Here is a 54877-nt window from a genome sequence, read left to right on the forward strand (position 1 = left end):
TTGGACCGGTCCGGACGGCGAGGGACTCACCCACTCTCGGACGCCGTGATTTGATCAAGGAAGGGTGATCGAGGAAAGGAACCGACCACCGCATGACCGTCCATCGTGTCGCCTTCCTCGTGTTCGACGGAGTGAAGATGCTCGACGTCTCCGGCCCCACGGAGGTGTTTGCGGAAGCCAACACTCTCGGCGCCTGTTACTCGCTGCGCTACACCTCGTCGTCCGGCGAGCCGGTACGCACCTCGATCGGTACGCGCCTGCCCGTCGACGCGGCCGCGGCAGAGGTCGACGCCGACACACTTGTCGTCCCGGGTGCGGATCCACTCGTCACCGAGCCGATCCCGTCGGATCTGACGGAGGCCGTCCGGCTGCTGCGTGCCCACACACACAGGCTTGTTTCCATTTGCACCGGCTCGTTCGTTCTCGCTGCCGCAGGCCTGCTCTCGGGGCACCGCGCGACCACTCACTGGCGTCACGCCCAGCTGCTCGCGCGCGCCTACCCCGACATTCGCGTCGAGCCCGATTCCCTCTTCGTCGAGGACCGTGGCATCTTCACCTCGGCGGGCGTCACGGCCGGCATCGACCTTGCGCTTTCCCTGGTCGAACGCGACCAGGGTGCGGATCTGGCACGTGACGTCGCCCGAAACCTGGTCATGTCCATGCAGCGCCCCGGAGGGCAGTCCCAGTTCTCTGCGCCGCTGAAGGGAACTCGACGCGAACCGCCACCTGCGCCAAGCCCCCTGATCCCCGCCTGCTGTCGGCGCCGGCCCGTCCGCCGGGGCGGAGGCGCGCAGGTCTCAGAAGCTGTTGTCCTTCCGAGCTTGAGGATTGCGTTTCTGCTGGTCAGGTGTAGGGGTGGCGGCAGGGTGGGAGTGGTGGCTCATCGTTTCGTCGCTCCTGTGGAGGTCGGGCATGCCGTCGGTGGTCGGACTGCTGGAAGAGCACGAGCTCGCCGTCGGGCGGACGAGCTACGCGAGGAAGCCGACCGCATTCAGGCCGAACTGGCCGCGGCTCAGCAGGAATGGCAGGAGTGGAGATCGCCCGCCAGCGGGTCAGTGTGCTGCTGTCCGCGCCGACTGGCGCCGGGATCGCGGACGATGCTACGTCGCCGGTGACGGCCTCGACGAGGCAGAAGCCGCAGGTGCCGGTGTGGCGCGAAGGGCTGGCGTGGTCCGCACTGTCGGTCGACTACCAGCGCATCCTGAAGACACTCGCGGACCGGTCCCGGCTCGGACAGGGGCCGCTGACCTGCCAGGAGATGGCCGCACTGTTCGGTATGGAGGTGGTGCCGGCGCGGGTGGAGGCCCTGCGGTCGAAGGCGAAACGCCTGGTCGCGCGCGGCTGGCTGGCCACGGTTGGGCCGGGCCGCTTCACGCTCGCCCGCGGCGTCAGCGGGCCAGGCGGCGGCTCATGAGGCCAACCCGTACGGCACCTTCCGCCTCGACATGGACAAGCGGCTCGACCTGGTTCCCCTGGCCGTTCTCCGCGCAGGTACTCCGTCGGACGCCTCCGCGCTTGTGTGGGCCGGGGCAGCTCGCACAAGCTGCCCGAGTGATTCCACCATTACCGCTGCGGCAGCCCTTATCACCGCCGGTGTCAGCTGCCGACGGGGTACCGGCTGGTGACCGCGACGCGGTTGAAAGCGTTCATCACGGTTGCCAGCCAGGCGATTGCCGAGACCCGGTCTGCGGTGAGTACGGCCGCGGCGGCGTTGTAGTCCTGGTCGCTGACGTGTCCGTCCGGCACGCGTGTGATCGCCTCGGTCAGGCGGAGGGCGGCGCGGTCCGTCTCGGAGAAGTAGCCGGTCTCTGCCCAGGCGGGCAGCCCGGCGACCGGTCAGGGTTTTCGCCCTTCTTGAGGGTGTCACGGGTGTGCATGCGCAGGCAGAACGAGCAGTCGTTGATCTGAGAGGTGCGGATCCTCAGCAGTTCGACCAGGAGCGGGTCAAGGCCCGCGGCGGTGGTGTTCTCTCGCACCTCCGAGGACAGGGCGATGAGGGTCTTGTAGGCGGCCGGGGCTGCTCGCCGATGTTGACGCGCTGGGGGTCGGTCATGGTTCCCATGATTCCTTCGTGTGGTAGGCGCCGCGCTTTGGGCACGTCGGTGGAGAGTGGGCGTGCTTTGGCGGGGTGGTACAGGGTGATGCCGCACCGCGCATGTCCCGGGTCTACGACTTCGGATCGTCGATCTTGAGCTTGGCTCCGGTGTCCGAGACGAAGACGACCAGGAGCTTGGCGGATTTGGTCCGGCTGGTGTTCTCGGTGAGGACATGGTGGGCGCCCGGCGGCTCGACCCAGTTCTCGCCCTGGTGGTAGGTAGTCGCGGGCTTGCCGGCGAGCTGGCTGCGCACGGTGCCTTCGAGGACGTAGGCGTAGACGAAGGCCTGGCCGTGCCGGTGCGGCAGCGCGCGTGCATCGGGCGGGAAGTCGACGATCGCCGAGGTGAACGTCTTGCCTTTCACGTTCGGCAGGGCCTGCTGGAGCAGCGGCTTGAGGGTTTCGGTGGGGGGTGTCGATGACATGGCCGCAGACGATGCCATGGCCGCAGGCGATGCCTTGGCCGTGGTCGTGCCCGTGGCGTGGGTGGGCTGGTCCGAGGTCGAGCAGGCCGTGGCCGCAGTCAGCGTGGCGACGGCCAGGAAGCCGGTGGCGATTCGCATTCTGATCACGATGGGTCTCCTGATTCAGTCTTCCGTGACGCGGATGATCGTCTTGCCCGGGGTGCGCTTGCCGGGGGCGAATGCGGAGGGTGCTTCGGCGAGTGGCCGCACATCGCCGACGACTGGTTTGAGGCGGCCGTCCCTCAACCGAGTGGCGAGATCGGCGAGCCGGGCGCGGTCGGGTTCGACGACGAAGAAGATTGCATGCCCGTCCTTGGGCCGGGCCTTGGGCGGCATGACGATGCTGACCAGCGTGCCACCGGGGCGGACCAGGGCGGCCGAGCGGTCGAGGATGTCGCCGCCGATGACGTCGAACACGACATCGGCCTCGCCGGCATCCTCCAGCTTCTCGGCCTGCAGGTCGATGAAGGTGTCGACGCCGAGAGCGAGTGCCCTGTCCCGGCCGGAGGCCCGGCCGGTGCCGATGACGCGGGCGCCGGCCTCGCGGGCGAGCTGTACCGCGATCGAGCCGACGCCGCCCGCGGCACCGTGGATCAGGACGGTCTGGCCTGTGGTGAGGCGCCCGTGGTCGAACAGCCCCTGCCAGGCGGTCAGCCCGGAGATCGGCAGCGCGGCGGCCACGGTGTGGTCGATGTCCGCCGGCAGCGGGGCGAGGTTGCGGGCCTCCACCGCGGTGTACTCGGCTAGTGTGCCGTTACGGGCCCAGTCGGCCAGGCCGAACACCCGCTGTCCGACGCTCAGGCCGGTGGTGCCGTACCCCAGTTCTGCGACGACACCGGACAGCTCGTGTCCGGGCACGCTCGGCGTCCGGTCGCGGCCGGCGCGGTCGGTCCACGTGGCGGGCCAGTCCAGCTCGCCAGGGGTGAAGCCGGCGGCGTGCACCCGCACGATGACGTCGTTCTCGGCCGCATGGGGGTAGGGCATGTCTGTCAGGGAGATCCCGGCAAGACCAGCGTCACGGTCTCGCACAGTGATGGCTTGCATACAGATCCTTACTGGAAGGGGCGACCCGAGCGCACAGGGCTCATAGCGGCTGCAGGTGGATGTATGCCGTTATGCATGATCGATCTCACCTGCTCGCGCGGATTCCTTCGTCGCCCGTTGTGCGTTCTCAGCAGGGAGACGAGGTGGCCCGTCCGGGTGTGACAGCTCAGACGCGCACGAGTTTGTCGGGGTTCATGACCCGGCGGTACGCGGTGATCAGGCCTTCTGCGATCTGCACCGTGTCGACGGAGTAGACCCGTCCTTCCCGGTGGAACACGAGGGCCGACTCGCCACCGACCTCCGCGAAGTCGATGCGGTCCGGGTGCCACTGACGCCCCGTACGCATCATGACCTCGGCGACGCGCTCGCCGCCGTGGATGAGCTTGCGTGCTGCCAAGACCTTGCCGCCGCCGTCGGTGACGTAGACCGCGTCCGGGTGCAGGAGCCTGACCAGGCCGGCCAGGTCCCCGGCCTCGTAGGCGGCGCGGAAGACCTTGAGGACGCGTTCGCGCTCCGCCTTCGACGCCTGCGGCGTGGACTGCTTCGCCTTGGCCACCCGCCGTCGTGCCCGCGAGGCGAGCTGTCGGGCGCCCGGCACGGAGACGTCCAGCACCTCGGCGATCCGGCCGAACTCAAGGCCGAAGACATCGTGCAGGACGAAGGCCACCCGCTCCGGCGGGCTCAGCTCCTCCATGATCAGGAGCATCGCCGAACTGACGGACTCGTCGACGAGTACCGGCTGCGACGCGTCCGGCCCTGTCAGCAGCGGCTCCGGCAGCCACGGCCCGACATAGCTCTCCCGGCGGAAACGGGCGCTCTTGAGGATGTCGTACGACCGTCGCGCGGCCACCGTCACCAGCCAGGCCCGCAGATCCTCGATGTCCTGCAGATCCGCTCCGGCCGCCCGCAGCCACACGTCCTGGGTGACATCCTCGGCATCGGCCACAGTCCCCAGCAGCCGGTAGGCCACTCCGAAGACCGCGGGCCGGTGCCTCTCCCATTCGGCTCCGAGCAGGCCCTCCTGCGCAGACCGTCCGGGCCCGTGCCTGTCGCCCATTCGGATCGCAACCTCCTCCACCTGCGGATGCAACGTAGCTATTTCGATCTCGGGATCTCCGAAGACAGCTCCGCGGAAGCGAGCCGACCCGCTCCGACACGGCAGCTGTAAGTCCTGATCAAGCTGCTTCGGGGATGGTGTCGGCGTGGGACGTGCCGCGCGCTCAGCAGCGGGACGGTTCGCCGAGAGATCCGCTTTCCCGGCCCGTGCGATCGGATCGCCGGTGGGTCTGTGAGCGCGTGCTCGTCCGGCGTGGAGGGCCGCAGCCACGGACAGCGCCCCGACGAAGCCGACGTACAGATAGCCCGTGGTCTCCAGCCCCCATGAGGGCGCCGCGAGCCCGGCCGCGAGGGCCGGAAGACTCAACGCCGCATAGCTGATCACGTAGACGGCCGAGAAGACCTCCGATCGCGACTTCGCAGTGGTGACCGCGCTGATGGCGCGGAGGTTGCCGTTGAACGTCAGGCCGACGCCCAGCCCCGCTACGACCGATCCGCCCACGTATGTGGCTGGCGACGCAACAGCGATGGCCACCGCCAGTCCGGACGCACCCAGAGTCAGGAGAACCGCCCCCAGCAAGGTGGCGAGCCGTGCCGTATGCCGAACGGACCACACCCCGCCCAGGCTGTTGGCCAGAAACAGCGCCGCGATGCTGAGCCCGCCCGCAGCGCCGGAGCGCACATGCAGGACATTGCTCACCAGGGACGGAGTGAGCGCGAGGAACAGACCCGTGACGGCCCACCCCGCGACCAGGGCGGGAATGGAGGCGAAGAACTCCGGCCGGGCTTCCCGGGGAACCCGGACTCTCGGTCGCAACGACGCCAGTCCCATCGCGCGCCGGGCGAGTGTCTCAGGGATCGTGAGGACCACCGCGGCCAGAACGACGAAGGTCAGCGTAAGGACGGGAAAGACATACGCATCGGGGCGTGAGGTCGACTGAACCAGCAGCCCCACCACTCCGGCGCCGGCGGCCATGCCGATACTCGTGCCCACCGCTGTCGTCGTGGGCCCCAGCTGCGGACGTCTCCTGGGTGAGAGCTCGACCAGTCCGGCGGCAAGACCGCCCGTGGCCGTCCCCGTGGCGATGCCCTGCACCACCCGGGCGGTCAGGAGGGAGACGATGCCGTCGGCCGTCCAGAAGACCGCCGTGCTGGTCGCCGCCACCAGAAGGGCGGCGACCAGCACCGGGCGGCGACCCAGCTGGTCGCTCAGCGATCCGACCGTCAGCAGGGCGCCGAGCAGACCCACGACATACACCGCGAAGATCACTGTCAGCATCGTGACCGACAGGCCCCAATGCTCCCGGTACAGCGGATAGATCGGTGACGGTGCGCTTGCCGTGGCCATCATCACCACATTGGCGCAGGCCAGCACGGCGAAGGCCGCACTTCGCCCGAGACGACGCCCGTCGCGAGGGCCACTCACACGTCTCATCACGTTCTATGGCGCCTTGATCAGCTCGGCCACGGAGCGCCCATGATGCGCTCGACCGTGGTCGTGCGCTGGAAGCCGGGAATGAAGTGCTCCAGCACATCCGAGTTCACGGTTCCGTTCGTGGTCTCCGGGCGGTGCTTGAGTCCTTCGACGTAGGTCTGCAAAAACTCGTTCTTGAAGTCGCCCCGCGGATGGACGGCGGTGATCTCGTCCACCTGGCTGCGATCCAGTTCGTGCACGCCCAGGCCGATCACGTCGGTCAGGACTCCCAGATTCGTGCTGGCGATCTCCGGGCCCATCCGCCCGGGAATTCCCGGGGTCGTGTGCAGCGCGATCGCCGTCCACACCACGTCGGCGGCCGTGGCCGGAAAGCCGTGGTCGAGCATGAACGTGCGTGCGTGGTCGGCTCCATCGACCTCGAAGCGCTGCTCCGCGTCGGAAAACGGCGTCAGGAGGCCGGTGTCGTGAAACATGGCGGACAGGTAGAGCAGCTCCGGGTCGGGCTCCAGGCCGAGTCTGTGAGCGTGCATGGCGCCGAAGACGAAAACGCGCCGGGAGTGGTGGTAGATGAGGGGGCTGGTCATCTCCTGCATGACGCGGGTGGCCTCGGCAACCGCCGCCGTTTCAGGAATCTCCACCCCTGCGATGATCTCGCTCATGACCTCTGCTCCTTCCGATATCGGTGTGTTACGAATGGACGGTGCGTCCGTCTTCCACACTGCCAACCACTCGGCGTCCGGCGCTCCCTCGGTCCGGCCATGAGTCACCCGAATCCGGACAGGCGGGCAGCGGGGTTGTGGGCTCCTCCACGCATCGGGTCGCGATCCTCGTCTACGACGGGGTCAAACTCCTGGACGTCGTCGGCCCCGCGGAGGTGTTCGGGGAAGCGAACCGGCTCGGTGCCGACTACACGATCGTGCTGGTGTCACCGACCGGTGCCGATGTCACCTCGTCCATCGGGATCCGGATCGCGGTCGACGCCGCCGCCACGGAGCCTGCTCCCGACACGTTCCTGGTGGCCGGCGCAGACCTCTACCCGCGCACACCGGTCCCCCGTGATCTGATCGAGGCCACGCGAACGCTGGCGGGCCGGGCCGACCGGGTCGCGTCCATCTGCACCGGAGCATTCATCCTCGGCGCCGCCGGCCTTCTGGACGGAAAGCGCGCGACCACGCACTGGAAGGTCACGCACGAGCTCGCCGCCCGCTGCCGGGCCAGCCGCGTCGAACCCGACGCGATCTACGTCCGTGACGGCACCACCTACACCTCGGCGGGCGTGACCGCCGGAATCGACCTGGCACTGGCACTCGTCGAGGAGGATCACGGCCCTGATCTCACCCGCGACGTCGCCCGCGCCCTGGTGGTCTATTTGCAGCGTTCAGGCGGCCAGTCGCAGTTCTCCGCCCCACTGCAAGGACCGCCGCCCCGGTCTCCGGCCCTCCGTAAAATCACCGACTTGATCACGGCGAATCCCGGGGGAAACCACTCACTCGGCGAACTCGCCAAGCACCTCAATGTGAGCCCTCGGCATCTCACTCGGCTCTTCCACGACGAGCTGTCCACGACGCCGGCCCGGTACGTGGAGATGATCCGGTTCGACATGGCGAAATCTCTCCTCGACCAAGGGCATACCGCAACGCAGACGGCATCCCTTTCCGGATTCCCGAATTACGAGAGCATGCGGAGAGTTTTCGTGAGGGAATTGTCGCTCAGCCCCGCCGCCTATCAGCGACGCTTCAGCACAGCGCGCCGAGCCGACGAGGGGCAGTAAGACGAAGCTGTCACTGAGGTCCTTCAGCGCGGCCACTGATCGGGTGACGGCGTAAGTATCCGCAACGGACAAGGCTCCCGTGCCGTTGAGGGAGGTGTTCGACGTCTCAACTCGCTGGCGCAGGAGCCTTGTTGGTTCTCTATCCTGCCGCACTCGACCTGCCTCATGCCCTGGTCGAGTGGGTCACCATGCTGATCGTCACTCGCGAGGGTGACCGCCGCTGCAAGCTCCCACCGCACCAGCGTGCTTTGGTCGGTCTGGTGTACCTGCGCCAGCACATCACTCTCGCGCAGCTTGCGGCCGGCTTCGGAATCTCGATCGGCACCGCCCACGCCTACACGGCCGCGGTGATCGGCCTGCTCGCCGATCGCGCGCCCGGCCTGCTGCGCGCGCTGCGCGAAGCCGACCCGGGCTACGTCTTGTTGGACGGCACCCTTGCCGAGTGCGACCGGGTCGGCGACAGCCGCGCCGACTACTCCCACAAGCACCGCCGGCACGGAGTGAACGTGCAGGTGGTGACCGACCCGGCGGGGCGGCTGCTGTGGATCTCGCCTGCACTACCCGGCCGCGCTCACGACCTGACGGCGGCCCGCACCCACCGGATCATCCGGATCTGCGAGCGCCAAGGCGTCCCGATCCTCGCCGACAGGGCCTACATGGGCGCCGGCCCGTGGGTGACAACATCTCTCAGACGTCCGCCGGGCCGAGAACTCACACCGACCCAGCAAACCGTCAACCGTGCGCTGTCCGCGGCGCGGGCACCGGTCGAGCGCGGCGTGGCACGACTGAAGTCCTGGCGCATCTTCCGCAGATCAAGGTGCAGCCCGAACCGAATGACGTCAATCGCCGCAGCCGTCCCCACCCTGGAGCGGCAGCGCTGAAAGAGCTCAGTAAGTAGGCACCCGTGGGGAGCTTGTCATGGCCGCCGTCACTCCACACGCGGGGCGCCGACCCGGCGCGTTGGCCGGCTCTTGACCGCGGACTGGGTGGATTGGCGGGGCGCCGGTCCGAACAGCGGCAACCTGAACTCGTCGGCCTGGACCGGTCGGAGGCGCCTACCGATCTAGCCAGGTCAGGAAGCGCATGCGTTCTCTGCCACACTGACCATAGCTGGACGAGTGGGCAGTGTTTGGGTCCAGGCGGAGCCATAGGGCCCAGAGCTAAGCGCGCAGGTCACTCGGACCGGCTGCAGAGCGTAGTAACTGAACGCGATCAGCACCACGGCCAGCACTGTCGACAGCAGGTAGCGGCGGGCTATCGGAAAAGGCATGCCGTGATCCTACTGATGCTTCACAAGCACCCCGGGAGGTTGGACGGCGGCACCATCAAGATCAGGTTGCGGACAGTGAACCGGTGCTTCCGGTGGCTCAGGCAGCCGATCCGGGCCGGGCCAGACACCACTTCCGACCACGACGGCGTCGTCCGGCGCCAGCGCTGAGGGCGCAGCGGGCGGCGACACAAGCAACGCGAGCGGCATGCGCCGCGCCTGTGCCGCTCACGTCGGCGGACACGCCGCGTGTATCGCGGCCACAGGGCACGTCTCACGAACGCTCGGAAGACAACAACCCGCTCCAGAAATAGTCCTGGCGTCACGACCGTGTGAGCAGGCTCAAGGCCCTGCGACCATCGGGGCCGCACGCGCCACGCACGCGCAGAGCGGAAGTTGTCTCAACTCCGACTCGCTCCTTGGAGGGGGTGCCGCATCCGCATGTGCAGCGGATTTGCAGCTTGAGCTGGGGAACGCTCACCGCGCAGCGTTGTCTCGGTGCTCGGCTCCGTCGAGCAACCCCCGGACGGCGTCGTTGAATCCCCCCGTGTCGGTCAAGCCGAAGGCGACACGCTGGAGCAGGAATCCGTGCAGCAGACCGATCAATACCCGTGCGCCGCTCTCCGGCTCCACGGTTTGGACAGCGCCCGCCGCTTGTCCGCGGCGCAGGGCGTCGGCGATGCTGCGACGGACCCTTTCGAAGCCCTCCAAGGCGCGGGCGTGCAGGCCGTCGTTGCGCAGTAGTTCCGACCAGGTCTGCACGACGCACTGCAGCAGTTCCTCGACCGGCACCACCTGCCCTGCGGCGTCCGTGACGGTCTCGGCGCTCAGCGCCCGCAGGGAAGCGGCCACCAGGTCGCCCAGGGAAGGGGTGTCAGCGGCCACAGCCACCCGCTCCATCGGCTCGAAGATCAGCCGGAAGGCGTCCGCGGCGATGGCCAGGATGATCTCCTCCTTGCTCGCGAAGTAGCGATAGGGGGCACCCGCAGAAACACCGGCTGCGGCGGCGATGTCCGGCATCGAGGTCTGGTGGAAGCCGCCCCGCGCGAAACACCGGCGCGCTGCCGCCACGATCTCCGCTCGCTTGGCTTCCCGACGCTCGGGCGTGATGCGCGGCATGCCCCGCTCCCTCAAAGTGAATGATCCTTCATCTTGACAGGGAACCATATCGGGCCGATCGTAAAAATGAAAGCCCATTCACGGAAGCGGGGATCTTGATGAGCATCGAGCTGACCATCGGCACCTATCGATACGAGCACACCGAGGCGCTCTTCGACGGCCGCGTGAAGATCGACGGGGTGGACGCCACCCTTGAGACGGAGCCCCTGGTCTCGGACCTCTTCCGGCACATGCTCGAAGGCCGCTACGACATAGCGGAACTCGGCCTGACCTACTTCCTGCGCACCTTCGACCTGGACGACGCCCCATTCCTGGCGCTGCCGATCTTCCCGAACCGCAACTTCCGGCACTCCGCCATCTTCGTCAACACCGAGGCAGGGATCGAGAAGCCCCAGGACCTCGCCGGCAAGACACTCGGCGAGTTCGCGCTCTTCGGACACGACGCCGGGATCTGGCCCAAGGGCATCCTGTCGGACGAGTACGGCGTGACCGTCGACCAGTGCCGCTGGGTCATCGGCGGCACCAACCACCCCATCCCCGCATTCGACTGGCTCCCGCAGCCAGTGCCGGACGGCGTGCACGTGCGGCACGCCGACCACGGCCAGACCCTGGGCGCGATGCTCGAGTCCGGAGAGATCGACGCGCTCATCTCCGTCGACGTGCCCCACGCCATGTTGCGGGGATCGACGAAGATCGCCCGGCTCTTCCCCGACTATGAGAACGTCGAGCGCGACTACTACCGGCGCACCGGGATCTTCCCCCGATGCACATCGTCGCGGTCCGCAAGGACCTGGTACACCGTTCCGAGGATCTGCGCTCGGTCTACCGCGCCTTCGTCAAGGCCAAGGACCTGGCCGAACGCAAATACATCGAGGACGCCGCGAAGCAGCACATGAGCCTGGTGACCCCCTGGTTCAGCAGCCTGTTCGAACACAACCGCAGCCTGCTCGGCGAGGACTGGTGGCCCTACGGCCTGCGCGAGAACCGCAAGGCGGTCGACACCTTCCTGCGCTACCACCACGAGCAGGGCCTCTCCAAGCGCCTGCTGACCAGCCGCGACATCTTCATCCCCGAGTTCCTCGACACCTAGTCGCACCGATTCAGGGCCAAAACCACCCACCAGTCCCGCAAGGACACCGTGTTCCACCGCGATGCCTTCGCCATCAACTCCTGGCACACCCTGGGCGGTCATTTCCGGGACTCCCGGGCCTTCTGGACGGCTGTCGGCGCGGGCGTGCCGGGGCGCTTTCGAGCCGCACACCCTCGACAACATCCGCGACCTTTGGCAGAAGCTTTGGCCTTACATCTCCGAGGACGCCCGCTTTGGGGCCGGCACTCGCCTGGCACGCTTCCTGGCCGATGCCGACCAGGCGCAGGCCGTCCTCGCCCGCCAACTCATCGACCTTGCCCAGGGCGGCAGCTACCTCCTCGTGGCGGTCAATGTCTCGGAGCTGGCCGAGGCGCTCGACGAGCTCATGGACGTGCACCTCGTCCTGAACAACTTCTACAACGAACCGCGAGTAGCGCGTCGCCTCGCCGAACTCGTTGGACAGTACGGGTCCTCCCGGAAAACCTCGTCCGGCAGTACGTGAAGACGCTGGTCACGGTGTTCCTCACCAACGACAACGGCGAAGTGTTCGCGGCCGACCCGATCTACTTGGACCTGATCGGCCGGTTCGACCCGAAGCAGGCGTCTCTCGCCCTCCGAGCCTTCGCCGACCCGGAGATCTCAAGCCAGCTGCAGCGTCCCCTGTCCCGGACGAAATGGGCCGAGCTCCTGAACGTGATCAACGTCAAGATCACCGGTCGGCCCGAGCGGGAACTCCTCGAGGCCGTCCGCGGGTTCCCGGGCACCCCGGACAAGCTCCGCCTCGACTCCGGCATCAGGCGCTACCTCGACGCATTGCCACGCTGATCTCACGCGTGATCCGTTTCAGGGCCCGGTCGCTCAGCGCGGCCGGGCTCGCGCCGGGCGGCGGTGTGCCCTACCGCAACGGCCTCGCCGCCCGGGCCGCGTGCCGGCAGCGCGGGAGTCGTCAGTAGGCGGCCGGTGTCGCAGAGGTGCAGGCTGATGGGGTGGAGTGGCCCGTAGACGTCGCCCTGGCCCGCCCGGCGACGCAGCTTCCGACGGGACCGTGGGCCTATGAGATCAAGGTCGATGGTTCTCCAGACACTTGAAGTTGTCTCATCCGAGTGACAGCTCGGGGTCTCTCAGCACGCCTGCGATCGGCACCAGAAGACCGCACAGCCCAGCGGCCTCGCGCCACAGGCTGGACGCGAACCGTGACGCCCCCATAACATGTCGCCGTTAACTTAACGGTGACAACCTGAGGGGCCGCGATGACCATCACCGCGCAAGACGTCTACACCATGGCGCCGTTCGCCAGGACGCTCGGGATACGCTTCGGATCCCTCAAGGCCGACGCTGTCACCGCGCAACTCGCCTACACGCCCGAGCAGTCCACCGTCGGCGCCGCGATGCACGGCGGGGCACTGATGGGGCTGGCCGATGTAGCCGGCGCCGTGTGCGCCACGCTGAACGGGACCGCCGACACCGTCCCCGCGACCATGGAATCCACCACCCACTTCCTGCGGCCCGTACACGGCACCGGCGCCTTCGCGACCTCCCGCCCGCTGCACGTCGGCAAGTCAACGGTCGCCGTGGAAATCGACATCAGGGATGACAAGGACCGGCTCTGCGTCCGCGTCACTCAACTCGTCGCCCTCCGGAGGCGCCATGACTGAGGGACCCGGCCAGTCCACGGCCGACGCCCGCCCCAGCACACCCGAAGGCCGTCGGCGCAGTCGCGCCAAGCGAGGCCACGGCGGCCGACTGAGGGACGAGCTCATCGAAGCGGCCGGCACGCTGCTCGACGACGCCGGCGAGGACGGCGTGACCATCCGTGCGGTGGCACAGGCTGTCGGGGTCAGCACCCCCTCGGTATATCTCCACTTCGACAACCGACTGGAACTGCTGCACACCGTGTGCCTCCAGGTCTGGGACGAACTCGGCCGACGGATGCTGAGCATCAGCGCCCAGACCACCGACCCGTTCGCCGAACTCCACCAGCGCAGTGTCGCCTACATCAGGTTCGGACTCGACCATCCCCTGCGCTACCGCCTGGTCGCGACCGGACCCGCGACAGCCGCCACTGAGCAGGTCGCCGACGCCTGCTTCCGATTCCTGCGGGAAACGGTGCAGCGATGCGCCGACGCCGGCGTGCTCCACGGCGATGTGACGGCGCTGACCCGGGCCATCTGCGCGTGCCTGCACGGTGCCGTCTCGCTGCTGATCCTCCAGCCGCCCTCGAAATGGCCCGACGACATCCCCCAGTACGCAGACGATGCCGCCACCCTCGCCTGCCAGGGCGCCGCCGCCCTCTCACGCGCGCACCACGGCCGCAACGAAACGTGAACTGTCCTGCCCTGGGCAACGCTCCGCTACGCCTCGCTGGCGTTCTCATGGGCCGACGGTTGGCGCAGCGGTCGGCAGCCGGCCTGCGCGGGGCAGAAAAAGGGCTGGTCCATCGCCGAAGGACTGGCGTGAGTCCGTTCTGGTCGAGCATCACCATCCCGGAACGTCCAAGGGCGATCCCGACGCGGCTCCGAAGGACAGCGGCGTCCGCCGACGTACGAGGCGCTTCGGACCGCGGACAGTCTCTGGGTCGAGTACGCGGACGGGGAATGCGGACACTACGACACGCAGGCCGATCCCGCTGAGCTCAAGAATCTCGCAGGCACTCTGAGCGACGGGGAGAGAAAGCCCTGCACGAGACCTTGACCGCGCTCGCCCGTTGTTCGGGCTCCGAGTCCTGCCGGGACGCGTCGCGGCTGCACCAGTAGCCGTCATCGGGCTGCGCTCGGCGGCATCCGGCTGCAGATTCACGAGGACCCCGCTTCCAGCGCCCTGAGGGGTTGCGGGGGCTTCCGCACTTCATGCGAACCGCCCCCCGGCACGATTTGAGCCTGCGCACACGGCTCCGGAGGCGTCGGTCCCATCAGCCATGGGCGCTGGCGGGCGGCGCATCCTGTGGAAGTCTTCCTATGTTGGCCGCCCATAGGCAGGACTCAACCTGCGGCGTCATAGCCGGAGTCCCCGCTCCGGGTGGCAGATGACGCATCGCTGCGGTGGCTGGTCGGACCAAGTACCTCGTCGGCGCTGCGCGGTTCTGTGCGCAGTTGCTGGTCAAACTTGTGGCGCAGATAGGGCTTGCGTCCAGGCCCTGCTCGTAGGGCACTGCTACAGCCCCTCCGCTACAAGCGGTAACAGATCACCGGATCGCATGGAAGCGCGGAGGGACCAGGTCGCGATGCCGCTCGTCGGCATCAGGACGCGTGAGGTCCCTGCAGCCCCTGGAGAAGGAGAGCGATCAAGCGTCGGGGGTCGTAGCGGGGGTCGTTGTCGCGCCCGATGCAGAGGTTGCCGATGCCGCGCATCAACTCATACGCCTGCGTACCGGGCCTGATGTCACCGGCCTCGACCGCAGCGTCGAGCAGTTGGGCGCAGACGGGCAGCAGACGGTCGAGGAAGTAGGCGTGCAGCGCGGCGAAACGGTCGTGGTCGGACTGCAGGGCGTCGGCGAGACCGTGCTTGGTGACCAGGAAGTCGACGAAAAGGTCAATCCACTGGCGCAGTGCGTCGAGCGGGGATTCGGCACTGGCCAGCAGGTTCGGGCCGGCCTCGGCGCATGCCTCGATCTGGTGGCGGTAGACGGCCGTGACGAGATCCGCCCGGGTCGGGAAGTGGCGATAGATCGTGGCCATCCCGACGCCCGCTTGGGCCGCGATCTGGCGGATCGGCGCGTCGACGCCGGAGGTGACGAACACCTCGGCGGCAGCCGTGAGCACCGTCTGCCGGTTGCGCTGTGCGTCGGCCCGCTTGCCTCGTGACGCCGACTGCCCTGCGGGGGTGTCGGTGGCCATCGCGCACTCCTTCCACACCGATTGACAAAACGGAGCGCCGCTCCGGATAATAAGTGGAGCGATGCTCCGCTTCAGGTTAGTCGAAGCAGGATGCTCCTGCCCACCTTGGCCGTCGTCGGTCGCAGGAGACCGGCGGACGGCAGGTGCCACCGAAAGGGAACCCACCTCGTGAGCACATCCACTGTCACCAGCGCCGACACCTTCGGCACACCGGTCCCGGTCTTGTCCTTCAGCCCCGTAGTCCTCTCCGTACCCGGACGTCCCGTGGACCTCCAGATACGCGTGTCCGCACCCGCGAGCGGAACCGGTCTTGCCGTCATCCTCCTCTCTCACGGCCACGGCCCCTCGAACAACCTCTCCTCACTCAACGGCTACGCGCCGCTCGTCAACTTCTGGGCCGCCCACGGATTCGTGGTCATCCAGCCAACCCACCTCTCCTCCAGGACGCTGAGTCACCTGGTCGCCGACGCCCCCGGGGCGCCCTTCTTCTGGCGCTCGCGCTCCGAGGACATGTCGCACATCCTCGATCGACTCGACATGATCGAGAAGGCCGTGCCGGGGCTCTCCGGGCGGATCGACCACACCAAGGTCGCCGTTGCCGGGCACTCGTTCGGCGGCTTCACCTCCAGCCTCCTGCTCGGTGCCCGGGTCACCGACCCCGACGAGGGGGCAGAGGTGAGCCTTCTCGAACCGCGGATCAAGGCGGGCGTGCTGCTCGCCGCGCCCGGCAGGGGTGACGTCCTCAACGGACCGATGGCTGACGCGCTGCCGGTCCTGCGGACCATCGACTTCTCCACCATGACCACACCCACGCTGGTCGTTGCCGGCGACGAGGACGACTCCCGGCACTTCACGGACATGGGGCCGGACTGGCACGCCGACCCCTACACCCTCGCCCCCGGGCCCAAGACCCTGCTCACCCTGTTCGGCGCGGAGCACGGGCTCGGCGGGATCGCCGGATACGACGCCGCCGAGACCACCGACGAGGACCCCGAACGAGTCGCCGCCCTCGCCCGGCTCACCGCGGCCTACCTCCACACCCAGCTTCGCCCCAGTGCCCCCACGTGGCAGGCCGAGTGCGAGGCACTGACGACCGACCCCGATCCGACAGGACGAGTCGAATCCAAGTAAGCCCCCGCCCCGCAGTCACGTCCCTCCTGGGACGGTCCGCGCGATCGTGCGCATGGAGCCAGTCAGCAGGCTGGTATTCAACAACGATGTCCAGGCAGCAATCCGCCACGGTGTGAGTGCCTCGGCACCAGGACCCTCAGTCGTCATCGGCTGCCGCGACGCTGCCCAGACTCCTGCACTGTTCGAATTGCAGCCGACCGCTGACGCTGCTCAGACCGGTGAACAACTGCTGCTGGTACTCGTGGACAGAGCCACTCGGTCCACAGGTCGGCGGGCGGACCCTGCTGGGACGTCGCCGTGATCGGCACGGCGCCCGTACGTCAGGAGCTGTCCATGTCGCCCATCGTTCCCTCGCTGCCCCCGCACCTGGTCCAGCTCGGCTTCGACTACATCCTGGCAGTGGAGAGTGGAGACGACGTCCAGGCCACGCGGCTCGATACCGAGGTGGAGCAGATGCCGGGTTGCTGCCGGGCATCGCGGAACTGATCGTCTTCCCGGTGACCGCGTTGTCCGACGACACCGACCCCTGCGCCAACTCCTTCGTCCTGGACGAGGTCGACGTCATCTACCGGATGGCGATCCGCGCGTCGGCCACGCACGCCCCCGCGGCTGCCGCGCCAGGGGTCGCCCGCACCATCGCCCACTTCGTCGGCCAGCTCCTCGCCGACACACCAAAGGACGTCGCCAAAGCCTTGCAGGCACTGCGCGCGATGAGCAGGTGGAACGGGCCCGCGGGATGGTGGACACCGTGGTGGCGCTGCGCCGGCGACCGCACCACCGTGCGAGTGGATGCGCACTGGTGCAGTGGTGCGCACCCGCGGCATCGGGTCCGGCTCAGTGGCCAGCCTCCCGGCCGCGGTGCGGTCCGGGCTCGTGCGGGCGATGCGCCCGCTGGTCGCCCTGGCGCACCGGGTGTACTGGGTCGGCATCGGCCTGTTAGGCGTAGCGGTCCGCGCGGGCGCGGAAGGCGTCGGCCGCCTTGGTGAACGCGTCCTGGAGGTGCCGCAGCCGTTCGGCTGTGAGATCGAGGGCTTCCACGTCCGTGCGGGATTCCCTCAAGGCCCGTAGCGCCGTCAGGTCGATCGCCTCCCGGCGCCCGGCCTCCCGCTCCTGGTCGCCGTGCTCCGGGTCGGCGGCCGGGGGCGCGAGCAGCCGCTCGGGCATCGCCGCCTGATGGTGCGCGACGACGTCGTACGCCCGGCCCCCCGCGGCGGTGACGGTGGTGCGCAGCTTCTCGCGGAGCACCGTGCCGGCAAACACGGCCCGCTCGTACTGCAGCGGGACGCGGGGTATCTCCCACTCCCCCGGCTCCAGGTCCGAGGGCCGGGGCGCGGCCGGTGTGCCCGACTCGGCCGGGGGCTGCCGATCCGGCTCCGGGACGGTGTTCGGCGGGCGGCGGCCGGGTTGGAGGTCGGCCAGTGACCAGCGGGCGGTGTAAGGCCTGTCCGGCGGATCATGTGACTTCTCGCGTTCTACAAGCGCAGAAACGAAGTCGAGCGGACGATCAACGCCGTCAAGAACTTCCGGGCCGTGGCCGCGAGGTTCGACAAGCGTGCCTATGTCTTCCAGGGCACCGTGACCGTCGCAGCGATCCGGCTCTGGCTCCGGGGGTAGATCCATTATCCCGGTGCGGCGAGGCGCCTGTCACCGTTCTCCGGAATGATCTTTACATCCGTTTTGCACCTCTAGGCTTGCGGGCGGACACAAAGCACGGTTCTGACCTTGGAGTTGACAGTGGCGCACGACGTTGCCGCGCTGACGGTGGAGCTCACGGACATGGCTGCGGCCGATCACCAGTCCGCATTCCGCGCGAACAGCGATGACCCCGACGAACAGCTGGTGTGGCGCCGGCTGACCGCACGGCACGGTGACCGACTCAGCGAGATCATGGAGGAATACGGCTGGCCAACGGCGGAACTAGTCGGCGAGGAGGCCGCACGCGCGGCATGGCTGATCGCCCAGCACGCCGACCGGCAACTCGACGTCCAGCGTCGTGCCCTCCAGTTGATGCAGCAGGCGGTGTCGGCAGGCTCGGCCAGCCCACGCGAGCTGGCCTTTCTGCACGACCGCACGCGGGTCAATGAGGGCCGCAAGCAGGTCTACGGCACTCAGATCGCCGGCGTGAAGGACGGGTCACCGGTTCCGTGGCCCTGTGAAGAGCCCGAGCGAATGGACGAACTCCGTGCGGAAGTCGGCATCGAGCCCTTCGACGAGTACGTCGCCAAGTTCTCCATGGCATGACGCCCGCTTCCCTGTCGCCTCCGGTGGATCACTGCCCGGGCTCACCTGCCGCGGGCAATGATCCGCCGGACAGGCCCTAGGTAGGGACCGTCCGACGGGTCACTGTGCTGCCAGGTCCATGTCCCGCAAGCTGTGCGCGTAGGTGAACCGAGATCCGCGCGGCATGCGCGGCGAGGTGGTGCGCGCCAGCGCGATGCTGTACAGCCCGAATCGCTCGGTCTCCCGCGGGTTCGGCCAGCTGCAGACAAGTGGTCACCGAGGAGGCCCGGTGTCGGCCCCCGTGGGTGTCGCAGGCGGCGGGACTTGAGTCCGGGGCCGCATCCCCGGTGCATCGACATCATCTTTGGACTTGTAGAGATAACCAGGCACTGTGCGATGCATGGAACCTGACATCGCAGGTAAGCCCCCCGCGGTCAAGGCGGAGAGCCAGCTCCGCAAGGGGGTGCTGGAGTACTGCGTGCTGGCTCTCCTGCGGGACGGCCCGCGCTAGGGCGTGGAGCTGCTCGAAGCTCTCGGTGCGGTGAGCGTCATGGTCACCAGCCAGGGAACGATCTACCCCTTGCTGTCCAGGTTGTGCCGGGAGGGAGTGGTGGAGACCCGCTGGCAGGAGTCCCCCAGTGGCCCGCCCCGGCGCTACTACGAGCTGACGGCATCGGGGCATGCGGCGCTGAAGGCGTTCACTGCCATCTGGCCGCACTTCCGTGACGCGGTCGACCACTTCATCACCGACTGACTGGAGTCCACCGTGACGATCACCGAGCACCCGCTGGTGCGCAGCTACCTGTCCGCCGTGACGCGGGAGACGGCCGGGCTCAGCCCGGAGCGCCGAAACGAGTTGCTGGCCGACCTGGAGGAGCACATCGCCGTGGCGCTGGCGGCAAAGCCCGCCACCGGCGATGACCAGGTCCGCACCGTCCTCGCACGCCTCGGCGCCCCACGCACGATCGCGGCGACCGCACTCGGCGAGGAGCTCCCCGCTCCGAGGACGAGCCAGAGCCGTACCTTGCAGGACGGGGCACGCGAATGCGTTCCAGGACCGCGATCATCTGCGGGGCGTCGCCCCATTGTCCGGGCGTGATCAGCACGGCCAGGGGCCGCAGTCCGCCCCACCGGCCAAGTGGATCTTCGTCGTAAGCCCGCCGCGTGAACGGCCGACAACCTCATCCGGACCTTGCTGAACGGACCGGCCAGGCTTGCCGACCCTTCGAGGCGCCTGCTTGCGTGCGCCGGCGGCGTGCTGGTGCGCACGACACACGGTCGAGTCCACGCCCACCATGGACCAGTCGATGCGGCCTGCCGCGTCGGCATCGGCCTGGACTGCCCGGAAGATCCTTTCCCTCCCGAACTTTCTTGGAAGGTCACGCCACGGGATGCCGGTCCGTATGCGGAACAGGATCCCATCAATGACTTGCCGGTGCTCCTTCCACCGCCCGCCCCGACCGACGTTCTTCGGCAAGTGCGGCTCCAGCCGAGCCCATTCACAATCGGTGAGATTCCCCCGCCCCACACTGCCGTGAACGGGACCAGACGCGGGCACCCGGACGCAGTTCACCGGTCGCTCCTTCCAGTCGGCTGATGTTGCGGAAGCCGCAGGTCAGGCAGACGGAAGAGGCTGCTCCGTCCAGACCGTCTTGCCGTCATGGCTGTAGCGGGTGCCCCAGCGTTCTGTGAGCTGCGCGACCAGGAAGAGCCCGCGTCCGCCCTCGTCCGTGCTGAGGGCCCGTCGGAGGTGGGGGGACGTGTGACTGGTGTCGGACACCTCGCAGATCAGACAGTCCGTGCGGATGAGGCGCAAGGTGACGGGGCCTGCTGCGTACCGGTAGGTGTTGGTGACGAGTTCGCTGGCGACCAGCTCGGTGGTGAAGGACAGATCGTCCAGGCCCCATTCGGTCAGCTTCGCCGTGGTCAGCTCTCTGGCACGGGCGGGAGCGGTTGCTTCCAGGGGCAGCCGCCACGAGGCGACGTTCTGTGGCCGTAGTACCCGGGTACGTGCGATGAGCAGCGCGATGTCGTCAGTGGGGAGGCGGTCCTTGGGGAGCAGCGCATCGACCACGGCGTGGCAGGTCTGGTCCACGGTTTCTGTGGCGCTGGTGAGACATGCGCGCAGGTTCTCCAGCGCTGTGTCCACGTCGCCGTTCCCCGCCTCCAGCAGCCCGTTGCTGTAGAGCGCCAGCACGCTGCCCTCAGGGAGGTCGACATCGCATGTTTCGAACGGCAGTCCGCCCAGACCCAGCGGCGGACCGGCGGGCAGTTCGAGCACAGTCACCTCGCCGTCCGGGGTGGACATCACCGGCGCCGGATGTCCGGCGCGCGCCAAGGAGCAGTGCTTGGAGACCGGATCATAAACCGCGTACAGACAGGTGGCCCCGAGAATCTGATCGATCGCCGACTGATTCCCGTCAGCGTTCGCCTCCATCTCGGTGGCCAGCAGACTCACCAGATCATCCAGCCGCGCGACCACCTCGTCCGGCTCCAGGTCGAGGCTCGCCAGGGTACGCACCGCAGCGCGCAGACGGCCCATGGAGGCCGCTGCGTGAATGCCGTGACCGACCACGTCTCCCACGACGAGCGCGACCCGGGCGCCTGACAGCGGGATCACGTCGAACCAGTCACCGCCGATGCCCGGTTCGCCGCTGGCTGGCAGGTATCGGCACGCCACCTCCACGGCCGGCAGGTCGCACCCTGCGTTCGGCAGCAGGCTGCGCTGGAGAGTAAGAGCGGCGCTCTGTTGCTGGGTGAAGCGGCGCGCGTTGTCGATGCAGACGGCCGCACGCGAGGAGAACTCGTCGGCCACTGCAGCATCGTCAGCTTCAAAAGGCTCAGAATTGCGCGACCGCCACAGGCTCACCACGCCCAGGACCCGGCCTCGTGCGACGAGGGGTACCGCGATCAGCGAATGAACTCCGAGGCCCATGGCGATCTCGACGCGCCGGCGGTCCATTGCGTACCACTCGGGACGGAGGGCCAAGTGCCTCTCGAGAATCGGACGGCGCTCGGCCAGGCACCGCGCCTGCGGAGATTCCGGAAGAAGCGGAACCACATCTCCCTCCTGGAACGGCACACGGCGTTCCGGTGGTCTGAGGGCAGCCCGGATCAGCGAGCCTGCCGTACCGGGCACGGGTTCGTCACCCGTGGTTACGGGTTTGAGGAGGTCGACCGAGCAGTAGTCGGCCAGGCCGTGGACGGCCACGGCGGCCAGTTCCCTGGCGGTCTGTGTCACGTCCAGCGTGGTTCCGATGCGGGCGCTCGCCTCGTTCAGCAGGGCGAGCCTGCGTTGTGCCCGGTGGCGTTCGGTCACGTCCTCGATCGTCTCGGCCACGCCAAGAACCTGGCCCGACGGGTCTTCCATCCGGAACGCCGAGACGGACACGATCCGTTCCCGACCCGGATCGTGGCGTGCCCGAGCCGACTGTTCTGTGAAGATCAACGGCTCACCGGTCTCCAGGACGTGCCGGACCCGTTCGTCCGCCGGACCCGCGTCCTCGTCGACCAGGAATTCTCGGGGACGGTGGCCCACCGGCGCCTCGGCCGGAACCCCGCTTGCCTTTTCGACCGCACGGTTGACCCGGATCACCTTCCTGTCCGGGCCGTAAGTGACCAGACCAATCGGGGACCGGCGGTACAAGCCGTCCAGCAGCGCACGGTCCCGCTGCCAGGCAATCACCTCCGCGGCAGGGGCACCGACCAGAAGCCACTCCTGACCGCCCCCCTCCCGGGTGACCGCACGGGCCCGGAAACCCATCTCCACACGGTGCCCGTCCCGGTGCCGGACGGGCAGGACACCGAACCATCCCCCCGCCTTCACGGCCTCTACGACGACGGACCGCGCGACAGGCAAGTCCCGCGCATCGACCAGGAGGGTCCGCCACGCCCTCCCGATCACCTCCTTGGCCGTATAACCCAGCAATTCCTCCGCACGTGCGCTCCAGCCGACCACGGTGCCCTGATCGTCGAGTGCAGCAGAGGCCCCACGCCCCAGGGCGAAGGGATCCTCAGGACTCTCGGTGAAATGCGTCGACGGTGTCCCCATAGCCACCACCTTGCCTCCGTGACTCCGATGTTCCTCCCCGCGGTTTCCATCCGCGACTCTTCCCCGGCGATGTCGCGCACTCCCACACGATGCCGTGCTCTCCCGACTGGTGGACTCCACTCGATGGAGTGGATGCCGGGCATCGTCGGTGTGCACCACGGCATCGGGTGCGCATCCACTCGGTGCGGTGGTGCGCACCGGTGCGGCCGGCGGCGCGGGAGTGGCGTGCATCGGATGGACTCGGTGCGGTGGAGCGGGCCGGTGGAGGGGCAGCGGGATTCCCCTTGACACAGGACGTGGTCAAGGGGCAGTACGCCGGGTGGATGGACTGCATCGTCCCGGCGATGTCGCCCACTCCCCGGCCGGTGGTCTCCACCCAGTGGAGTGGATGCCGAGCACGATGTCGACCACTCCACTCAGTGGAGGGGAGTCCACCGAGTGGAGTGGATGCGCGGCATCGGGTGCACTCAGTGGCCGGCCTCCCGGCCGTGGTGCGGTCCGGGCTCCTGTAGGCGGTGCCCTTGTTGGTCGTTCTCGCGCACCGTGTGCGGCCTCTCGGCATCGTCGCGGTGCGCGTAGCGGTCCATCGTGGCGCGGGCCTGGTCGGCCGCTGCGGTGAAGGCGTCCCCGAGGTGGCGCAGCCGCTCGGCTGTGAGATCGAGGGCTTCCACGTCGGTGTGGGACTCCCGCAGGGCCCGCAGCGCCGTCAGGTCGACCGCCTCTTGGCGGCCGCGCTCCTGCTCCTGGTCGTCGTACTCGGGGCCGGCCGCCTCGGGAGCGAGCAGCTGCTCGGGCATCGCCTCCTGCTGGTGCCAGGCGACGTCGTACGCCCGGCCGCGCGTGGCGACGGTGGAGCGCAGCTTCTCGCGGACCGCAGCGCCGGCGAGGACAGCCCGTTCGTACTGCAACGGCACGCTGCGGCGGGTGAAGAGCTGGGCGAGGGCGATCGTTTCGGGGCAGGCGATGGCTTCGCCGGCCAGGGCGGATCTGCACCCATTCTCGATCTTCACTGCGTTGGAAGTATCGACGCCTCTCTGGCGGGCCCCATAGGATGCGGCGCTCAATTAAACCGCGATCAAGCAAGGAGGGGGCGCGGGATGCTCCTGACGTGTCGGAAGTGCCGGCAGCGTGAAGTTGCTTTTGACGGGATCAAAGGGCTGTGTCCGGTCTGTCAGCAGGAGAGCGACTTGTCGAAGCCGCCTCAGCGTCGCGGGCGCAACGCCACGGCGGCGTTGCTGGTCCAGTCCAAAGTGAGTCCCGGGCGGGTTTCGATGACGGGCCCACTGCTCACGGTACTGGCTGCAGCCGCGGCCGCCATCGTCAGCGAGGCCGTGCGGTTCTCCGCCGAGCGCATGCGGGCCCACCAATGGGCCTTGGCCGCCGCTCACAATGGCTACGACCGGCAGGCTCTGCACAGCGCACTCCAAACGATCAACACCACGAGCATGTTGCGCTTCGTGGTCTTCATGGCAGTTCTGTACGCCTACCAGCGGTGGGCGCGCGCCGGCCACGCGAACGCCATGTCGCGCACCGACATCGGGCTGGGCTGGACCAGGGCCCTGCCAGGCGGCCGCGGAGTCGTCTGGACCTACGGCGCGTGGTTCCTGTCGGTTTTCGCCGCGGTCTACGTCTCATTTATGATCAACTCCGACCTCCAAACGCCCGGCGACTACGAGACCGCGGCGAACGTCGACGCCATATACAGCCTGGTCCGCATAGTCCTGGCCGTCCTACTGAGCGTGTTCGTCGTGCAGTTGACCCTCGGGCTGAACAAGCTGCTGGCCACGCCACAGACGATGGACGTGACCGATCGGCCCATCGAGCTGCAGACCATCGACGAGGAGTAACTTCGTCGCGCCGCAACCGTCGCTAATCTGCGGCGGCGCCAGATCAAGCACACGATCCCGGAGCCCAGGGACCAGCGTGCCAACCGTCGGCGGCGCGGCAGTATCGGCGGCCGTCCGACGGGGTTCGACAGAGAGATCTACCGGCGCCGCAACGAAGTGGAACGGACGATCAACCGGTTAAAGATCTTCCGTGCGGCCGCGACTCGTTACGACAGGAGAGCCGACGTCTTTCACGGGACGGTCACCGTCGCCTCGATCCGGCTATGGCTGCGTACGTAGGTACGCTCGGGCCTACTCCAGCGTGCGTTCGGCCTCATCCGGGACCCAGGGGAAGGGGACGTTGGGCCATCGCGCGGCGGCCCACGCGTCGAGATCGACGGCGAGCACGGCGTCGATGAAGACCTGCGGCGGTCGGTAACCATGATCGGTGACGTAGTGCGTGATCAGGAACGGAGCGGCATGGGCGACCCCAGGCTCGCCCGGGATCCGAACCTCCCCGTTCCCTTCCGGAGCCTTCTCCTCAAGGCACAGGTCGCATTCGTGCACCCCGAGGCAGACATTCATCCACTGGACCTGCTGAACAGCCTTCAGCTTCTCCACAAACGCGGTGGGGACCGGTCCCGTCGAGTACGGCTTGCCGGCTTCCAACCACCCAATGCTCAGGCGCGTGTACGCCGGGCGGTACCAGAGTGCGTAGAAGCCCGACTCCCTGTCCGTGAACGCATCCTCGTCCTGGTAGTCGTACTCGCTGAGATCTGCGTAGAACACCCGCACATCATCGCCGCACCGCGTCCTTGACGCCCAAGCGAGCCACGACCCATCGGACAGTCCCTAGTGGGCGGAATCCGGCAGGACGGTTTCAGCGACGGCGATAGTGCCCTGGGCGATCGCGCAGAGCGTCTGGGCCCCATCGGAGCTCATCATGAAAAGGTCGCAGCGGCAGACAACCCGAGTGCGGCCGGGGCGCACGACCCGGGCATGGGCCCGGAGTACCTCGCCCCGGGCAGGACGTAGGTAGTCGATGGTGTAGCCGGCGGTGAGCAGCCCAGGGCCGGCAACCGTGCCAGCAGCGAAAGTGAGCGCATTGTCGGCGGCGTAGCTGAGGACACCGCCGTGGACGAAGCCGTTCTGCTGGCGCAATTCGTCGCGGACGTCCAGCTCCAGGACGGCGGCGCCGTCTCCGAAAGCCGTCAGCCGGGCGCCGAGGTAGATGCTGAAGGGCTGTGAGGCCAGCACCTTCCGGGCGAGTGCCAGATTCGGGGTGTATGCCTTCACCACAACCTCACTTCACTAGTGGACTGAGCATCGCGTCGCACGGCTCGCCCTGTCAAGATCGGATCATGCCGCCTGATCCTGACCCACGCCTGTTCTTCCTCCTGCAGCGGGCTGCACACACCCTGCGTCTGGCCGCGGACCGCCGCTGCCTGGCCGCCGCCGGTGTCACCACCGCCCAACTCGGTGCCCTGTTCGCCGTGCGAGACCAGCCGGGCCTGACCCAGCAGGGACTCGCCCGCGCCCTCGGCCTGCGCCAGTCCGCGGTGACGCCGCTGGTCGGCCGGCTCACCGCTGCCGGGCTCGTGGCCAAGAGTGCCCACCCCCACGAACACCGTGCAGTCGTACTGCAGCTGACGCACGCGGGCGCGGTGGCACTGCGCAACGCCGGTCCAGAAATCGACCGGTTCAACGCGGAAATGCGCGATCTCCTCGGCGACGACGGCTTCACCCATGCCGCGGCCGCGCTGCACAAGCTCGCGCACTGGCGCGCCTAGCCATGTCGGGGATCGTGCATCTGGAGTTGCGCGGTCGAAAGCGGGTGGGCGAACGCTCGCGTCGCGGTGCGCACCACTGCGGCTCTCCCCCTGTGCAGCGGCGTCCCTCGAATCGATCTTGGTACGGATAGGCTCGGTGGACATGGCACGGGTTGCGGTAGTGGGTGCGGGAGCGGTGGGCGGCGTTGTGGCCGCGGAGCTGAGGGCGGCCGGCCGGACGGAGGTGACCGCTTGCGTGCGTGCGCCGCTGGGCGGGTTGCGCATCGTACGACCCGACGGGTCGGCTCTGGAGGCGTCTGTTCCTGAGGTCACCGAGCCCGCCCAGGTATCGGCGGTGGAGTGGGTGATGCTGGCGACCAAGGCCTACTAGGACTTGGTCGGCCGATCATGTAACTGACTACTGATCAGATCGTGGATGTGAGCATGGGGCGGGGCGATTTGACGGATGCGGAGTGGGATCGGCTGCGGCCCTTCCCGCCGGTCAGCAAGGGGCGTTGTGGCCGGTGGCGGGATCACCGGCAGGTGATCGACGGGATCCTTCACCGAGTACGGACGGGGGTGCAATGGCGCGATCTCCCCGAGCGGTTCAGGCCGTCGAAGACAGCCTACGAACGCCACCGGCTGTGGTCGGCCGACGGCACCTGGTAGCGTCTGCTGCAGAAGGCCAGGCCGCGGCCGATGCTGCGGGAGAGATCGACTGGGACATCGCGGTGGACTCCACCGTCGTGCGCGCCCATCAGCACGCGGCCGGTGCCCGCACCGAACCACCGCCGGCGCCCGCTTCACAGGGGGCCGAAGTAGTGGAACATCGGCGCGAAACATCGTGGCGGAGTCTGCTCGCCCGGCTGGTGGAGGTGGTGCAGGAGGTGAGGGCCTGGGCCGCTCGCGCTGCGGGTTCACCAGCAAACTCCACCTGAGCGCGGATGGCCGCTGCCGCCCGCTGTCCTTGGTCGTCACCGGCGGACAACGAGCGGACTGCACCCAGTTCAAGGCCGTGCTCGAAAGGATCCGCGTTCCGCGCATCGGGCCGAACCGGCCACGCACGAAACCCGACAGTCTCGCGGCCGACAAGGGATACAGCAGCAGTCCGTGCCGCACCTACCTGCGGCGCCGGGGCATCCGGCACATCATCCCGGAGAAGGGCGACCGTAAGGCCGCCCGCGTGCGCAGAGGCTCGCGCGGCGGACGGCCACCCGGCTTCGACGAAGAGCGGTACAAGAAGCGGAACACCGTGGAGCGGGCGATCAACAGGCTCAAAAGGTCCCGGGCCGTGGCTACCCGCTATGACAAGCGCGGCTACGTCTTCCTCGGCACTGCCACTGCGGCGGCCCAGGTCATGTGGCTCCGTACATGATCGGCCGGACCTAGTCACGGGGTTCCGCGAGAAGGTCGTCCACCACATGACATCGAATTGTGGGGAGGTGCTCAGCGATCGCCTCACTCATCATGGCTTCCCCTTCGGGGTCCACGTCTGGGCACCCCTCGCGAGTGGCGGCATCCGGCCACCGTGCGTACGCCACCCAGGTGCCGTCATCGGCCTGATGCAGACGTGATCCGTAGCTGCCGCAGTGCTTGTGCATCGCTTGTGTCACGCGGTGCCAACCAGCTGCGAACTGCTGCTCCTTGCCTTCGTGCAAACGCCACCGGTAGATCACCGCAAACATGACACGACCTCCCCCTTTGACCTCCGCGCCTCCGGAATCCGGTGGGCGTGCCCTGCATACCCACCACACTCCAGATCGGGACTGTACATGCCAGCCTATTGGGTGGGGGCGGTCTCTGACGATCGCAACAAGGCCACCGCCGCAGCCGGCGGATCCGGCCCTGGACATGATCGGCCGGACAAGTCCAGACGGCCGCAGCGGAACCGTGGCTCAGCCGACTGTGCGGTGCGGGCACCAGGGTCGTGGTGCTGCAGAACGGCGTGGAGCACCGTGAGCGCGTCGCGCCGCTGGTCGGCGCCGCCCGCGTCCTTCCGAGCGTACATGGAACTGGACCGGCGCGGCGCCGAACTGCTGTTGCAGGTTCTGACCGAGCGGGAGGAGAAGAACAGCGTCGCCATCGCCTCCAACGAGTCGTCCGGCGGATGGACGAAGACGTTCACCGATCCTCGCCTCTAGGCGGCCATCGTCGACCGCCTCACCCTCAACGGCACCATCATCGAGACCGGCACCGACTCCTACCGGCTGGTCAGCACCCGAGCCCGCGCCGAGCAGGTCGAAGCTGGCTGACTGACGTCTCATGCTGGTCCACTGCTCGTTGCGGCGGGCCGGCCAAGCTCACGGCCCATTCATTCAAGGAGTGCGAACGACGCCCGCTGTTGCCACTTCGCGCCGTCATACACCATGAGGTCAACTGACGAGACCTGGGACGCGCAGGGAAGTCCGCCGAGCAGGTCAGCCTCGATCTCATCCAGAACTGCATCGTCCTGACCGTCAGTGACGGTCAGGTGGGGCACAATCTCGGTGAACTGGCCCCCATAGGGAGGCGCTTCGGACCACCGGTAAGCGATCACCTCAGTGAGCCGCCGCAACTGTGCGTCTGGCTCAGGAGCGAGATACAGCACCCCTGGAAACCGCCCACAGCTCTCAAACTGCAGGTCAAAGGCATGATGGCTGCCGAGCACATCAGTGAGAGCCGAGCGGACACGCGCATCTATTCGGCTCTCGTCGAGGAACGGGAAAAGCACCGTGACATGTGCTGGTACTCCTGCTCGGGCTGATGGATCGAACCGTTCACGCCATGCGCGGACGGCCGGCTCCGCGTCCGGGATCCTGACGATGAGTCCTGTCTGGCCTGCCTGAAGCCTGCTGGTGCGGTCGTCCTCCATGACACCGCATGCTGCCACCTCAGAAGCCGACGACAGCACTCATTATGCGTCCATGATCATGAGCAGTCCGCGGCACGGGACGAGCCGGCGGCTCCGGAGCACAACTGCCCTCATTTCCCCCATGAACATCCAGACGGCCGACGATCACCAAGCGCCTCCGAACCCCATGAGCAAACGCTGTCGATTGCAGTGAACGAAGCCACGACACCTCGGTGTCGGAACGACCGCAGGAGCGCGGACGGTTCCAGTTCGGCGATGGTGCCCGTGTTCGGAACTGTTCCGGCACGCGTCAGTGGGCCTTGACCTCGTCGACGTCCAGGCCGCGGTCGACACCGTGTGAGATCACGTTCTGCCCGGGTTCAGGCCGCAGAAGTGTGCCGTCCAGATAGACCTCGACCTTGTCCGCTTCGAACGAGACCAGATCGTTGATCTTGTCGACCTCTCGGTAGGCGTTGCGGTACGACCAGGCGGCGCGGCGCGCCTCACCGATGTCGTAGTAGTCACACAGGCCCTTGTAGGGACAGAAGGTCTGGCCTTCGACCGGACGGAGTCGGGACTCGTCGATGTCGGCGCGCGGGACGTACCAGCGCGGGGCGAAACCGGACTCGAAGAGCACGACGGCGTACTCCGAGCGGGCAATCACGGTGTCGCCGAGGCGGACTTCCAGGGTGCGGGATGTGTTGCGGATGTCGATGCGGTGGTACGGATCCGCGGCGTGTCCCAGGATGCGTTCGTCCTCCTCGTAGAAGGCGTCCATGGCCCGCCGGGCGAAGGCGATGCGGCCCTGGAGTACGGAGGCGTGACCGGGCAGCGCGGTGAATTCCCAGGCGGCGCGTTCGGTGGTGCGGTCGCCGGCCTGCACCGCGTACCAGACAGTGTCGCCCAGGTCCTTGTGGTGGGTGACCTTCTCGCCGGCGACCAAGGCCTGCGCGTCGACGTCTTCGCGGGGGAAGTAGGCGACGGGATAGCGGCCCGGTTCGTGGAGCAGGATCACGTTCTCGCTGTCGGCGATCCAGGCACCGTTGAATTGTACGCGCATGCGGCGACGCAGCCGCTCGGCGAACAGGAGGCGCTCGGGAAGGGGTTCGAGGGTGAGGAAGTGTCCGATGGCGCCTGATGAGAGGGGGCCTTGCTGCCAGGACAGTCCCATGGCGGGATTCCTTCCGGGTGCGGGGTGCGCGGGTGGCCGCACCCCGGGTGGGGTGGCTCCTTCTTGACGGTCAGGGTGCGCATGAGCAGCGGGACGTTCGGGCCTCGGGCCGGCGGAAGCACGTCCAAACGGCGTTGCCCTTGCCGCCGCTGAGTGCCTGGACTCCCCAGTCGTCGCACAGCTCTTGGGCATTCCTCGCCCGGCTTCCGCGCTCAGCGAGGCGGGCGGGATGCGCACGCGGGAGCGGCGCGCGCTGTCGTGGACTTCGACGTGGAGGCAGTCCGGGTGCCGGATGAGACGGACCATGGAGGCATGGCCGTTCGGGCTTCCGTGCCGGACGGCGTTGCCGGCCAGTTCCGAGACACAGGTCCGGATGTCGTCGCCGCGTCGGCATCCGCCCCAGCTGTCGAGCGCCTGCATCGCGAAGTCGCGGGCCGCACCCGCGGTCTGCGGGGTGGCGCTGAAGGTGTGTTGGGCGAGGTGTCGCATGGCAGGTCCTTTGCCGGCTGCGGCGGCAGGGGTGGATGTATGGTCCGCAGCCGCCCCGACGCCCTGTGCGTCAGGCGACGACGCGGGCGAGGAAGTCGTGGATGTGCTCGGTGATGGTCTCGAGGTGGCTTTCCAGGGCGAAGTGCCCGGACTCGAGGAGATGGATCTCGGCATCGGGCAGATCCTGGCGGAACGCCTCCGCGCCCGCGGGGCCGAAGATCGCGTCGTTGGCTCCCCATACCGCCAGCAGCGGGACCTGGGAGTCGCGGAAGTACTGGTGGACCTGCGGGTAGAGGTCCACGTTGGTGGGGTAGTCACGGAACAGCTTCAGCTGGATCTCGTCGTTGCCGGGCCGGTCCAGCAGCGCCTGGTCGTGGACCCAGTTGTCGGGGCTGACCAGGCTGGGGTCGGCGACACCGTTCACGTACTGCCAGCGTGTGACTTCCGGAGTCAGGGCGCCCCGCATGGGAGCCTCGGTGTCCGGCCCCGGAGCCTTGGCGTAGGCGAACACGCCGTCCCAGAAGGGCTTGACGAAGCCCTCTTCGTAGGCGTTGCCGTTCTGGGTGATGATCGCGGTGATGCGGTGGGGTGCCTGGAGGGCGAGTCGCCAGCCGATGGGGGCGCCGTAGTCCTGCACGTACATCGCGAACCGGTCGATGCCCAGGTGCTGGAGCAGGCCGGAGGTGACCTCGGTGAGGGCGTCGAAGGTGTACGGGAAGTCCTGCAGGGTGGGCATCGCGGACTGGCCGAAGCCGATGTGGTCGGGAGCGATCACGTGGTAGCGGTCGGCCAGCGCCGGGATCAGATGGCGGAACATGTGCGAGCTGGTCGGAAAGCCGTGCAGAAGCACTACTACGGGTGCCGTCGGGTCGCCGGCCTCCCGGTAGAAGACCTCAAGACCGTCGGCGGTTGCGGTGCGGTGGTGGACTGCGGAAGCCATGTATCTAACCTCTCTGAAAAGCTTTAGTGGTTATGTGTCCAGTCGAGCAAACTCGGCCTAACCTGTCAAGCATCATTTAGTGGTTAGATTGCGATAGTGGTCGATGTGCCACCCTGCCCGGCGGCGGAACGTGGGCCTGCCTCAAGCCTCCGCCCGTGAACGGGCACCAGCCAGCTCACCGTCGGCCCCGGTCCCGCTCAGGCGGTAGGCGTATGCCCGTCTGGCTCCTGGTTCACCCGCGGCGCGGCAGCCCGGCTCTGTGGACGGTCGTGGCCGACCGGCTTGAACTGCCCGAGCCCCGGCTTGGCGGCCACGCGCGCTGCGTCCGGCGGCTCGCGCGGCCCGGACCGGTGAGCCCACGCGGCGCACGGGCCCGATAGCGCCGGACGGCGAGGCACAGGACGCAGAACTGTTCCGTGGGTACGGTCCGGAGTGGGCGTGCTTGACCCCTCTGCGTGCCGCGTGGAGGGCCTGCGTGAGCGTGGCGAGGTCGTGGGCACCGTGGCGCCGCTGTCCGTGGCGACGGCGTTCCCGCAGCTCACCCGGATCGAGTTCGCTGCGCGCCTCACACCGCCTGGTAGGTGGCAGGGAACGCATTGGACCAGATCAAGGCGGCCAAGAGCGCGGCCACCAGAGTCGCCGCTCTGCCCGCCTCACCGGCCAGCAGGCCCTTGAGGCGCTCGGCGACACGCATCCCACGGATCGCCGAGACGCGGTCGTCAGATACGGCGGCCACCTTGTCGGCGGCCGCCACCAGACGCACCCCTTCGTGCTGCTGCATCTGGGGGGCATCGGCGATGCCTTGGCACGCGATCACGGCCCTGTCTCTTCTGTCGCGACTGCTGACCGTCCGGCTGGTGTAGCGCCCGACCGAAACGAGCTCTAACCGATTAAATCTATTTCTCTGGTTACGTTGAGTGGAGTCGTGTAACCCGTCAAATGGTCCAATTCGGTTAGGAGGTGCGATGGTGATCGACCGAGAACAGCAAGAGGTGCTGCTGGAGCGCCTCAACAGCACGCCGTTGGTCAATGGTGTCGGCCAGGACCAGCTGGCAGATCCCGAAGCGGCCAGGTCCTGGCAGCAGGTCCACGGCGGCAGCGGCACCGTGGACGAACTCCGCAGTCTCGTGCGGGCGCGCGACGCCCTCCAGGATGTGGCGCGCGGCAACCGGCCCGCCACGTCGATGGCCCCGCTCCTGAAAGGGGTCGTCTCCCGCCCGCACGTCTCGTCTGCGGGGGTGTCGTGGGAGCTTGACGTTCCTGCGGAGCACCGGTTGGCGGTAGAAGCGATCTTGGCGTGGAACGGCGTACAGCAGACGATGCCCGGCCGCCTGCGGCCGTGCGCCAACCCGGACTGTCGGCGGTTCCTCATCGACCGCAGCAAGGCCAACAAGGCCCGCTGGTGTTCGATGGCCGAATGCGGCAACGGTATGAAGGCAAGACGCCACCACCAGCGCGCCCGCGACGCCGCAGCCGAGTAACGCCTCCGGCAGTCGTCTCGGCGCCGGTGAACAATCGGGTTAACCCACACCGGAAAGCAACGACGGACGTGGCCATCGGCCGTCACGTCCGATGGCCACGGTGGCGCCGACGCCTGACCTCGGTGATCTCGCCCGCCATGGGAAGCCAGTAGTAGAGGTTGAAGGCGGCGATCACGGCCACGCCGAGTAGGGGAAGCAGGGCCCCGAGCAGCGTTCCGGTAGCGAGCCAGCCAAGGGCGAGCCGGAAGCGACGGCTGATGGCTGCCACGCCGGCCGAATCGATGGTGTCGGTGAGCAGCCGACGATTCACGGCGGACGCAGCCCCAAGTGATGTTGAACAAGATCGCCAGGAGTTCGAAGGCGGCACCTTGGAGGACAACAGCAATGCGCTGCCCGTGTCCGTCGCGGAACGCCTGAGCCGGCACGGAAGCGGCGAATGGCAGGAACGCGACGTCCATCAGCAGCACGGTGTTCAGGAAGAGCACCACGCGGTCGACACTGCGGATGTCGTCGAACATGATGTGGTGGTTGGCCCACACCTGGCCGATCAGCATGAACGTAAGGACGTACGCCAGGTAGGACGGCCAGAGCGGGGCCAGGCCGTGCATCAGGTCGCGCGCGTCATGCGGCGGGCGGATCTCCAGCACAAGCAGCGTGATGGCGATGGCGATGACGCCGTCGCTGAAGGCGACCACCCGGGCAGGATCGCGCTCCACGCCGAACGACGTCGCTCCTCCTCCCGGTCCATCTGGTCCATGAACAGGCTCTCTCATTGCCCCAACCTCCGGCACCGGACGCTCCCACCTGCGCACTTGAGGACCGTTGTCCTAGCGCTGCAGGAACCAAAGAGCCCCAGCCGCCGCCGTCGACTCGAAGCCGCAATCGCATCTGCCGATCACTCTGCGCCATCCTGGTCAAGGCGGTGGCTTCACCTCACGAGCGACGAAAACCGCGCTCCTGCAGGGTCCATGCGTTGCCGTCGGGGTCGGAGAACTTGGCGAAGCTCGCGTAGTCGCGGCGCTCCGGGTCAACGCCGGGCTCGAAGCCGCCCTGCCACGCGTCGAGAGGTGCCTTGTGCCTGATCTCCCCGACATCGACGCCGCGCTCCACGAGCTCGGCCCGCGCCGCTTCGAGATCAGGGACCACCAAGTACAGGCCCTGCACCGAGCCAGGCTCGGCGTCGATGAGACCGACTCCGCTCCATGTGATCAGTTGCGTGCGCACGGGGCAGTGCCACCGCCTCGTAAGCATGCAGGCCACGAATGATCCGCCCATAAAGAGTAAATAGGCACAACGTCCGCACTGCCCTCCGTGCGAAGAATCCCAGCGAATACACCAGGATTCGTGATCACGGAATCGCGGCGGCATTGGCACAGGAACTAGGATCGGCCCCAGCGCGCAGATCACAGCACCATGAGCGACTGCCCCGGCCGACCACCTGCAGGAGGTCCGCAATGGCGACGCTGCTATCCGTCAACGTAGGACTGCCCAAGGACGTCTCCTGGCAAGGAAGGACCGTCCACACCGGGGCGTGGAAGGCCCCTGTCCAGGGCTGCCGCATGGTCCGGCGGCTGAACGTCGACGGAGACGGTCAAGGTGACCTGGCCGGGCACGGCGGCGAAATGCGAGCCGTTCTCGTCTACCAGCTGCAGTCCTACCAGTACTGGCAAAAACAGCTCGGTCGCGACGACCTGACCTTCGGGATCTTCGGGGAGAACTTCACAGTCGACGGCCTGCCCGACGACGAAGTATGCATCGGTGACCGGTACCGCATCGGCGAAGCGGAATTCGAAGTCACCCAGCCCCGCGTCACCTGCTACCGCGTCGGCATGCGCCTGGGCGAACCCACCATGGCCTCCCTCCTGGTCGCCCACCACCGCCCAGGTTTCTACCTGCGCGTGATCACCGAGGGACATGTGCAGGCCGGCGACGAGATCACTCTCATCCGCAAGGGCCCGGAAGAACTCAGCGTCGCCGACACCGACGCACTGCTCTACCTGCCCAAACGCGACCCCGCGAAGCTGCGCAAAGCACTGAACATCCCCGCCCTCAGCCCCGGATGGCAGCAATCCTTCAACGATCTCGCCGCCGCCCAGCAGCCCAAACAAGAGCCGGGATGGCCGGGCGAACGCGCCAGCAACCAGCAGCCCAAGGAGGAACCGACGGGATGGCCGGGCTTCAAGACCATGCGCGTCGCCCGCATCGCCCCCGAGACCCCCACCGTCTCTTCGATCTACCTCGAGACCACCGACGGCACACCCCTACCCGAGGCCCGCCCGGGCCAGTACCTCTCCCTCCGCCTCGCCGTCGACGATCCCGCCCCCGCAGTTCGCAGCTACTCCCTGTCCTCCGCCCCCACAGCCGGCACCTACCGCATCAGCGTCAAACACGAGCCTCACGGGAAAGTCAGCAGCTACATTCATGCCACGCTGCGTCCCGGGGACCTCGTGGACATCGCCAGCCCCCGTGGAACGTTCGTACTCCACGAAGCCACCCGCCCGATCGCCCTCATCTCCGCCGGGATCGGTGCCACCCCTGTGCTCGCCATGCTTCACCAACTCGCCGCCACAAGAGACCCACGCCCCGTCTGGTGGATCCACGTCGCCCATGACCGCGCTCACCACGCCTTCGCTGACGAGACACACGCGCTCCTGGCCCAACTCCCGCACGCTCACGAGCACATCTACTACACCGCCGAAGCCACACCACACCGCGACGAGCCCTACATCACGCAAAGGCGTCCGACTGCCCCGTCACTCACGGCCATGGGCATCCCCACCAGCGCCGACGCCTACCTCTGCGGACCACCCGCCTTCATGGAAGACCTCGGCAGCTTCCTGCGCGATCACGGCCTGCCCCCGGAACGGATCCATACGGAGCAATTCAGCGCCCTGCCAGCCATCAACCCGGGCGTCACACCCACGGTCGCCGTGCGGCCGCACCAACCACCCGGTCCCGCGGGCACCGGACCGCTCATCACCTTCGCACGCAGCGGCATCACCACTCCCTGGTCACCCTCGCACGCCTCGCTCCTCGATCTCGCCGAAGCCTGCGACATCCCCACCCGCTGGTCCTGCCGCACCGGCGTCTGCCACACCTGCATCACCCACCTCGTGGCGGGCGACATCACCTACACCACCCCACCCCTCGAACTCCCCGAAGCCGGCACCATCCTCGTCTGCTGCAGCCAACCCACCACCGAAGTCGTCCTCGACCTATAGCCGACCCTCAACTGCCCGGGCTGCCAGCCGCTGCTCCGCGCGGTGCCCTTTGAAACGTCCCGCACCTCGTCTGCTTGCCCGAGAGACCGAGCCTGCGGTCGCCCTACGCGCGAACGCAAGAGCGGCGCCACGGCCAGGCGGACTCAGGTAGGCGCGCACCGTGTCCTTGCCGCCGGCATGAACGGGCCGTGATCGCCAAGGCCCCCTCGCGCGGGCGCCGGTTGCGGCAGCCACCGATCGTGACCGACGGTCTGTACTGACGACGCTCCGGCCGGCCGAGCAGAGCTTCTCGGCTCCCGTCAGGCGGGCGCCGGTACCCGGCCCCGCTGTACGACCATCATGGCCATGTCGTCGTTGAGCAGCCCGCCCGCGTACGCCCGAACGTCGGCGGTGATCTCCCGCAGGAGCGGCCCTGGGACACGTTCGGCCCACCTCAGTACGCGTTCGGCGAGCAGGTAGAAGGTCCCCTCGCTGTCGCGCGTCTCGATGACGCCGTCGGTGTAGAGCAGGATCCTGTCCCCGTCCTGGAAGGGGAAGGTCGCCGCCGTGTACACGGTCTCCGAGATGGCGCCGAGGCCGAGTGGTGGGGCGGGATGGGCCACATGGAGAGCGGTGGCGGTCTCGGCCGCACGGCACAGCAGCAGGGGCGGCGGATGCCCGCAGCTGATCATGTGGACCACGGGTTCGTCGTCCGGGATGTCGAGCACCACGGCGGTCACGAAGCGTTCGGCGGCGTCGGGGTCGGATTCCCAGAACTCCGCGAGGCCCCAGGAGACCGCGTCCTCCACGTAGGCGACCAGTTCCGTCAGCGGGAGCTGAGGGTGGGCCGCCGCACGGAAAGCGCCCAGCACGATCGCTGTGTCGCTCGTCGGGCGGGAAGTCGACGATCGCCGAGGTGAACGTCTTGCCCTTCACGTTCGGCAGGGCCTGCTGGAGCAGCGGCTTGAGGGTTTGCGGGTGTCGATGACATGGCCGCGGGCGATGCCGCGGCCGCGGTTGTCGCCTTGGCGTGGGATGGCTGGTCCGAGGTCGAACATGCCGTGGCCGCAGCCAGCGCGGCGACGGCCAGGTTGCCGGCGGCGATTGGCATTCTGATCACGATGGGTCTCCTGATTCAGTCTTCCGTGACGCGGATGATCGTCTTACCCGGGGCGCGCTTGCCGGGGGCGAATGCGGAGGGTGCTTCGGCGAGTGGCCGCACATCGCCGACGAGGCAGTGACCAAGTTCGCCTGTTCCGGTTCACACAACTCGTTCCGCATGAGGACAAGCCACGGCTCGCATCCGACAGGTCGTGTGCGTTCTGCCTCGCCCGAACGGTCTCGACACCCCCCTGCCTCCCGCCGGCGGCCGTCACAGTCCGGGGGCAGCGGCATCGAGACGGCTTCGCGCCTGCCCTCGGTTGTCCACAGAGGCACCGGCGCGGTCGCGACGTGGTCGCGGGCCCAGACGGCGCTGCCGTCAGAGCAGGGCATGGCGGTGGCGGAGATCGCCGAGGTGACGTTCACCAGCGCGGGCCGGGCTCGCTTTACCCGGATGCTCGTCCCAGATCTGACGTTGATCCCGCGCTGTCCTGAGCGGATTGCTCTACATCCGCTCAGGGGCTGTCGGCAAACAGATCCCTGCTTCCAGCTGCATGGATCCCTGTTGTGGTACAGGGCCACCGGAGATGGACGAGGCAAACCTGGCTGCGAAGTTCCAGGCGCTGTGAACGCGTCTGGACGAGCTCGGCATCGGCTGGCCATCGGGGCAGGGGTTCGGTGCTGCCTGTGCTGCCCCCGCCGCCCAACGCGCATGCGGAGCGCGCCCCGTCCGCACGGGCCGCGCCCTCCGTGTTGCACTCGGCGCGCGGCCGGGCCCCGCCCCTGCCTCCTCAGCGCACCGGGCGGCCGCACATGGCGTCGTTCTCTCCGGTGGCGGCGGAGTCGCGGGCACGGGCCACCGCCGCGGACAGGGCCCGGCGCACACCGGCGGGCAACTGCCCGCCGGACGGCCAGTGCACCAGGTAACGCGCCACCTCTCGGAGTTTGATGTTCGTGTGCTGGGAGACCTCCCTGAGCACGTCCCAGCCCTGCTCGGGCCGGAGCCCGCCGACGGAGATGACCACGCCGATGGCCTGGTCGATCACGGCGTGCGAAACCACGGCTGTGCGCAGCTGGGTCACCTCCTCCTGAAGCGCCGCCAGCTCGTCCGTCCTCTCGTCGCCTTCGATCATGCCGCTCACCCTCGACGCGACGCCCCCGCCTGCGCCAGCCACCAAGCGAACGACTTCGCAAGCATCCGGACGAAAAACGAAAATCACCTGGTCATCGCGACATGCTCGGCTGATTCGGGGGGAAGCGCGAGACATGGACACACTCACCTTCGACAGCACGGACCTGGAGGTCACGGAGGACTTCCTCAGTCGCGCCTACGCCCGGATGCGGATCGGCAGCAGCACCCCCGAAGCCGGCCGGGCCCTGATCCGGCGCACCGCCATCGCCCCGGTGAGTGTCGACGAACTCGCCCTCGACTTCGAGATGAGCTACTCGGTCACGCCGCTCGGGCGGATCTGCCTGTGCGTCGTGCACGAGGGAACCGTCCGGGACCATCGCTTCCAGGGCGCCGAGGACACCTTCGGGCCGGGTGACGTAGTGCTGTTCGCCCCGCCCGACCTGCCGTACTCCGGGCGCATCTGCCACGCCCGTTACAACATCACGATGCTGGACCCGGCGCTGCTGGCCGAGGTGGCCGCCGGCCCCGACGATGCACGGCCGGTACGGCTGACCGGGCACCGGCCGCGCTCGGCGGCCGCGGCCGGTCACCTGAGCCGTACCATCGCCCACCTGCGGGATTCGGTGCTGGCCGACCCCGAGACCGCCGACCAGCCACTCATCGCCGCGACCGCCGCGCAGTACCTGGCGGCGAGTGTCCTGAACGCCTTCCCGAACACGGCCCTGCCCGAACCGACCGCGGCCGACCGCCACGACGCGCATCCCGCAATGCTGCGCCGCGCGCTCGCCTACATCGACGACAACGCCGACCAGCCGATCACCGTCGCCGACATCGCCGCCGCGGCCCATGTGACCGTGCGCGCCCTGCAGTACGCCTTCCGGCGGCACCTGGACACCACCCCGCTGGCCCACCTGCGCCGGGTGCGGCTCGCCCACGCCCACCAGGACCTGGCGGCCGCCACACCGGACAACGGGGAGAGCGTCACAGCCATCGCCGCCCGCTGGGGCTTCCACCACCCGGGACGCTTCGCCGCCCTCTACCGCGACACCTACCAGCGCACCCCCCACACCACCCTGACCGGCGGCTGAGCGCGGGCGTGCTCCCGAAACGGCGGCGGGCACCGTTCCCGGACGCGACACCGGTCACGGGTCGGACGTCGTCCGTGAACAGCCCCCTCCCACGCGCCCGGTACAAGGTCGTGTACTGGCCGTACATGAACAACACGCCGGTGGCCGATGATCAGGGAAGTACGGGCGATGACGGCTTCCGGGTGGACGAGCCGTACGCCGGTCTCGGCTGCTGGCTTCACCCGCCGTACGGGGTCGCCGGATCAGGCAGGCGGGACTCGTCGTAGTGGATGTCTATGCCGGAGAACACCGCGTCACTCGACACATTAACCAGCCGACAGCTTTGCCGGACAGCGGCCAGCGCGAGCCGGACGGGTCCCTCCGCCGTCACTGCCCGGTCGGATGGGCCGCTGGTTGCGTTGACGATGACGCGCGGCGCCACGTTTGCCAGGACGGTTTCCACAAGCCGTGGCGGAGGTTCCGCCGATGAGTTTCCGGTGATTGGGCGGTCTACCCGTCGTCGAAGGGAGCGCACCATGCGCAAGATCATCGTTTGCACGTTCCTGACGCTGGACGGCGTCATGCAGGCACCGGGTGGTCGGAACGAGGACGCTGAGAGCGGCTTCGAGCACGGCGGCTGGCAGAAGCCGGTGACCGACGACGAGGTCGGCACGGCCATCGCCGGTTGGTACGAGCACTCCGACGCGATGCTGCTCGGCCGCAAGACGTACGAGATCTTCGCGTCGTACTGGCCGACCGCCGATCCCGACAACCCATTCACCGATCGGATGAACAGCATGCACAAGTACGTGGCGTCACGGACCCTGACGTCCGTCGAGTGGCAGAACTCCACGCTGCTGAAGGGCGACATCGTCGATGCCGTACGCGAGCTGAAAGTGTCCAACGGCGGCGATATCAACGTCGTGGGCAGTGGCGGCCTCGCCCAGACCCTTATGCAGCACGGCCTCGTCGACGAGTACCGGCTGACCATCCATCCGGTGATCATCGGCACCGGCAAGCGGCTGTTCGCCGACGGAGCGATTCCCACTGCACTGGAGCCGGTCAGCGTCTCGAGGACGAAGGGCGGCACCATCGTCGGCGTCTACCGGCCGAACGGTAAACCCAGCTACGACAGCTACAGCTAGGTGCGGGCTCTCGGCAGAGCGAGGACAGCGGCCGCGTACGCACGGGATCGGTCCCAGACTGCGAAGTAGTCGGTGTGCAGCTGGTCGAACTCCTCTTGCCGGCCGGGCTGGACACGCATGCCGCTGCCGCGGCCAAGGAGAAGGTTGGCGCGGCGGCTCACCTCTGGGCTCAGACCACGGATTGGCGGCAGCGATTGCCCTGCGAAGGTTGTGCCGTCGGGGATGTACGCCTCGTAGACCAGCACGCTTGGGGTGGCCAACGCGGCTGGCCTGCAGCAGACGCGCCTGTTCGGCGACTTCCTGCACCAGCGGGTCGTCGGGGCCGCAGCGATCTGGAGCTCCGGTCCGCTCGATGGGATCGCTCGCCACATGCCGGCGTAGGCGGCGGCCGGTGTTGTCGCGGCTGGTGCCTTCGTGGCCGGCGCGCCAGGAGTCGTGGCCGCAGCGGTGCCACGGAAGGTGGCGGTTGAGCCCGCGCTGCAGCCGGTGGCGAGCACCGCGACGCAGGTGAGCGTGGTGGCCAGGAATACTCGCCGGAGCGTGAGTGGAGATGACATCGCGGTTGCCCTTCTGTTGCGCACAGCGGCTCATTGGCCGTGTGACACTCGGGACGCCGCACGGCGGCCCGGACGGTGCAGCGCCCAATGGATCGTCGACGCCCGCCGCTTCTCCACCCGCGGGGACATGGACGCCGAGACCGCATTCAGCAGCTGGACAAGCTGGGCATGGCCCTCCGGCCTCCGCTGCCGCCTCAAGCAAAGTGGCCAGCGACAAACACTGTGACCGCGCCCAGACCAAAGCAGATGAACGACCAGTGCACATGGGCGGCGTCGCCGAACAGGGTCACCGTCGGGTTGTGGTCCCCAGGTGTGCCGGACAGGGAGGGCGAGGATCGGGCGGTGGATATAGGGGCCGTCGTTTTCGGTGATCATCTGACGCATGCGGGGCGACCAGTGGGCGTACTCGTCGCGTAGCACGGCGCGGATGCCATCGGTGTCCTCGGCGGTCAGCCCCTTGGCGCTGATCCAGTCGACCGGAACGCGTTGGATGATGTAGACGCGGATGTGTTTTCCGCTGTTGTGCTGGGCGAACAGGCTGTGTGCGCCATCAGCTGCGTGGGCGCTGCCCAAGCCGACCAGCTCGGCAATCGCGGGGTGTCGGTTAACCAGATCGGTCTCGTTGCTCGTGCCGTCGGCGAAGTGCAATTGCCGCGGCCCATCTGCGGGTCCGCTGATCGTGTCGGGGGAGCGGCCCCAGCGCGCAGTTCCCGTCTTCAGGGAGTCGAGCAGCAGGTTGCGCAGCCGTCCGCGGTCGATTTCCGGCTTGAAGAGTTCGTCGGCCCGGCGATATGCAGGCGAGAGGGTCTCGTACGCGTGATGAGGGGCATGCGAGATCCTTCTTCGAATCGAGTTCCGGGGTTACCGCGTGCGGGCGGGAGTCGGCCTCGTGGCGGGTTCCTGAAACCGCATGTCGAGCGTCAGGCGATGCCTCAGCAGACGTCCGAGCCGACGCTCCACCGTTGTGTGGATGAGCAGGGACAGCCCCAGCACGCAGCCGACGGACACGGCCATCGAAGGCACCAGTCCTAGCCTCGGAAAAGCCCGGATCAAGCCTTTCGCCAAGGGAATTCCGATGCTCTGGTGGACGAGGTAGAAGGGGTACGTGAGTCCCCCCGCGGTGACCAGCCAACGCCATCGAAGCCTCGCCAGCGGTCCCCCGACACCGGCCAGCGCCAGCAGCCCGAGACAGAGCGTGAGAACGGCCGCGCACACGGCCCAGGAGGGCCGGCTCTCGCCGGGGGGTACCGCGGCATGGTCGGCCACCCGGAGTTCGAGCACGGTGAGTTCGTAGGACCAGGCGAAACCCAGCAGCAGCCACAGCAGGAAGCTCTGGCCGAACCTCTGCATGAGGTGGAGGACGATCCCGGCGACGAAGAGGCCGGTGTATCGGGGCAGAACGAATTCGTCGAGCAGGGGAGACCGGAGTTCGAGGGCGACGACACCGGCCACGAGCCAGGCCCCGCAGAAGGCCACCGCCCGCCGATGCGACAGCCCGAAGACGAGCAGCACGGCCATCAGCAGGTAGAAACGGGCCTCCACCCAGAGCGTCCAGCTGACTCCGTCGACCAGTTCCAGTCCCAGTGGTCCCGGAGCCATCGTCAGGTTTCCCAGGACGGTACGGGGGTCGATACGGGTGGCGGCCGGCCAGTGGCCCACCCGTGAGACAAGGACGAGGGCGACGACGAGGAGTACGGCGCACCAGTAGGCCGGAAAGAGCCGTGCGATGCGGGATACGGCGAACTGGGCGGGAGTCCGTCCCCAGCAGCTCATGCAGATGACGAAGCCGCTGATGGCGAAGAAGAACTCGACGCCGAGCCAGCCGTAGCGGCTGATCTCGTGCACGAACGGCACGAACTCTCGGAGTTCGGTCCGTCCCCAGAAGTGCGGGGTGGGTGTGCCGAGGAAGTGGTACGCGGCCACCATGACCGCTGCCACCAGGCGAAGCCCGTCCATCGCAGCCAGGCGCGCCGGCCTGCCCCGCGGTCCGGGAGTGTCTCTGTCGAACGACATGTCGCAACCAGGGCCACTTCAGACGGTGGGGAGGGGCGAGCGGCTGACACGTATCTTCGACTGGCCGTGCGGGCGCTTCTCCCAGTCCTCCATGAACCGCGCGTGCAGACCGTGGCGCCGCGCCAGGCCCAGGAGCGTCTCGGTGCGGTAGTAGAAGTCCTCGCGCAGCACCTGGTGTTCGGTGCCCTCGGTGCGGTCGAAGGTGAAGTCGAAGAACCCGGTGTCGGTCAGCACGCGGCCGACGTGCTCCAGGCACTGGTCGATGACCTCCAGCGGCGAGTGGGAGAAGACGCTGTGCGCGTGGACGACGTCGAAGTGGTCGTCGGGCAGGAAGTCCAAGGTGAGGTCGCCGGTGATGGTCAGATGCGGCAGCTTGTCCTGGAGATGGCGCTCGATCAGGGTCTTCTTGGCGGCCATCAGGATGTCGGGCGATATGTCGATGCCGTAGTAGTTGCCGGTGTCGAGGTGGCTGATGAAGCGCCAGCCGCCGCGCAGGTTGCCGCAGCCGATGTCGAGCATGCGGTGGTCGGGGCGCAGCCCGTGTTCGATGAGGTAGTCGAACTGCATCTGCCCGAGCGCCAGCCAGCGGTCGTGGGTCTGGCTTCCGACCGCGGCTTGCGGGTTGCGGCGGGTGTCCGAGGCCATCACGGCGCGGTAGTAGCCGACGTGGTCGGGGTGCTTGAGGCGCAGCCACGCGTCCCGGCCGGCCCGACGCAGGTACGGGATGACACGGCCGGGATGGCGCAGGGCGTAACCGGTCTTGTGGGTGAAGGCGGCGCGGTTGTTGCGCAGCTTCTCCGGCGACTTGGCGTCGGCGGGCATGGCGAAGCGACCTCCGTGCGAAAGGGGATCCCAGTGAGGGATGAAGAAGGAGAAGGGGGGTGAAGGCGATGTGTCGCGATGCGGTGGCCGCGGTCAGACGCGGCGGCGCAGGAGCAGCACGGTGACGACCGTGAGCAGAGCGGCCAGGCCGCCGAAAACGGCGGTGTCGGTCCACTGGAAGGTCCAGTAGTCGCCGGCCGGGTTGGCCTCGTAGAACCGGGCGACGTACCCGTGCACCGCCATGCACTCCTTGAGCTGGGCGCTCGACGGGAAGGGGCAGTTCAGCACGTCGTCGTGGCGGCCGGTGGTGGTGATCAGGCCGTAGGTGCCGGTCGACCACTTCTCGCCCATCGGCGGTTTGGGGATGCTGCCGGCGCTGACGTAGGTGTGCGGCGGGACCAGCAGCCGGGCCCGGTGCGTCCACTCCAGCAGTAGGGTCATCACCCCCGTCACCAGCAGGGTCAGGACCATCGCCGCCAGCACCCGGCGGGCCAGCAGGCCGAGCAGGGTCCCGGCCGCCAGGCCGAACAGGGCGGCCGCCACAACGCGGGGGCCCGAGCCGCTCAGGGCCATGGTGTCGTACCAGAACAGGCCGTAGCTCCGGTCGGCGGCCGGTTGCCACCACCAGGCGAACACTCCCGCGAGCAGACCGGAGAGGACGATCGTGGTCGCCGCGGCCAGGGCGAACCGGGAGGCGAACCACTGACCGCGGCTCACGCCCTGGGCGAGGATCATGTGGTGTGTGCCCAGTTCCCGGTCGCGGCCCAGGAGCGGGGCACCCCAGAAGACGCCGATGACGACGGGCAGGGCGATGTTCAGCGCCCCGAGGTACTTCAGCGGCTCGACGTCCAGCAGCAGGGGCAAACCGGTGTCGGACCGTGTGCAGTACAGCGGCCCGGTGGCACAGTGGTCGAACAGTCCGCTGTGCAGGGCGTCCAGCATGCCCGAGCGGTAGTACGCGGCGATCGCCGCAGCGACGACCAGGGCGGCCGCGCCGATGCCGGCCGACAAGCGCTGCTGGCGCCATGCGAGCCAGAGAGAGCCCTTCACGCCGCCGCCTCCGTCCTCTCGGCAGGGGCCTGGTGCCCCAGGTCACCGGCCTTGAGGTAGCCGATCAGGATGTCCTCCAGTCTGGGCCGTTCGACGTGCCAGTCGCCCCGCAGCGGTCCGCGCTGCCGTATCAGGGCGGTCAGCTGCCTGCCGCGGGTGCGTCTCCGCACGACGGTGTGCTCTCCGGCAAGGGTGTCGGCCTGGCCGGCGGGTCCGGTCAGCACGGCATGGCTCCCACGCAGTACCTCAACGTCATCGCTCAGCTCGACTCGGCCGTCCCGCAGTACCAGCACCCAGTCGCAGGTCTCCTCGAGTTCGGGCAGGACATGCGAGGACAGCACGATGCTCATGCCGCGCTCCACGGCCTCGGCCATCAGCTGCGCCATGATCTCGCCTCGTGCCACGGGGTCCAGATCGGCCAACGGCTCGTCGAGCAGCAGGAATTCGGGTCGCTTGCCCAGCGCCAGGGCGAGCGCGACGCGAGTGCGCCGCCCAGGGGACAGCTCGCCGACGCGCGCATGGAGCGGGATGTCGCCCTCACGGACGATCCGCTCGGCGGTGGTCCGGTCCCACGAGGAGTTCAGCTTCTCCCCCATCAGCAGGGTGTCCGCCACGGTGAAACGCGGATAGAGCGGCTTGTCCTGGGTGAGCAGAGCGACGCGGGCGCGGGCCTGCGACGTGCCGGGTACGACGCCCAGCACACGCAGCTGCCCAGAGGCAGGCCGCAGCAGGCCGCCGGCCAGGTGCAGCAGTGTGCTCTTGCCGGCACCGTTACGTCCGACGAGTGCGGTGATACGACCACCAGGCACGGCGAACCCGCAATCCCGCAGCGCCCAGTCACCCCGCCTCCGGTACCGAAATCCCAGTCCCGTGGCGCACAGCGCAGCCGACGCTTCAGGCCCGCTCATGCGTCCTCCTTCTTTCGTTCCCAGTCGCCTGGGGTTGTGCTGTCGTTCTCGTTGTCGTAGGCGTCCAGGGCAGCTGTGACCAGAGCGAGGACATCTGCCCGCTCCAGCCCCGTGGCCCGCGCGCGAGCCACCCAGTCGGCGACCTCCCGGCGCAGCGGAGAGTCGTTCTCCGCCCCAGGCCGGGCCAGCGACCGCGTCACGAAGGTCCCGAGGCCACGGCGCAGTTCGACCAGACCGGCCTGCTCCATGTCGCGGTAGGCCCGCAGCACCGTGTTGGGGTTGATGGCGGTCGCCGCCACCACCTCCCTGGCCGTGGGCAACTTGTCCCCGACCTGCAAGGTGCCCATCCGAAGCGCCCGTTCGGTCTGCTCGACGATCTGCACGTAGGCCGGTACGCCGCTGCCACGGTCGATCCGGTAGTCGATCACGTCGCCTTCCTCGGCTCCACCACACTTGTATTAATGAATTAACGGAAGCATGGTGCACCTCCGGCGGCGATGTCAAACCCGATGGGAGAACAACCGGACGAGTCATTCCGGCGGAAGGCCACGCCCCACACGAGCGGGGCCAGTGGACGCTCGACCACGTCGCTGCCCGCCGGCCCTACGAGTGCAAGGGCCACTTGCGGGTTGCATGGATCCGGAACCGGCAGAGCAGAGCCGCCGTCTGTCGCCCGATCGGGTGGAGCGGCTGTCGCGCTCCGGATGCGCTGGTCGTAGCGCACAGGCACGGCAGTGGGCCGGGCAGACTTCCTGCCCGGCCCACTGCCGTTCGGTCTCAGCGGCGGGTGGTCTCCATGTGCAGGAGGTCTCCCATGGGCCCTTCCGTGCCGTCCGGGTTCTACCGGGGCCGTGGTGAACCCCGGCGTGGGCCCTCGCTTGCCCGGCAGGACCCTGTCGAACGCGGCGTGCTGCTCCGGATGCCCGATGACAACCTGCTCGCAGCTGTCCGCGAGGGCCTTGTTGCGCCGAGCTGAATGTTGCCCCGGAGATCACCAAGCTCGACCTGTCCGTCCTGGTGATCCGCGGCGCCCACGACACCTCCGCGCCACTGGACCTCACTGGCCGCCGCACGGCCGCGCCGGCCCCCGACGCCACACTGAAGGTCGACGAGGGCGCAGGCCACGGGCTGTCCGCCACCCACGCCGGGCAGCTCACGACCGACCCGCGGGACTTTGCCGCGACCGGCTGAGCCGCCGCGGTCACCGGCGGGCGGCCCAGCGGGTGATCATGCCGACGGCGCGGGCGCGGTCGGCGGAGGAGAGGTCGGCGATGGAGACGTGGTGGTTGGCGCCCGGAGCCCACAGCACACGGCTGTCTCGGGCTCCCGGCGGGAAAGGCTCGGCGACCGCGGGATCCTGCGTGCCGTTGACGAACAGCAGCCGGCTCCCGCAGCGGCGGACCCATCGGTCGACGTCGGGCATGGCCCCGGAGTCGAAACGCATCGGGATGTCCCGGGGGACGAAGGTGCGCGCCTCGATGCTGTCGGGGTACCTCAGCAGGCCGGCCAGATGGGCCGTGGGGACGCCGAGGTAACCGAGCTGCGTGCCGATCTGGTACCAGTACGGCACGTAGTGCAGCGCGACCCGGTCAGCGTAGAGGGCGAGCCCGGCGGTGGCGTCCAGCCAGGTGTACAGCGCGTCGTCGGAAGAGTCCGGGCCGGGGATCGCCGCACGTTCGGCGGCGCTGCCGCCGTTTTGCCAAAACATCAGCGGGGCCCGCAGCACGGCGATCTCCAGCGCCTTGTCCGCGCTGCCGACGATGCCGAAGCCGTCACCGATGCCGGCCGCCCACGCTTCGTAGCGGGCGACCATCTGCGGACGGCGTTGCAGCAGCCGGCGCTGGACCGCCCGCAGCGCCTCCCGGTCGGCGGCGCTGCCGACGCTGTCCAGGAAGCGCAGGTAGGCCGAGTCGTCGCGGTCGTCGACGTTGTCCGGGGCGGAGTAGGCGATGGTGCCGTCGACGTCGTGCGGGTAGAAGCGGCGGTGGTAGACGCTGGCCATACCGCCCTTGCTGCCGCCGGTGGAGATCCACGCGGCCCGGTACAGCCGGCGAAGGAGGCGGACCACGCGGTGGTGATCGTCGGCGGCCTGGCGGATCGTCAGGTGGGTGTAGTCGGGTTGCGCGGGACGCGAGGTGCCGAAGCAGCGGTGCTCGACGAGGAGCTGGTTACCGCCGAGCAGCTCGGCCGGTTCGGTGCGGTGCGGGGTGAGCGGGGCCTCGTAGCCGGTCGTGGCGAGGATCATGGGGCGGTCCAGACCGGTGTGCAGCAGGGTGAGGCGCTGCTCGAACGTGCCGGCCGCGGGATCGGTGTGGTCGACGGGCTGGCGCAGGCCGAGCACGAAGAACCGGTAGCCGGGCTCCGCGCCGGGCCGCTCCTCGACGACCCGCAGCCCCGGTAGGGCGGACAGGGCCCGCACGATGTCGTCGTCCTCCGCAGCATGCGGCACCGCCGCATGCGCCGGCAGGGCCGCGGCGGCGCTCAGCCCGGTGGCCGTGGCGGCGAGCAGCACGCGTCGTCTGGTCCGAGTGCGCACGGTGTGTCCTCCCCGTTGCCGTTTTCCTGCCTGCAGTACAGCGGCTGGGGAGGGGGACCGGATCCCCTGTGCGCGGGGCCCGTCTCCCCCGGGCGGGGGAGCCGGACCGGCGCGTGACGGCTAGCGCTGGGACCGCGTAGATCGTCGGGTTCAGGCTGAAGTTTCGAGAGGGCGTCCGCCCCAGCGGATGCCCTTCTCGCTTCGGACGCCACCCCCCGGTGCGTGCCGATCAGCCCGGCCCGTTCCAGCCCCCAGGACGTCCTCCGCGCGAGTGATGCCCGGCCGTGTCCGGTCAGGTCCCACTCGTCCTTCGCGTGTGGCGCGCTCCTCGCGCCGGATGCCTTTCGTCTACCAGCGGTACCAGCGGCCCTTGCGGCCTGTACCGTCCGCGGAACGGACGACGAAGCCCAGCAGCCACACGATGAGCACGATCACCGCGATCCACCACAGCGCCTTCAGGGCGAAGCCCGCGCCGAAGAGGATCAGAGCCAGCAGAAGAACCAGAAGCAGGGGAACCATTGTCATCAACCTCCTGGCCACCAGATGCCCTTACTTCAGTCCTACAAGCACACAAAATGTGAGTTACTTCAATGAAGTGAGGGGCATATGCATTCGGCGCGCCATGCATGGTCCCCCTCGCCTCGCCTCTCACGCACCGCAGCGACCGACCATTCGCGCCGACGCGCGGCGCGTCGCACCGGCGGTGCGGACGCCCGCGAAGCGGGCCAGGATGTGCGGTTGGCCGAAGTCGCCGAGGCCCCAGTCAGCCTTGCCGCCCATGTCCAGCCGGAACCCTGCACCGAAGATGTGCCCGAACAGCACCCCGCCGGTCACCAGCCCGCTGGCGATGTGGACGGTGAAGAACACCAGGGTCACCGCCGCCGAGACCATCCGGAGCATGGGGGTACGGCCCTCGAACGGTTCCTCCAGGCAGGCCGAAAGGCTCACGGCGTTCTCGGCACGCTCGGTGCAGGTACGCGTACGCGGGCTCGGCGCACGAACAGCCGGTTGCCGCAGGTGCCCAGCGCCAGACCGACCGCGATCCGGCCGGCCCCGACACGGCGGGGAGCCTGCGGCCGCCCACGGCGAAGTCGGCGAAGGTGTGAGTGAGGCTGTAGCCCAGATGCCTGTTCCGATCATGACGGCCAGCCGTAGGACCTGCTGCCCACATTTGCAGTTTTCGACCGTCATCGGCCGTCAGGCCCGTTCGTGGCCGCACTCGCGGGCAGCCAGACGAGGGGCAGCGTCACGTCGTCGATGCTGGCCGGCGGCAGCGGCTGGGTCGTCTGCCGGAAGGGGGGCTTGGCGGTACTGGCGTTCCCCGTTGCGCGGATCGGACCCGTTTGTCAGGGGCGGTGCGGGGCACACGGGAGTCACCGCAAAACACGGACAGTGCGTTGAGCACGGCGGGAGGCGCGTCTGCCATGTCGGCTGGTGAAAAGGCCAAGGCCAAGGCCGAGCAGGCCAAGGGAAAGCTGAAGAGGGCCACGGGACGAGCAGCTGTGGACGACCCGATGGTCGCCGAAGGCCAGGCGGAGAAGTCCAAAGGCGATGCACGCCAGGCCAAGGAGAAGATCAAGGACATGTTCAAGCGCTGAGTTCTGGCGCCGCTCATGAGTGCTGGGCCTTCACCCCCGACCGCGGGGATGGAGGCCCTTTTCCTTCTGCAAAGTCGAGTACACCGTGTCCTCGGACGGCAGGCGTCCGCTCGCGTGCGGCCAGAGCCCCCAGGAGCGCGCTGCGCCCGCGGTCCGGCACCGTCCAGAGTGTCTGCCCCCTCACTCCCCAGCCCTCCAGCAGGGCCTTGGTCGCGAGGAAGCCGCTCATGGTCGCCCGTTTCATGACGGCCACGGTCAGGCCTGCGCGGATCAGGTCGCCGGCTACGACCAGCCAGGGGTGCCGAGTGCGTGCGCACCGGGTTCATCGCCGGGGATCCGCCGGAGCAGACCCGCGCAGGGGCCCGTTTTCAGGCAGCCGCCGCTGCAGGTGGGCAGGGCAGTGAGGCTCCGAGCCGTACATGCCTGACTCCTTCTGCGAAGTGCACGACCGGCTCACAGGAGGGGACCGGAAGGCCCCCCGAGCCGGTGAGCGTCTGCTCCAGCGCCTCCAGGCGGGCGCCGGCCAGCGGCGACGGTGCGTGTTACACGCGCGTCTCCCAGAGCAGGCCGAGCCGGCGCGTGTACGCCCGCCGGCGCGAGGTCAGCCAAACGTCCCGCTCCGTCGGCCGGTCGATGGGCAGACCTGGGCGCACGACGAGACGCTAGGAGGCTCCCCCCGGCCCATCTCCGCCCGGAGTGGACGAGGGTCTTCTCCCGCCTGGTGACGTCGAGGGCGCCGGGGTGAGAGGGCGTGCCGATTCCTGGCGCCGTCGGCATCGGCGGGCAGGCGACCTCGAGGGAGAAGAACCACAGCCCGTCCCGGCCGCTGGGGTGCCGCACGTGGGTCCTCAGGCTGATCTTCAGGAACGTGGGCAGCCCGGCCGGTACGCCGGGCGGGCGTACGTCCGCCCTCACGAACGGCGTGAGCCCGACCCAGACCACGCCCTCGTGCTCGTCCACGACCAGAGGCTCGGGCACCAGAGCCTGGACTGCCTGCACGGGAACGACCCGTGGACGAACGTCTGCGCCAGCCAGCCTGCACGCAGCGCCGACAGCCACACCCTGTGCTCCGCACCGTAGGCCACCACGCACCGCGAGTCCCCCCGCCCGGCCAGGGGAACGCGCGCCACCCCGCGCCGGCGCCGCGCCCGGCCCGGCCTCTCCCCCGACGACGTCCCCCGCTGGTCATGAGCGCCGCGCCTACGGAGGCCCGGGCGCAGGCCGGGTCGGGCCAGGACTCCGGCGGACGCTGGATTCCCCGGGCCGTCGGCGTCTGCGTCCGCTGGTGCACCTCCCGGCCCGCAGCCAAGAAGGCTACGCCCGCACGGCCGGACGCCCGCCGCAAGTGGGAGCGGGCCGGCCGGCGCCGATCGCCGCTGCCTGAACTCGGCCACGGTTCACGGGATCGGTCTCTGCCGGTGCGCCCCACCACTCGGTGAGCAGGACGGTTGCGTCGTCGTCGAGTCCCTGGTCCGCGAGCGGCCCGGCGCGATCTTGTCGAGCTCGTCGGGCTCTCCACCACACCGTATTGGAGGAGCATCGCGGCGAGGCGGAGTACAGCCTGGCGACCGGTCTCACGGACACGGGTCCCGCGCCCTTCCTGCGGCCTTGGGGTCCTGCGCACCATCAGCTCCACCGAACCGCCGCGACCGCAGCCGGCACCGGCACCCGGGACCCGGGAGAGTTACTGTTGCGAATGCGCCTCCAAGAGACGCAGGGAGAGTGGTTACTCCGCCATGTGATCCGGAAACGGAGGCTGTGGTCGCCCGACTCAACCTGGACGGAAACCTCATCTCATGAGCAAGGTCGCTCTGATCATCATCGACATGATCAACACGTACGACCACGAGGACGCCGAACTGCTGCTCCCCTCGGCCGAGTCGGTCGTGCCGGTCGTATCCGACCTTGCGGAGCGCGCACGGCGCCGTTCCGTCCCGGTCATCTATGTCAACGACAATTGGGGCGAGTGGCGCTCCCATCACGGTGAGCTGCTCAACCGTGCTCTCGCGGGGCCGCACGCTCATCTCGTGGAACCGCTGCGGCCCGATGCGGACTCCCTGTTCGTTCTCAAGACCCGCCACTCGATGTTCTTCGACACCCCGCTTCAGTACCTGCTGCGGCAGCAGGGCATCGAGCAGCTGGTGCTCTGCGGACAGGTCACCGAACAGTGCGTTCTCTATTCAGCCCTGGACGCCCACATCCGGCATTTCCAGGTGACCGTCCCCGAGGACGCTGTCGCGCACATCCATGAGGACCTCGCTCGGGCGGCACTGCGGATGATGGAGCGGAACATGGGCGCGCGCGTGTGCAGGAGCCAGGACCTCTGGATGTGACAGGCCTCTGCGGTGCGAGCCGCATACGGAGGCCGGAAGTGAGCTTCCCGCGAAGGGTCGTACGGCACAGCGCCGCCACTCGCGGCTGCGGATTCCTCGATCCTGGGCATGCGTAGATCACTGATCTTGACTCGCTGCCCGGGAGGAAATCCGCATGGTCACACCGACGCGCCCTGTTCGCCGCGTCCGTGGAGAACGGCGGTTCGATCTGCGCGCCACCGCTCTCTTCTTCGCGCTCCTGGCGATCGTCTTCTGCGTCCTGGCGTTCTTGGTGCGCACAGCGGCCGGCATCGTCGAGCGTCGTCCGCTGTGGGCCGTGATCCTGACCCTGCTCAGCGTCGCGGGCGTTCTGACGTCCCGGCCCAGGTGGCGCAAGGCGTCCGTCACGCACTGCGCCGGCCGGGCTGCCCGAGCGCTGGAGGAGGCAGCCGAGATGGCGTCCGACGACCTGCGCGACACGGCGGTGGTGGATGCCGACCGGCCGGCGGCGCAGTTCGGCGGACCGGCAGAACACGTCGGTGCAGCAGAGTCGTCAGCCGCTGACGGCTGCCTGGCCGACTACGCCGGCCTCGATCCGGACGCCTTCGAGCGAGCCATAGCCGACCTGTGCACCGGATACGGCTGCCGGGATGTGGAAGTGGTGGGAGGCGCGGGCGATTTGGGAGCGGACGTCGTGGCGGTCACGCCGGACGGACGGCGCCTGGTCATCCAGTGCAAACAGTACGGCGACACCCACAAAGTCGGCTCACAGGACGTCCAGCGCTTCGGGGGTACCTGTTTCACCATTCACAAGGCCGATGTCGCAGTGCTCGTCACGACGAGCGAGTTCACGGAACCCGCAAGGGAGTACGCGCGGCAGTGCGGAATCGTCTGCGTGGACGGTCCCGGCCTCGTGGCGTGGTGCCGCGGCACCGGCCCGAACCCGTGGCAGCAGACCGGCATCGAGTCCTGAGCCGGCCTCGGCCGACGATGCTGTGGTGACGTGCTGCCCCAACAGTCAGCGGACCGCGGACACATGGAAGGCGGCGACCTGGGCACCAGTGATCACACTCCGACTTCTGGAGAGGAGATCTTCGTGCACAAGGACATGCGCAAGGGAAAGTGGATCACCGGTGGCGCACGCGAGAAGCTCGCGGAAGTCTTCGCCCGGGAGTACAAGGAGGGGCGATCGATCCGGGCGATAGCCGAGGCACACGACCGGTCCTACGGCTTCGTGCATCGTGTGCTCACCGAAGCGGACGTACCGCTCAGGACCCGCGGGGGCGATGTGCGCACGGGCACCGCCCGGCAGACGCGATGACGGCCTGCGCGGCTGCGCGGCCTCGTCGGGCCACTGCGGCAGGCAAGTCCATACGGTGGCCTCGCGGGGGCAGACGAGAATCGCCGGGCCCGGTAAGACGGGCCGCCTCTCAAGCAGGGTCGCTGTGCTGTTGCCTGCAGAGAGGGAACTGCGTGCCGTGCCGGCCCGCTTCGCCGAGGCCCGCTTCCGCCTTGGCCTGCAGCCCACCGGACAGTCGAGCCGGGACCTGGAGGACACCTCCCGCAGGCTGTGCGCCATGACCGGCACCCAGTCGGTGGACCAGGCCCCTGCCGCCGCCGACGCCCTCCTGGAGGAGCTGCGCGGGGGCTGCCAGAGGGTCGGAAAAGCCGACCGCACACTGGCGGCCTGACGGGCAGGCGTCCGGAGGCACCGCGCTGTCGAGGGGTGCGTGGCACGAACAACCGCACCCCCGCACGCGCGACGGCGGGGGCCTTCCGCGACTCGGCAGCGGCCGGACCTTGCGGAACAGCGTCGACCGGGACGGACCCTGGCCTCGCCTCGGCTGCCGCTCGTCACCGAGCGACCGTTGAGCACGATGTTGCCCTGGATGTGCCCGCGGGCGGCGCGCTTTCCTGCGCTGCAGGGGCGCGTCTGCGTGCCGGCACCGTCCTGGCCCCCGGCGGCACCCTGCTCCTCTGCACCGACGGCCTCGCCGAAGCCTGCACCGGCAAGTACCGTACCGACCGCTACAGGGACGACGGTCTGCTCGCCTTCGCCGCCCACCACGCCGGCCAACCACCCTTGCGTACTGGCGTACCGGCCGGCTTACCGAGGCCGAACACCGGTGCACACCGGCGGATGCCGTCAGCCGCCGCCCCGGACGGGATATGACCGACACCGACTGGGGCACCGGCTTCACCGGCTCCCTGATGGTCCACCTCAACGGCAAGGCCATTACGGAACGGCCATCCCCTGCACCGAGTACCGGCCGCTGATCAAGTGCGGCACCGAGGTGGAGGCGGAAGCGTGCTCCATGCTCGTGCTCCGCGCTCACCAGGACGGCTGACCTCAG

56 protein-coding genes and 13 pseudogenes are annotated in these 54877 nt (G+C 68.5%); 31 read left to right on the forward strand and 38 right to left on the reverse strand.

The window, feature by feature from the left end; translation table 11 throughout:
* Window positions 1-92 precede the first annotated feature (92 nt).
* Both FB563_RS45265 and FB563_RS45270 read left to right on the forward strand, forming a co-directional pair.
* Window positions 93-593: pseudogene (locus tag FB563_RS45265) on the forward strand (AraC family transcriptional regulator); the annotation flags it as partial.
* Between the two features lie 319 nt (window positions 594-912).
* Window positions 913-1414, forward strand: a pseudogene (locus FB563_RS45270) (hypothetical protein).
* 182 nt (window positions 1415-1596) lie between these two features.
* Here the strand turns inward: FB563_RS45270 and FB563_RS44285 are convergent.
* The 7 genes and pseudogenes from FB563_RS44285 to FB563_RS30980 all read right to left on the reverse strand — a co-directional run bounded on the left by FB563_RS44285 (window position 1597) and on the right by FB563_RS30980 (window position 6753).
* Window positions 1597-1746: a carboxymuconolactone decarboxylase family protein gene (locus tag FB563_RS44285; RefSeq protein ID WP_234357770.1), complete on the reverse strand. Its 150-nt coding sequence runs from the start codon at window positions 1744-1746 to the stop codon at window positions 1597-1599.
* A 17-nt stretch (window positions 1747-1763) separates the two neighbouring features.
* Window positions 1764-2270 (reverse strand): carboxymuconolactone decarboxylase family protein, encoded by a 507-nt coding sequence (locus FB563_RS44290; protein ID WP_234357769.1) that lies wholly within the window; start codon window positions 2268-2270, stop codon window positions 1764-1766.
* On the reverse strand, window positions 2167-2658 hold the full coding sequence (locus FB563_RS30965) for a cupin domain-containing protein (protein ID WP_055706554.1): 492 nt from the start codon (window positions 2656-2658) through the stop codon (window positions 2167-2169). Before FB563_RS30965 ends, FB563_RS44290 begins: the two co-directional genes overlap by 104 nt.
* A gap of 24 nt (window positions 2659-2682) precedes the next feature.
* The gene (locus FB563_RS30970; protein WP_055706553.1) at window positions 2683-3603 is read right to left on the reverse strand and encodes an NADP-dependent oxidoreductase; all 921 of its coding nucleotides are present in this window, start codon (window positions 3601-3603) and stop codon (window positions 2683-2685) included.
* 166 nt (window positions 3604-3769) lie between these two features.
* Window positions 3770-4660: an RNA polymerase sigma factor SigJ gene (gene sigJ / locus FB563_RS44295; protein ID WP_055706558.1), complete on the reverse strand. Its 891-nt coding sequence runs from the start codon at window positions 4658-4660 to the stop codon at window positions 3770-3772.
* 384 nt (window positions 4661-5044) lie between these two features.
* Window positions 5045-6094, reverse strand: a pseudogene (locus tag FB563_RS44300) (MFS transporter); the annotation flags it as partial.
* 20 nt (window positions 6095-6114) lie between these two features.
* Window positions 6115-6753 (reverse strand): HD domain-containing protein, encoded by a 639-nt coding sequence (locus tag FB563_RS30980; protein WP_055706552.1) that lies wholly within the window; start codon window positions 6751-6753, stop codon window positions 6115-6117.
* A gap of 137 nt (window positions 6754-6890) precedes the next feature.
* Here FB563_RS30980 and FB563_RS30985 point away from each other — a divergent pair, with 137 nt between their 5' ends.
* A complete protein-coding gene (locus tag FB563_RS30985) occupies window positions 6891-7865 on the forward strand; it encodes a GlxA family transcriptional regulator (protein ID WP_055706551.1) in 975 nt (324 codons plus the stop codon).
* 131 nt (window positions 7866-7996) lie between these two features.
* Complete coding sequence (locus FB563_RS30990; RefSeq protein WP_142219108.1) at window positions 7997-8746, forward strand: transposase family protein; 750 nt, start codon at window positions 7997-7999, stop codon at window positions 8744-8746.
* Between the two features lie 863 nt (window positions 8747-9609).
* Here the strand turns inward: FB563_RS30990 and FB563_RS30995 are convergent.
* Window positions 9610-10251, reverse strand: coding sequence for a TetR/AcrR family transcriptional regulator (locus tag FB563_RS30995; protein WP_055706549.1), 642 nt, complete (start codon window positions 10249-10251; stop codon window positions 9610-9612).
* Window positions 10252-10349: 98 nt separating this feature from the next.
* Between FB563_RS30995 and FB563_RS31000 the strand changes: the two genes are divergently transcribed.
* From FB563_RS31000 to FB563_RS31015, 6 genes are all read left to right on the forward strand, one after another.
* Window positions 10350-11147 (forward strand): substrate-binding domain-containing protein, encoded by a 798-nt coding sequence (locus FB563_RS31000; RefSeq protein ID WP_208766326.1) that lies wholly within the window; start codon window positions 10350-10352, stop codon window positions 11145-11147.
* A complete protein-coding gene (locus FB563_RS43585; RefSeq protein ID WP_208766327.1) occupies window positions 11144-11341 on the forward strand; it encodes a hypothetical protein in 198 nt (65 codons plus the stop codon). Before FB563_RS31000 ends, FB563_RS43585 begins: the two co-directional genes overlap by 4 nt.
* A gap of 61 nt (window positions 11342-11402) precedes the next feature.
* A complete protein-coding gene (locus tag FB563_RS43175; RefSeq protein ID WP_055706547.1) occupies window positions 11403-11843 on the forward strand; it encodes a hypothetical protein in 441 nt (146 codons plus the stop codon).
* Complete coding sequence (locus FB563_RS43180) at window positions 11840-12166, forward strand: hypothetical protein (protein WP_055706546.1); 327 nt, start codon at window positions 11840-11842, stop codon at window positions 12164-12166. The genes FB563_RS43175 and FB563_RS43180 overlap by 4 nt, the downstream gene beginning before the upstream one ends.
* Before the next feature lie 425 nt (window positions 12167-12591).
* Window positions 12592-12996: a PaaI family thioesterase gene (locus FB563_RS31010; RefSeq protein ID WP_055706545.1), complete on the forward strand. Its 405-nt coding sequence runs from the start codon at window positions 12592-12594 to the stop codon at window positions 12994-12996.
* Window positions 12989-13666, forward strand: a complete 678-nt coding sequence (locus FB563_RS31015; protein ID WP_167528539.1) for a TetR/AcrR family transcriptional regulator — start codon at window positions 12989-12991, stop codon at window positions 13664-13666. Before FB563_RS31010 ends, FB563_RS31015 begins: the two co-directional genes overlap by 8 nt.
* Before the next feature lie 911 nt (window positions 13667-14577).
* Here FB563_RS31015 and FB563_RS31020 read toward each other — a convergent pair.
* Window positions 14578-15174 carry a TetR/AcrR family transcriptional regulator gene (locus FB563_RS31020; protein WP_055705101.1) on the reverse strand — a complete coding sequence of 199 codons (597 nt, stop codon included), beginning with the start codon at window positions 15172-15174 and terminating at the stop codon, window positions 14578-14580.
* A 168-nt stretch (window positions 15175-15342) separates the two neighbouring features.
* Between FB563_RS31020 and FB563_RS31025 the strand changes: the two genes are divergently transcribed.
* Window positions 15343-16305: an alpha/beta hydrolase family protein gene (locus FB563_RS31025; protein WP_055705100.1), complete on the forward strand. Its 963-nt coding sequence runs from the start codon at window positions 15343-15345 to the stop codon at window positions 16303-16305.
* A 333-nt stretch (window positions 16306-16638) separates the two neighbouring features.
* Window positions 16639-16791: a hypothetical protein gene (locus FB563_RS43185; protein ID WP_159045467.1), complete on the forward strand. Its 153-nt coding sequence runs from the start codon at window positions 16639-16641 to the stop codon at window positions 16789-16791.
* A 450-nt stretch (window positions 16792-17241) separates the two neighbouring features.
* On the opposite strand, the gene FB563_RS31030 is transcribed toward FB563_RS43185, so the two are convergent.
* On the reverse strand, window positions 17242-17565 hold the full coding sequence (locus FB563_RS31030) for a hypothetical protein (RefSeq protein ID WP_234357642.1): 324 nt from the start codon (window positions 17563-17565) through the stop codon (window positions 17242-17244).
* A 213-nt stretch (window positions 17566-17778) separates the two neighbouring features.
* Here FB563_RS31030 and FB563_RS31035 point away from each other — a divergent pair.
* From FB563_RS31035 to FB563_RS43190, 4 genes and pseudogenes are all read left to right on the forward strand, one after another.
* A pseudogene (locus FB563_RS31035) lies at window positions 17779-17919 on the forward strand (IS5/IS1182 family transposase); the annotation flags it as partial.
* A gap of 120 nt (window positions 17920-18039) precedes the next feature.
* On the forward strand, window positions 18040-18546 hold the full coding sequence (locus FB563_RS31040) for a DUF6624 domain-containing protein (protein WP_055705099.1): 507 nt from the start codon (window positions 18040-18042) through the stop codon (window positions 18544-18546).
* Between the two features lie 493 nt (window positions 18547-19039).
* Window positions 19040-19279, forward strand: coding sequence for a PadR family transcriptional regulator (locus FB563_RS31045; protein WP_234357641.1), 240 nt, complete (start codon window positions 19040-19042; stop codon window positions 19277-19279).
* 57 nt (window positions 19280-19336) lie between these two features.
* The gene (locus FB563_RS43190) at window positions 19337-19624 is read left to right on the forward strand and encodes an HAAS signaling domain-containing protein (RefSeq protein WP_425281749.1); all 288 of its coding nucleotides are present in this window, start codon (window positions 19337-19339) and stop codon (window positions 19622-19624) included.
* Here the strand turns inward: FB563_RS43190 and FB563_RS31050 are convergent.
* The 3 genes and pseudogenes from FB563_RS31050 to FB563_RS44305 form a co-directional block, all read right to left on the reverse strand.
* Window positions 19551-20053: pseudogene (locus tag FB563_RS31050) on the reverse strand (IS5 family transposase); the annotation flags it as partial. The gene FB563_RS43190 and the pseudogene FB563_RS31050 sit on opposite strands and share 74 nt — an antisense overlap.
* An 87-nt stretch (window positions 20054-20140) precedes the next feature.
* Window positions 20141-22576 carry a SpoIIE family protein phosphatase gene (locus FB563_RS31055; protein WP_055705097.1) on the reverse strand — a complete coding sequence of 812 codons (2436 nt, stop codon included), beginning with the start codon at window positions 22574-22576 and terminating at the stop codon, window positions 20141-20143.
* A 467-nt stretch (window positions 22577-23043) separates the two neighbouring features.
* Window positions 23044-23586, reverse strand: coding sequence for a hypothetical protein (locus FB563_RS44305; protein ID WP_234357640.1), 543 nt, complete (start codon window positions 23584-23586; stop codon window positions 23044-23046).
* An 87-nt stretch (window positions 23587-23673) separates the two neighbouring features.
* On the opposite strand from FB563_RS44305, the gene FB563_RS43195 reads away from it, so the two are divergent.
* Complete coding sequence (locus FB563_RS43195; RefSeq protein WP_055705096.1) at window positions 23674-24423, forward strand: hypothetical protein; 750 nt, start codon at window positions 23674-23676, stop codon at window positions 24421-24423.
* A gap of 2 nt (window positions 24424-24425) precedes the next feature.
* Window positions 24426-24702, forward strand: a pseudogene (locus FB563_RS31065) (IS5/IS1182 family transposase); the annotation flags it as partial.
* Between the two features lie 12 nt (window positions 24703-24714).
* Here FB563_RS31065 and FB563_RS31070 read toward each other — a convergent pair.
* Both FB563_RS31070 and FB563_RS31075 read right to left on the reverse strand, forming a co-directional pair.
* The gene (locus FB563_RS31070) at window positions 24715-25191 is read right to left on the reverse strand and encodes a DUF7919 family protein (RefSeq protein ID WP_055705110.1); all 477 of its coding nucleotides are present in this window, start codon (window positions 25189-25191) and stop codon (window positions 24715-24717) included.
* 63 nt (window positions 25192-25254) lie between these two features.
* The gene (locus tag FB563_RS31075; protein WP_055705109.1) at window positions 25255-25698 is read right to left on the reverse strand and encodes a PaaI family thioesterase; all 444 of its coding nucleotides are present in this window, start codon (window positions 25696-25698) and stop codon (window positions 25255-25257) included.
* Between the two features lie 65 nt (window positions 25699-25763).
* On the opposite strand from FB563_RS31075, the gene FB563_RS31080 reads away from it, so the two are divergent.
* The 4 genes and pseudogenes from FB563_RS31080 to FB563_RS31105 form a co-directional block, all read left to right on the forward strand.
* A complete protein-coding gene (locus FB563_RS31080; RefSeq protein WP_055705095.1) occupies window positions 25764-26192 on the forward strand; it encodes a MarR family winged helix-turn-helix transcriptional regulator in 429 nt (142 codons plus the stop codon).
* A 142-nt stretch (window positions 26193-26334) separates the two neighbouring features.
* On the forward strand, window positions 26335-26562 hold the full coding sequence (locus FB563_RS43200; protein WP_159045466.1) for a 2-dehydropantoate 2-reductase N-terminal domain-containing protein: 228 nt from the start codon (window positions 26335-26337) through the stop codon (window positions 26560-26562).
* Window positions 26563-26615: 53 nt separating this feature from the next.
* Window positions 26616-27546: pseudogene (locus tag FB563_RS31090) on the forward strand (IS5 family transposase).
* Between the two features lie 628 nt (window positions 27547-28174).
* Window positions 28175-28423, forward strand: a pseudogene (locus FB563_RS31105) (ATP-binding protein); the annotation flags it as partial.
* Window positions 28424-28482: 59 nt separating this feature from the next.
* Here the strand turns inward: FB563_RS31105 and FB563_RS31110 are convergent.
* From FB563_RS31110 to FB563_RS31130, 5 genes and pseudogenes are all read right to left on the reverse strand, one after another.
* Window positions 28483-29022 carry a 2'-5' RNA ligase family protein gene (locus FB563_RS31110; RefSeq protein ID WP_055705092.1) on the reverse strand — a complete coding sequence of 180 codons (540 nt, stop codon included), beginning with the start codon at window positions 29020-29022 and terminating at the stop codon, window positions 28483-28485.
* 289 nt (window positions 29023-29311) lie between these two features.
* Window positions 29312-30172: a DUF427 domain-containing protein gene (locus tag FB563_RS31115; RefSeq protein WP_055705091.1), complete on the reverse strand. Its 861-nt coding sequence runs from the start codon at window positions 30170-30172 to the stop codon at window positions 29312-29314.
* 249 nt (window positions 30173-30421) lie between these two features.
* Window positions 30422-30835, reverse strand: a pseudogene (locus FB563_RS45275) (ATP-binding protein); the annotation flags it as partial.
* Entirely contained in the window at window positions 30732-31601 is an 870-nt protein-coding gene (locus tag FB563_RS31125; RefSeq protein WP_055705090.1) for an alpha/beta fold hydrolase, read from the reverse strand. The pseudogene FB563_RS45275 and the gene FB563_RS31125, both read right to left, overlap by 104 nt.
* A 565-nt stretch (window positions 31602-32166) precedes the next feature.
* Window positions 32167-32418, reverse strand: a complete 252-nt coding sequence (locus FB563_RS31130; protein ID WP_055705089.1) for a hypothetical protein — start codon at window positions 32416-32418, stop codon at window positions 32167-32169.
* 148 nt (window positions 32419-32566) lie between these two features.
* Here FB563_RS31130 and FB563_RS31135 point away from each other — a divergent pair, with 148 nt between their 5' ends.
* A complete protein-coding gene (locus tag FB563_RS31135; protein ID WP_055705088.1) occupies window positions 32567-33082 on the forward strand; it encodes a CGNR zinc finger domain-containing protein in 516 nt (171 codons plus the stop codon).
* An 82-nt stretch (window positions 33083-33164) separates the two neighbouring features.
* Here FB563_RS31135 and FB563_RS43590 read toward each other — a convergent pair whose 3' ends face one another.
* The 3 genes and pseudogenes from FB563_RS43590 to FB563_RS31145 form a co-directional block, all read right to left on the reverse strand.
* Window positions 33165-33392 (reverse strand): hypothetical protein, encoded by a 228-nt coding sequence (locus tag FB563_RS43590; RefSeq protein WP_199832755.1) that lies wholly within the window; start codon window positions 33390-33392, stop codon window positions 33165-33167.
* Window positions 33393-33579: 187 nt separating this feature from the next.
* A pseudogene (locus FB563_RS44315) lies at window positions 33580-33855 on the reverse strand (TMEM175 family protein); the annotation flags it as partial.
* Between the two features lie 160 nt (window positions 33856-34015).
* A complete protein-coding gene (locus FB563_RS31145) occupies window positions 34016-34306 on the reverse strand; it encodes a VOC family protein (RefSeq protein ID WP_199832754.1) in 291 nt (96 codons plus the stop codon).
* Between the two features lie 230 nt (window positions 34307-34536).
* On the opposite strand from FB563_RS31145, the gene FB563_RS31150 reads away from it, so the two are divergent.
* On the forward strand, window positions 34537-36303 hold the full coding sequence (locus FB563_RS31150; RefSeq protein WP_055705087.1) for an MOSC and FAD-binding oxidoreductase domain-containing protein: 1767 nt from the start codon (window positions 34537-34539) through the stop codon (window positions 36301-36303).
* A gap of 299 nt (window positions 36304-36602) precedes the next feature.
* On the opposite strand, the gene FB563_RS31155 is transcribed toward FB563_RS31150, so the two are convergent.
* The 3 genes and pseudogenes from FB563_RS31155 to FB563_RS31170 all read right to left on the reverse strand — a co-directional run bounded on the left by FB563_RS31155 (window position 36603) and on the right by FB563_RS31170 (window position 38516).
* The gene (locus FB563_RS31155) at window positions 36603-37154 is read right to left on the reverse strand and encodes a PP2C family protein-serine/threonine phosphatase (protein ID WP_234357639.1); all 552 of its coding nucleotides are present in this window, start codon (window positions 37152-37154) and stop codon (window positions 36603-36605) included.
* A gap of 263 nt (window positions 37155-37417) precedes the next feature.
* Window positions 37418-37516, reverse strand: a pseudogene (locus FB563_RS44320) (NADP-dependent oxidoreductase); the annotation flags it as partial.
* 658 nt (window positions 37517-38174) lie between these two features.
* Window positions 38175-38516 (reverse strand): ANTAR domain-containing protein, encoded by a 342-nt coding sequence (locus FB563_RS31170; protein ID WP_055705085.1) that lies wholly within the window; start codon window positions 38514-38516, stop codon window positions 38175-38177.
* 133 nt (window positions 38517-38649) lie between these two features.
* Between FB563_RS31170 and FB563_RS31175 the strand changes: the two genes are divergently transcribed.
* Complete coding sequence (locus tag FB563_RS31175) at window positions 38650-39603, forward strand: helix-turn-helix transcriptional regulator (RefSeq protein WP_055705084.1); 954 nt, start codon at window positions 38650-38652, stop codon at window positions 39601-39603.
* Between the two features lie 217 nt (window positions 39604-39820).
* On the opposite strand, the gene FB563_RS45575 is transcribed toward FB563_RS31175, so the two are convergent.
* Window positions 39821-40045 (reverse strand): sugar nucleotide-binding protein, encoded by a 225-nt coding sequence (locus tag FB563_RS45575; protein WP_411573169.1) that lies wholly within the window; start codon window positions 40043-40045, stop codon window positions 39821-39823.
* A gap of 73 nt (window positions 40046-40118) precedes the next feature.
* Here FB563_RS45575 and FB563_RS31185 point away from each other — a divergent pair, with 73 nt between their 5' ends.
* The gene (locus FB563_RS31185) at window positions 40119-40727 is read left to right on the forward strand and encodes a dihydrofolate reductase family protein (protein ID WP_055705082.1); all 609 of its coding nucleotides are present in this window, start codon (window positions 40119-40121) and stop codon (window positions 40725-40727) included.
* A gap of 817 nt (window positions 40728-41544) precedes the next feature.
* Here the strand turns inward: FB563_RS31185 and FB563_RS31195 are convergent.
* From FB563_RS31195 to FB563_RS45715, 9 genes and pseudogenes are all read right to left on the reverse strand, one after another.
* Window positions 41545-42064, reverse strand: a pseudogene (locus tag FB563_RS31195) (FAD-dependent monooxygenase family protein); the annotation flags it as partial.
* Window positions 42065-42145: 81 nt separating this feature from the next.
* On the reverse strand, window positions 42146-43240 hold the full coding sequence (locus tag FB563_RS31200; RefSeq protein WP_055705081.1) for an acyltransferase family protein: 1095 nt from the start codon (window positions 43238-43240) through the stop codon (window positions 42146-42148).
* Between the two features lie 75 nt (window positions 43241-43315).
* Window positions 43316-44119, reverse strand: coding sequence for a class I SAM-dependent methyltransferase (locus FB563_RS31205; protein ID WP_055705080.1), 804 nt, complete (start codon window positions 44117-44119; stop codon window positions 43316-43318).
* Window positions 44120-44212: 93 nt separating this feature from the next.
* Window positions 44213-45169, reverse strand: coding sequence for a transporter (locus FB563_RS31210; protein ID WP_055705079.1), 957 nt, complete (start codon window positions 45167-45169; stop codon window positions 44213-44215).
* Window positions 45166-46077: an ABC transporter ATP-binding protein gene (locus FB563_RS31215; protein ID WP_055705078.1), complete on the reverse strand. Its 912-nt coding sequence runs from the start codon at window positions 46075-46077 to the stop codon at window positions 45166-45168. Before FB563_RS31215 ends, FB563_RS31210 begins: the two co-directional genes overlap by 4 nt.
* Complete coding sequence (locus tag FB563_RS31220) at window positions 46074-46505, reverse strand: GntR family transcriptional regulator (RefSeq protein WP_055705077.1); 432 nt, start codon at window positions 46503-46505, stop codon at window positions 46074-46076. Before FB563_RS31220 ends, FB563_RS31215 begins: the two co-directional genes overlap by 4 nt.
* A gap of 773 nt (window positions 46506-47278) precedes the next feature.
* Complete coding sequence (locus FB563_RS31225) at window positions 47279-48613, reverse strand: S28 family serine protease (RefSeq protein ID WP_055705076.1); 1335 nt, start codon at window positions 48611-48613, stop codon at window positions 47279-47281.
* 348 nt (window positions 48614-48961) lie between these two features.
* Entirely contained in the window at window positions 48962-49132 is a 171-nt protein-coding gene (locus tag FB563_RS31230; RefSeq protein ID WP_030338097.1) for a hypothetical protein, read from the reverse strand.
* 129 nt (window positions 49133-49261) lie between these two features.
* A complete protein-coding gene (locus FB563_RS45715) occupies window positions 49262-49513 on the reverse strand; it encodes a hypothetical protein (RefSeq protein WP_055705075.1) in 252 nt (83 codons plus the stop codon).
* Window positions 49514-50037: 524 nt separating this feature from the next.
* Between FB563_RS45715 and FB563_RS31240 the strand changes: the two genes are divergently transcribed.
* Window positions 50038-50211, forward strand: coding sequence for a CsbD family protein (locus FB563_RS31240; RefSeq protein ID WP_079048639.1), 174 nt, complete (start codon window positions 50038-50040; stop codon window positions 50209-50211).
* A 13-nt stretch (window positions 50212-50224) separates the two neighbouring features.
* Here FB563_RS31240 and FB563_RS44335 read toward each other — a convergent pair.
* Together FB563_RS44335 and FB563_RS31250 are read right to left on the reverse strand one after the other, a co-directional pair.
* Window positions 50225-50518, reverse strand: a pseudogene (locus tag FB563_RS44335) (isorenieratene synthase); the annotation flags it as partial.
* Between the two features lie 146 nt (window positions 50519-50664).
* Window positions 50665-51303 (reverse strand): DUF2071 domain-containing protein, encoded by a 639-nt coding sequence (locus FB563_RS31250; RefSeq protein ID WP_341874444.1) that lies wholly within the window; start codon window positions 51301-51303, stop codon window positions 50665-50667.
* Window positions 51304-52007: 704 nt separating this feature from the next.
* Here FB563_RS31250 and FB563_RS31255 point away from each other — a divergent pair.
* From FB563_RS31255 to FB563_RS31270, 4 genes are all read left to right on the forward strand, one after another.
* A complete protein-coding gene (locus FB563_RS31255) occupies window positions 52008-52544 on the forward strand; it encodes a cysteine hydrolase family protein (RefSeq protein WP_055705074.1) in 537 nt (178 codons plus the stop codon).
* A gap of 154 nt (window positions 52545-52698) precedes the next feature.
* The gene (locus tag FB563_RS31260) at window positions 52699-53496 is read left to right on the forward strand and encodes a restriction endonuclease (RefSeq protein WP_055705073.1); all 798 of its coding nucleotides are present in this window, start codon (window positions 52699-52701) and stop codon (window positions 53494-53496) included.
* Window positions 53497-53631: 135 nt separating this feature from the next.
* Window positions 53632-53844: a helix-turn-helix domain-containing protein gene (locus FB563_RS31265; protein WP_055705107.1), complete on the forward strand. Its 213-nt coding sequence runs from the start codon at window positions 53632-53634 to the stop codon at window positions 53842-53844.
* Window positions 53845-53968: 124 nt separating this feature from the next.
* Window positions 53969-54214, forward strand: a complete 246-nt coding sequence (locus tag FB563_RS31270) for a DUF5133 domain-containing protein (RefSeq protein WP_055705072.1) — start codon at window positions 53969-53971, stop codon at window positions 54212-54214.
* Window positions 54215-54877: the final 663 nt, after the last annotated feature.

This window comes from Streptomyces puniciscabiei (genome assembly GCF_006715785.1).
GTDB lineage: Bacteria > Actinomycetota > Actinomycetes > Streptomycetales > Streptomycetaceae > Streptomyces > Streptomyces puniciscabiei.

Excerpts from the sequence above, each read along its gene's own strand:
- FB563_RS31240 (WP_079048639.1), top strand. The coding sequence starts at position 50,038 with ATGTCGGCTGGTGAAAAGGCCAAGGCCAAGGCCGAGCAGGCCAAGGGA.
- FB563_RS44290 (WP_234357769.1), bottom strand. The coding sequence starts at position 2,270 with ATGTCCTCACCGAGAACACCAGCCGGACCAAATCCGCCAAGCTCCTGG.
- FB563_RS31205 (WP_055705080.1), bottom strand. The coding sequence starts at position 44,119 with ATGCCCGCCGACGCCAAGTCGCCGGAGAAGCTGCGCAACAACCGCGCC.
- FB563_RS31135 (WP_055705088.1), top strand. The coding sequence starts at position 32,567 with ATGGTGATCGACCGAGAACAGCAAGAGGTGCTGCTGGAGCGCCTCAAC.
- FB563_RS43195 (WP_055705096.1), top strand. The coding sequence starts at position 23,674 with ATGCTCCTGACGTGTCGGAAGTGCCGGCAGCGTGAAGTTGCTTTTGAC.
- sigJ (WP_055706558.1), bottom strand. The coding sequence starts at position 4,660 with ATGGGCGACAGGCACGGGCCCGGACGGTCTGCGCAGGAGGGCCTGCTC.
- FB563_RS30965 (WP_055706554.1), bottom strand. The coding sequence starts at position 2,658 with ATGCGAATCGCCACCGGCTTCCTGGCCGTCGCCACGCTGACTGCGGCC.
- FB563_RS31230 (WP_030338097.1), bottom strand. The coding sequence starts at position 49,132 with ATGGTTCCCCTGCTTCTGGTTCTTCTGCTGGCTCTGATCCTCTTCGGC.
- FB563_RS30995 (WP_055706549.1), bottom strand. The coding sequence starts at position 10,251 with ATGCCGCGCATCACGCCCGAGCGTCGGGAAGCCAAGCGAGCGGAGATC.
- FB563_RS30970 (WP_055706553.1), bottom strand. The coding sequence starts at position 3,603 with ATGCAAGCCATCACTGTGCGAGACCGTGACGCTGGTCTTGCCGGGATC.
- FB563_RS31185 (WP_055705082.1), top strand. The coding sequence starts at position 40,119 with ATGCGCAAGATCATCGTTTGCACGTTCCTGACGCTGGACGGCGTCATG.
- FB563_RS31110 (WP_055705092.1), bottom strand. The coding sequence starts at position 29,022 with ATGGAGGACGACCGCACCAGCAGGCTTCAGGCAGGCCAGACAGGACTC.
- FB563_RS43185 (WP_159045467.1), top strand. The coding sequence starts at position 16,639 with ATGTCGCCCATCGTTCCCTCGCTGCCCCCGCACCTGGTCCAGCTCGGC.
- FB563_RS31265 (WP_055705107.1), top strand. The coding sequence starts at position 53,632 with ATGCGCAAGGGAAAGTGGATCACCGGTGGCGCACGCGAGAAGCTCGCG.
- FB563_RS31115 (WP_055705091.1), bottom strand. The coding sequence starts at position 30,172 with ATGGGACTGTCCTGGCAGCAAGGCCCCCTCTCATCAGGCGCCATCGGA.
- FB563_RS31020 (WP_055705101.1), bottom strand. The coding sequence starts at position 15,174 with ATGGCCACCGACACCCCCGCAGGGCAGTCGGCGTCACGAGGCAAGCGG.
- FB563_RS31000 (WP_208766326.1), top strand. The coding sequence starts at position 10,350 with ATGAGCATCGAGCTGACCATCGGCACCTATCGATACGAGCACACCGAG.
- FB563_RS45715 (WP_055705075.1), bottom strand. The coding sequence starts at position 49,513 with ATGCTCCGGATGGTCTCGGCGGCGGTGACCCTGGTGTTCTTCACCGTC.
- FB563_RS31215 (WP_055705078.1), bottom strand. The coding sequence starts at position 46,077 with ATGAGCGGGCCTGAAGCGTCGGCTGCGCTGTGCGCCACGGGACTGGGA.
- FB563_RS43175 (WP_055706547.1), top strand. The coding sequence starts at position 11,403 with ATGCCTTCGCCATCAACTCCTGGCACACCCTGGGCGGTCATTTCCGGG.
- FB563_RS31200 (WP_055705081.1), bottom strand. The coding sequence starts at position 43,240 with ATGGACGGGCTTCGCCTGGTGGCAGCGGTCATGGTGGCCGCGTACCAC.
- FB563_RS31080 (WP_055705095.1), top strand. The coding sequence starts at position 25,764 with ATGCCGCCTGATCCTGACCCACGCCTGTTCTTCCTCCTGCAGCGGGCT.
- FB563_RS31010 (WP_055706545.1), top strand. The coding sequence starts at position 12,592 with ATGACCATCACCGCGCAAGACGTCTACACCATGGCGCCGTTCGCCAGG.
- FB563_RS43200 (WP_159045466.1), top strand. The coding sequence starts at position 26,335 with ATGGCACGGGTTGCGGTAGTGGGTGCGGGAGCGGTGGGCGGCGTTGTG.
- FB563_RS30980 (WP_055706552.1), bottom strand. The coding sequence starts at position 6,753 with ATGAGCGAGATCATCGCAGGGGTGGAGATTCCTGAAACGGCGGCGGTT.
- FB563_RS31255 (WP_055705074.1), top strand. The coding sequence starts at position 52,008 with ATGAGCAAGGTCGCTCTGATCATCATCGACATGATCAACACGTACGAC.
- FB563_RS31125 (WP_055705090.1), bottom strand. The coding sequence starts at position 31,601 with ATGGCTTCCGCAGTCCACCACCGCACCGCAACCGCCGACGGTCTTGAG.
- FB563_RS31055 (WP_055705097.1), bottom strand. The coding sequence starts at position 22,576 with ATGGGGACACCGTCGACGCATTTCACCGAGAGTCCTGAGGATCCCTTC.
- FB563_RS31150 (WP_055705087.1), top strand. The coding sequence starts at position 34,537 with ATGGCGACGCTGCTATCCGTCAACGTAGGACTGCCCAAGGACGTCTCC.
- FB563_RS31015 (WP_167528539.1), top strand. The coding sequence starts at position 12,989 with ATGACTGAGGGACCCGGCCAGTCCACGGCCGACGCCCGCCCCAGCACA.
- FB563_RS43585 (WP_208766327.1), top strand. The coding sequence starts at position 11,144 with ATGAGCCTGGTGACCCCCTGGTTCAGCAGCCTGTTCGAACACAACCGC.
- FB563_RS31175 (WP_055705084.1), top strand. The coding sequence starts at position 38,650 with ATGGACACACTCACCTTCGACAGCACGGACCTGGAGGTCACGGAGGAC.
- FB563_RS31260 (WP_055705073.1), top strand. The coding sequence starts at position 52,699 with ATGGTCACACCGACGCGCCCTGTTCGCCGCGTCCGTGGAGAACGGCGG.
- FB563_RS31170 (WP_055705085.1), bottom strand. The coding sequence starts at position 38,516 with ATGATCGAAGGCGACGAGAGGACGGACGAGCTGGCGGCGCTTCAGGAG.